Raw genomic sequence first — 57,671 nt, forward strand, 5'->3', positions numbered from 1 at the left:
TTGCGTTCTGCTAACACCTAAAAGCGGACTTTACAGCCTTAAAGTTGGAATGTCTGCAATTGGCACCAAGCGGACGTGTAGTAAGTAACTAACGAGGACAGCTGAACCGAAGGAATTAACGCAGTGTTTGCTTTTTTACCTGATTCCACAGCGCATCCATTTCAGCCAGGTCTGACTGCTCTGGGCTTTTGCCCTGTTCTGCAAGTGCTTGCTCTACCGCGCGAAAGCGTTTTTCAAACTTGGTGTTGGCGGCACGTAGCACGGCTTCGGGGTCGAGTTTATGCTTGCGCACCACGTTAACCAGTGCAAACATTAAATCGCCCAGCTCTTCGGCCAGCTCGGGGCTGTCGGCTGCGGTTTGCTCTACTTCGATAATTTCTTCTTTTACCTTGTCCCAACAGCCCTCAACATCGGGCCAGTCAAAACCGACATTGGCGCAGCGTTTTTGCAGTTTGTAGGCGCGGCTTAGTGCCGGCATCGCCTGCGGGATATTATCGAGCACACTGTGCTGGCCAACATCTTTACGTTCAGCGCTTTTTAGTGCTTCCCAGTTTCTAAGTACAGTGTCAGCATCTTCTGCGGTTACATCGCTGAAAATGTGCGGGTGGCGCCGCTCCAGCTTGTCACAAATAGCCGCAACACAATCATCAAATGCAAAGCGGCCTTCCTCTTTGGCAAGTTGGGCATAAAACACCACCTGAAACAGTAAGTCGCCCAGCTCATCTTTTAACTCGTCAAAGCTCTCACGCGCAATGGCGTCGGCCACTTCGTAAGCCTCTTCAAGCGTGTACGGCACTATAGTGGCGTAGCTTTGTTTTAAATCCCACGGGCAGCCGCTTTGCGGGTCGCGCAGGGCGCTCATAATACTTAACAGCCGGCTAATATTATCTGACACAGCTCTCTCTTTATGCTTAGTGGTGAAAGCGCTTGGCTTCTGCCACATCGTCTATCTGGCTAATTTTGCTTAACAGTTTATTCAGTGAGTCGAGGTTATATAACTCCAGCGTCATATTAATCACTGCGGTTTGCGCTTTAATGTCTGAGCTGCTGCTCATCTTGGTGACATTGGCTTTCTCATTGGCCAAAATACTGGTGATATCGCGCAATAAGCCGTTACGGTCATGCGCCACTATACGAATATCGACCTCATAGCCAGAGGCATATTTATCGCCCCAGGTGGCATCAACCACCCGTTCAGGGTGGCTTTCCTGCAGGGTTTTAAACTGATCACAATCATCACGGTGAATCGCAATACCGCGGCCTTGGGTGATATAGCCAATAATGGCATCGCCCGGCAACGGATGGCAGCAACCTGCCATATGGCTTAGCAGGTTGCCTACGCCCTGCACCACCACATCGCTTTTAGCCCGGGTCGCCGCCAGCGGTTTGGTGATTAAGCGCGGATCAATTTCAGGCTCTTCGGTTTTTACAGACTGGCTCTGAATAAAATGCACCACCTGGGTGACTTTAATCTCGCCACCACCGATACCCACCAACAGTTCGTCCATGCTGTTGACATTAAACCGCGTCAACACCTTGGCAGGATGCTCCATTACCAGATTTAGCCGGGTTAACTCCGTGTCCAGCAACTCTTTACCGGCAGCGAGGTTTTTATCTCTGTCTTGCAGACGGAACCAGTATTGCACTTTGGAGCGGGCACGGCTGGATTTTAAGTAGCCTAAATGCGGATTTAGCCAGTCACGGCTGGGGTTGGGCTCGCGGCCGGTGAGAATTTCGACCTGATCACCTGTTTTCATTTGGTAGGTAAAGGGAACGATACGGCCAGACACCTTGGCGCCAATACAGCGATGCCCCACGTTGGAGTGCACATAATACGCGAAGTCCAACGGCGTTGAGCCCATCGGTAAATCAACAATATCGCCTTTGGGCGTAAAAACGTAGACACGGTCTTCGATAACCTGATTACGCAGCTCTTCAGCTAAATCACTGCTATCTACCACGTCTTCCTGCCATTGCAACAGCTTGCGCAACCAGCCTATTTTTTCATCGTTGGCACCATCTTTACCGGCAGTGCCACCTTCTTTGTAACGCCAGTGCGCGGCCACGCCCAGCTCTGAGTCTTCATGCATTTGCCGGGTACGAATTTGGATCTCTACCGGCCGGCCCTGTGGCCCCAGCACGACGGTATGGATGGACTGATAGCCGTTTTGTTTTGGTGTGGCAATATAATCATCAAACTCTTTGGGTAAATGCCGCCAGCTGGTGTGAACTATGCCAAGTGCGCCATAACAGTCCTGCACCCGGTCGGTAATCACCCGTACCGCGCGAATATCAAACAACTGATCAAACGCCAGTTGTTTCTTTTGCATTTTCTTCCAGATACTAAAAATATGCTTGGGCCGGCCATAAACATCTGCCTGTATATTAGCCTCTGCCATTTTTTGCCTGACTGCGCTGACAAAGTCTTGCATATATTGCTCGCGGTCTAAGCGCCGCTCTTCCAGTAAACCAGCAATTTGCTTGTACAACTGCGGATGCAGATAACGAAAGGCTAAGTCTTCCAGCTCCCACTTTAATTGGCCAATACCGAGGCGGTTAGCCAGCGGCGCAAAAATAGCATTGGTTTCTTTAGCGGCAAGAACACGGGTTTCCTCGTCAGCGTTTTTCACCTCACGCAGGTAGCAAATTTGCGCCGCAAGTTTAATCACCACTGCCCGCACGTCTTCTACCATGGCCAGCAGCATACGGCGCAGGTTATCTGCCTGCTGCGGATTAACGCTTTGGTTTGGCCCGGTAGGAATGGTGCGAATGGCTTCCATTTGCTGCACAGCGCGCAACATGGTTTGCACATTTGCAGAGAAATCCTGCTCCAGTTGCTCAGTATTAACTAAACCAGCTTCCAGCAATGGGAACAGCAGGGCCGCCAGTAACGAGTCGGCGTCCATGCGTAATTCAGCCAGGATCTCAACCATCTCCCAGCCGGTGCGCACCGGCAGCTCGACATCAGACAGTTGCTGCTTTTTCAGCCACTCAGCGGCATGCATCAAGCTACTGATTTTTTTTTCAGTCAAACCAAGCGAACATAACCACTCCAGCGTTTCGCTGCTGTTGTGCTCATTACTGTGTGACTGACGAACCCTCACCATCTGCTGTTCCCTCTAGTTACTGCTTGCTGAACAACGCCATCACTTCCAGATGACTGGTATATGGAAACATATCAATACCTGCCAGCTTTTCCAAGCGATAACCGCCACCTAACAGCACTTTAGTATCGCGGGCAAAGGTGGCAGCGTTGCACGACACGTACAATATCTGTGCCGGTTTTATTTGCACTATTTGCTCTACAGCTCCCTGTGCGCCGGCTCTTGCCGGGTCAAGCACGACCTTAGTGTAGTCACGCTGATGCCAGGCTGTTTTTGGCCAGTTCAGATGCAAATCGGCCTGAAAGGCAGCCACATTGCTAAGACCATTTAACTCGGCATTAGTTGTCAGCTGTTGCACCATTTTGGCAACCCCTTCTACCGCCCGCACTGTTTTGGCGCGCTGTGCCAGCGGTAAGGTAAAATTACCCATACCGGCATATAAATCCAGCACGACGTCGTCCGGCGTCAGCTGTAACCAATCCAGTGCCTGATTAATCATCAACTGATTCACACTCTGGTTTACCTGAATAAAATCATCTGGTGCAAACTCAAGCGTTAAGCCCTGCCTGACGAGTTTATACTGCGGCACCTTGCGGTCCTGCTGCCAATAGGTAAAGTTACCTGGCTCAGCTTCTCCCAACCAGACAGCCTCAGGCCAGGCACGGACAAAACGCTGCTGTTCCTGATCGGTCAATGCTTTAACATGACGCACTATCACAAATGCTGTGCCATCAGCATCCAGTACTTCAGCATGGGTAACACAGCCAGGATCTGCCAAGGTCTCGACTGCATGCTGCAGGGCCTTGAACACCGGTGCCAATACCGGCGATAACACCATGCAGTTGCTGATTGCAGTTAACTGTTTATCACCACTCTTGCGAAAGCCTACGGTCAGCGTGCGCTGTTTTTTGTCAAACCATAAACCGATACGGGCACGGCGCCGATAACCGCTGTGCTGTGCACTTAGCATCGGCTGCCACGGCAAAGCCGCCATGCCGGTTTGGTGACGGATAAGCTGATCGATACCTTGTTGTTTCAGCTGTTGTTGTTCAGCTACCGCCAGGTGTTGTAGCTGACAACCACCACAGCTGGCCGCAAACTGACAAACAGCAGCAATACGTTCAGGGGCGGCCTGCAACACCTTAACAGTAGTCGCTTTGATAAAGCCGGCTTTGTCTTCAGTGACCCGGGCCTGTACCTGCTCACCTGGCAAGGCACCGGCAACAAAGGCAATTTTGCTCTGATAGCGGGCAATGCCCTGAATTTCATAATCCGCACTGTCGATTGTTAAACTAAGCACCTTGCCTTGCAGGCTGGGTTTAGCTTTGGCTTTATAGATATTAACCATGGGTTCTCTGTCGGTTATAGGCAAGCGAACGGCGTTGTGTCATTATCCATATAATGGAACTGACTTTTAAACCGCCTCAATGACGAAAATCAACTTGCGCTCTTTGTTGCTGCTGTGCAGCCTGCTGCCAGCCTTGCTGCTCAGTGTATTCTGTGCCGGTTATTTTAGCTATGTTCGCTATCAGGAGTTAGCATTTTCTTTTACCGGCAAAGCCCAGCAGATTGGCCAGACACTGGCACTCAGCAGCAACACGCTGCTCGGCCAGGGCAGCAAGGACAACATTACAGCTTTACTGATGCAATCGCATCAGCAAAACTCGCCATATATTAGTAATATAAGCTTAATATCTGCCGCTAAACCGCTTATCAGCACCAATGCACTGCAATTTAACAGTCAGCAATTATTGCCCCAAGATGTAACATTACCTGCGACAGGTAAAATGCTGCAGCAGCAAAACCTGTTGTTGCTATACATACCATTGCAGCCGGACAGCGAATATTATCTGCTGTTGCAACTGTCGCTATCTGAGCTGAAACTGCAGCAGCACCGGGCTATCTTATACGGTTTACTGCTGCCATTAGCCGCTTTGTTTCTGGTGTGTTTGCCCGCTTTCTGGTTGTTGCGCAGGCTAACTAAACCACTGGGCAATATCAGGCAACAGGTTAGCCAGTTAGCCGAGGGAAAAGTGCCCGGTGATGCGATAGTGAGTGCGGTAACCGAACTAACCAGCCTGCAGCAAACATTGCAGCAACTAGGCCATAGCCTGCATGAGCAACAACAGGAAACGCAGCAACAGTTTGAACAGGTAACCAGTGATCTGCAGCTAAGCATGGAGCAACTAGAGGTACAAAATATTCAGCTGGATTTCGCCCGGCGTAAAGCGCTGGAAGAAAACCGGCAAAAATCAGAATTCTTAGCCAAAATGAGCCACGAGCTGCGGACACCACTCAATGGTGTCATTGGCTTTACCCGTCAGTTACTGAAAACCCGGCTTTCTGCTGCACAACAAGATTACCTCACTACAATTCAAAAATCAGCCAACAGCTTGCTGCATTTGGTCAATGACGTGCTGGATTTCTCTAAACTGGAAGAAGGCCGGTTGTCTATCAACCCCGAACCTTTTTCGCTGCGGGATTTGCTGCACGACGCCACTGAACTGCTGGCGGCAAATGCGTTTGACAAGCACCTGGAGCTGGTACTGTTGGTTGAGCCTTCCTGCCCGGATGATCTGGTGGCTGATCCTGCCCGTTTTACCCAAATTTTGATGAATATCGCCGGCAACGCGATTAAATTTACCGAGCATGGCAGCATAGTGATCCGCGTCTCTGCAACCTTGCTAAATGAAGATCAACTGATCCTGCATTGTTCAGTGCAGGACACAGGCTGCGGCATCAGTGAACAGCAGCAAAGTTTGCTGTTTCAGGGCTTTAGCCCATCTACTGAACGCAGCCATCAAACCGGCTCGGGTTTAGGGCTTATGATTTCGCAGCGACTGGTCAAAGCGATGTCAGGCAATATTGGTTTTGACAGCCGTGAAACAGAAGGCTCTACTTTCTGGTTTACCATCAAATGTTTGCGCCATCAGTTATCGGTTGCTGACGGCCTGCCAACCGATTTGCTGGAAAACAAACAAATATTGTATTTTGAGCCACAACAACACTCACGTGAGGCCACCCTTAGCCTGCTACATAGCTGGGGTGTGCAGGTAACCGCCTGTGCCACCAAGGGCCAGCTGCAGCAAGCATTAGCCAAACAACAACGCTACGATATTGGCCTTATTGGCCGTACCATTGCCATTAATCAGGTGAATCAGGTTATTAGCCTGATCGAACAAATCAACGCGGTGTGCGACCACAACTGCGTACTGGTAAACACCTTATCACCGCATTTGCGTGAGACCCTGCTTAATAGTGGTGCCGACGCAGTATTGTCTAAACCACCCCATATCCGCAAACTGGCCGCCACCCTAAGCGCACCTTATCAGCAACAGCAGCAGGCGCAACTTTTACCGGTCAGCAGCACGCGCAGCAACCTTAAAGTTCTGACGGTAGACGACAACGAAGCCAACTTAAAACTGATCAACACGCTATTAGCCGAGCATGTACTGCAAATAGACTCGGCCCGCGATGGTGCAGTAGCCTGGCACAAAGCCACGCAGCACGCTTACGACATTATATTTATGGACATCAACATGCCGGTTATGGACGGCATTACCGCCTGCCAGCGTATCAGGCAAAGCTCACTGAATGAACATACGCCTATTATTGCTGTTACTGCCCAGGCTACTGACGGCGAGCGCGCCAGGTTATTAACTCTGGGCTTCAATGAGTTTTTAAGTAAACCGCTGGATGAAACCATGCTGTACTGCAGCTTACAGGAATACTGTCCGGCCATTCGCATGGCGGCAACAACCGAATGGCCTGTCAGCAAATTGGTAAACTGGGAACAAGCTCAGGAGCGCGCCAGCGGCAAAACAGCCCTGGTAAAAGATATGCTGCAAATGCTGTTGGACAGCATCGCCCCTACCTGTCAGTCATTGCAACAGGCGCTGCAGGATGAGAACGCTCAACAGGTACTGCAACTGGTACATAAATTACATGGAGCCTGCTGTTATACCGGGGTACCCCGATTAAAAAGCCTGGCCGAATTGCTGGAGACACAATTAAAACAAGGAAAGTCACTGGCAGAGTTAGAGCCTGAATTTCTTGAACTGGATGATGTTATGCAAGCGCTGTGGCAAGAAAGCAGGCTATGGAACTGGTAAAACTAACACGCTCTAGCACTCCAGGATAACTGTAGCAGCGGCATAGGCTTGTTCATCAGTAATAGATAACCAAATGTGCTTTATACCGCGTGTCGCCGCCAACTCAGCGGCGTAGCCGCTTAGCAGCAGTTGTGGCGCGCCGGCAGCGTTATTGCTGACATTAAAGTGCTGAAACGATACCCCGCGGCCAATGCCGGTACCAAGCGCCTTTGCTGCCGCTTCTTTAGCGGCAAAACGTTTGGCAAAATAGCGCGCAGCATTGTCCGGATGCTGCTGCTCAAGCTGTTGGAATATTGCTTGCTCATCTAATGTTAATACACGTTTTACCAGCGCCGGGCTGCGCTGCAGGCTTTGTGCAATTCGTGCTATTGCCACAATATCGGTTCCCAGCCCGGCAATAGCCATTTAGCGGCGCGCCTCTGTCATTAGCTGTTTCATTTCACGCACTGCGGCATCTAAACCGCTGAATACTGCTCTGGCAACGATCGCATGGCCGATGTTTAACTCATACATCTGCGGTATCGCAGCTATTGGTTGCACATTATGATAATGCAAGCCATGCCCGGCATTAACAATCAAACCAAGCGAGGACGCATAAGCTGCTGCATCACTAATTCGCTTTAGCTCAGCCTCCTGCACTGTGGCATCTTTGGTTTCGGCGTATTTACCGGTATGTATTTCAATGTAGGGGGCACCAGCTTGCGCAGCCGCGTCGATTTGGCTTTTGTCGGCATCAATAAACAACGACACCAGAATATTATGCTCACGCATTTGCGCTACCGCATCGCTGATGCGGCTAAGTTGACCAGCCACTTCCAAACCACCTTCAGTGGTTAGCTCCTGGCGTTTCTCTGGCACAAAGCAGGCAAAATGGGGTTTTAGTTTGGTCGCAATAGCCAGCATTTCATCTGTCACCGCCATTTCAAAGTTCAGCCGGGTGGCGATGGTATCGCGTAAAATAAACACATCGCGGTCAATAATATGCCGCCGATCTTCACGCAGGTGCACGGTAATGCCATCGGCACCGGCTTGTTCGGCAACCAGTGCAGCATGCACCGGCTCCGGGTAGTAGGTACCACGCGCCTGGCGCAAAGTAGCGACATGGTCGATATTGACACCAAGATAAATGGGATTAGACATGTCTTACTCCGGATTTCTGCTTAACGTTGTTCGAATAAAGCACGGCTGGCAAGGGGCTTATTTCCCAGCAGCGGCGCCAGTAATTGTCTGCTTAATTGTTTAGCACAGCGGCGGGTGTCATGGTGTTGCCAGTTATTCTCTGCTATTGCCAACAAATGCTGGCCATCAAACCCCTGGCTGGCAGCAACAAAACCGTGCTGATCTAACCACTTATAGCGGCACTGCGCTAAGACAGGCTGGCCGTCAACATCTGCTTGCCAATCTATCGGTTGGCCCAATTCGGCCAACAAAGCGAATTCAAAGCGCCTTAAGCAAGGCTCAAGTTCTTCCTGGCCCTGCTGTACCTGCCATAATTGCTGTAAACTGTGCTGATACAGGTTAAATAGCTGCTCTGAGGCCAGATTATCCGGCCACAACCGACACAGCAGCTCATTCAGATAAAGCCCGCTGTACAACACCATGCCGCTGAATAACATTGCCGGGCTGGCCTCGTCGATGCTGCGTACGGTTTTTAATTCTGTACGCCCGCTCAACTGCAGCATGAATAGCTGAAACGGCTGCAAAGCCAACCGTCGTTTGCCTTGTTTTTTGCGTACGACCGCCGACAACCGACCATGTTCAGCCAGCAGTAACTGTAATATCAGTTTATCTTCACCCAGCGCACGGCTATGCAGTATAAAGCCGGGCCATAGCGTGCTGTCTGTCACTGTGGTTAATCTTCACCATAACCCAGGCTACGCAGCGCCCGTTCATCATCTGCCCAACCCGATTTCACTTTTACCCATACCTGTAAAAATACCGGCTGCTCTAACATCGATGCCATATCAAGCCGTGCTTCGGTGGCAATAGTTTTAATGCGCTCGCCTTTATTGCCAATCACCATGCGTTTCTGGCTCTCGCGTTCTACCAACACTAATGCGGCGATATGATAGTGTTTTTCTTCCCACTTAAAGCGTTCAATTTCTACCGTTACCGAATACGGCAGCTCGTCGCCGAGAAAACGCATTAATTTTTCCCGCACAATTTCCGCAGCCATAAAACGCATTGAACGGTCAGTAACATAGTCTTCCGGAAAGAAAAACTCGCACGGCGGCAAATGTTTGTGCACAACAGCGCGCAGTGCCTCTACGTTGTCGCCCGTTTCAGCTGACAGCGGCACCACATCAACAAAATTAAGCTGAGTGCCAAGCCATTGTAAATGCGGTAGCAAGGTGTCTTTGTCGCGATATAAGTCGACTTTATTCACTACCAGGATCACCGGTTTTTTCGAGGCAATTAAACGGTTAAGCACCATTTGGTCGTCATCTGTCCAGCGCGTGCCTTCGACGACAAACAAAACAAACTCAACATCCAGAATAGAGCTGGCCGCCGCCTTATTCATCAACCGGTTAATGGCGCGCTTTTCTTCGATATGCAGCCCCGGCGTATCGACGTACACGGTTTGATAATTATCACGGGTGTCGATACCCACTATACGGTGACGGGTAGTTTGCGGTTTCTTTGAGGTAATACTCACTTTTTGCCCAACCAGTTTGTTTAGCAATGTAGATTTGCCAACATTTGGCCGGCCAACAATAGCCACCAGAGCCGCGTAAGTAGGCGTTTGACTGTTATTTGTCATGCTTAATTTTTTCCAACGCCATCTGAGCGGCGTCCTGCTCTGCCTTACGGCGTGAACTGCCGGTAGCGGTAAAAGGTGTCATACCAGCGATAGTGCAGCGTACGGTAAAGGTCTGCTGGTGTGCCTCACCAACCGTCGCTATTACGTCATATACCGGCAAGGCTAAGCGTAGCCCCTGCAAATATTCCTGCAACAGGGTTTTCGAGTCTTTCTGTTCACCAGGAGTAATAGTTTCGAGCCGGCTGCCAAACCACAGCAGAATGCGGGCTTTGCATGCTTCCATGCCGGCATCAAGATAAATTGCGCCTAAAATAGCTTCAACCACATCTGCTAAAATTGACTCACGGCGAAAGCCGCCGCTTTTCAGCTCACCGGGGCCAAGGCGTAAGTAGTCAGCCAACTGCAGTTCCTGGGCAATTTCAGCCAGCGTAACCCCCTTGACTAATGCAGCGCGCATCCTTGTCAGGTCACCCTCCCGGGCTTTAGGGAAATTAGCATACAAGGTTTCAGCAATGACTAAACTGAGTACGGCATCGCCGAGAAACTCTAAACGCTCATTATGCTGGCCTTTGCAGCTGCGGTGTGTCAGTGCCTGCTCCAGCAGAGCCGACTGATGAAACTGATGGCCCAACCGGGCCATCAACAACGTTAACGATTTTTGCATGCTTGTCTCTTAGCAAGATGACAGTGCGGGCTTAGTGAATAGCACCAAGCCGCTCAAACCTGACACCGGTTGGCACCCAGCCGGGCAACCAGCTGTTTGGGTCATCATTAAATTCAAAACTCATCCAGATAAATACCGCCTTGCCAACCATATTGTCTGCTGGCACAAAGCCCCAGAACCTGCCATCGCGGCTGTTGTCACGGTTATCACCCAGCACAAAATAATGCTCTGCCGGTACGATAAATTCATCTATGGCAGTACCATGTTGTTTAAAGAAAAACTCCATGTGTTCACGTTTAGCAGGCGTTTGCAAAATATCATGTTCAACTTCTGCCAACTGCTCGCTATAACGCCGCTGCGGATACAACTCCTGATAAAATTCGCCTTCATTTTTCAATGTCAGCGGTATCGCTTCCAGCTTGCCACATTCAGTTTGTACCGCTGCAGTACAGGCTTTTTCGATATACAGTTGCTTGTTACGGTAAATTACCCGATCACCGGGTAAACCGATAACACGCTTAATGTAATCAACTGTCGGTTGCTCGGGGTATTTAAACACCGCCACATCACCGCGCTGCGGGGTGTTGTTGCTGTACAAGGTACTGCGCCACACCGGATCTTTAACATCATAGGAGAACTTTTCTACCAGGATAAAATCCCCAACCAGCAGGGTGGGCATCATTGAACCTGAAGGAATTTGAAACGGTTCATAAAAGAACGAACGAAAAATAGTAATCAGCGCAATAACAGGAAAAATAGATTTGGCTGTTTCCACTAACTGTGGCTCTTTTAACACCGTTTCAGCAGCGTCTAACGACAACTGGCCACCGGCGGCTGCTTGTGCCATACCAAGTTGCTGCTGACGCTTAGGCGCCAGCACAAACTTATCCAACAGCCATATCAGGCCACAGGCTAGTGTTAATAACACCAAAAAAATAGCAAAATAACCTGCCATGTCAAACCCTTATGTTTATTTACCTACTTTCAGAATGGCGAGGAAAGCCTCTTGCGGCACTTCTACGTTACCCACCTGCTTCATGCGTTTTTTACCTTCTTTCTGCTTTTGCAGCAGTTTTTTCTTCCGACTAACATCACCGCCGTAACATTTCGCCAATACGTTTTTACGCATTTGCTTAATAGTAGTACGGGCAATAATGTGGTTACCTATCGCCGCTTGTATGGCAATATCAAACATCTGCCGTGGGATCAGCTCTTTCAGCTTTTCCGCCAGCTCACGGCCGCGGCCCTGAGCAAAATCAATGTGGCTGATAATAGCCAGCGCATCCACCCGCTCGCCATTGATTAAAATATCCACCCGCTGCATATTCGAAGTTTGGAAACGCTTAAAGGCATAATCCAGTGATGCATAACCACGGCTGGTTGACTTTAAGCGGTCAAAGAAGTCCATTACCACTTCCGCCATGGGTAGCTCATAGGTTACTGCAACCTGACGCCCGTGATACAACATATTGGTTTGTACACCACGTTTTTCGATACACAAGGTGATAACGTTACCCAAAAACTCTTGCGGCACCAGAATATGGGCTTCAACTATCGGTTCGCGAATTTCATCAATGTCATTTACCGCAGGTAGGCTGCTTGGGTTATCTACCAGCAACACAGTGCCGTCTTTCTTGGCAACCTCGTATACTACCGTAGGTGCGGTAGTGATCAGATCCAGATCGTATTCGCGCTCTAAACGTTCCTGAATAATTTCCATGTGCAACATGCCGAGGAAACCAATACGGAAACCAAAACCTAAAGATGCTGAGTTTTCCGGCTCATAGAATAACGATGAGTCATTCAGGCTTAATTTTGCCAGGGCATCACGGAAGTCTTCGTAATCGTCTGACGACACCGGAAATACACCAGCGTATACCTGCGGTTTTATGCGTTTAAAACCTGGTAGCGGTTTCTCGGCACTGTTTTTTGCCAGTGTGATGGTATCACCAACAGGTGCACCTTTAATCTCTTTAATACCAGCAATAATAAAGCCTACTTCACCGGTATTTAACGCACCGGTATTGGTCGCTTTAGGGCTGAAAATCCCCACTTTATCGACTTCGTATACCTGGCCGGTTGACATAATTTTAATTTTGTCTTTGGCTTTAATGCTGCCATGTTTAACCCGTACCAGTGACACCACACCCTGATAAGCGTCAAACCAGGAGTCAATGATCAGTGCCTGGGTAGGCTGCTCTGGCTCGCCTTCTGGCGGCGGAATTTTCTTTACAATAGTTTCCAGCACATCTTTAATGCCTAAACCCGTTTTGGCAGAGCACTGCACGGCTCCGACAGCCTCAATGCCGATAATATCTTCAATTTCCTGCGCTACGCGGTCCGGGTCGGCCTGTGGCAAGTCAATTTTATTCAGTATCGGCAAGACTTCCAGATTCATTTCCAGCGCAGTGTAGCAATTTGCGACTGTTTGCGCTTCAACCCCCTGTCCAGCATCAACTACCAGCAACGCGCCTTCACAGGCAGCCAGTGAGCGGCTTACTTCATAAGTAAAATCCACGTGGCCCGGTGTATCGATAAAGTTCAGTTGATAGGTTTCACCGTCATCAGCTTTGTAGTACAGCGTGACACTTTGCGCTTTAATGGTAATACCGCGCTCACGCTCCAGATCCATTGAATCCAGGACCTGCTTTTGCATTTCGCGGTCTGACAAACCACCACAATACTGAATTAACCGATCTGACAGTGTCGATTTACCGTGGTCAATGTGGGCGATAATAGAAAAGTTTCTGATGTGATTGAGTTTAGGCATGTTGTCCGCAAAACTGTAAGCATTAGGCGAGGCCGCAAACTGAGTAACAGCAAGTTGCATCCTCCTGCGCTAACGCGGGTTATTCCGATAAATTAGCGCGAATTGTACTCTATCCGGCGTCAGCTTGCTATGTGTTCTTCATCAAAGCACAGAGCAGCATGTGATGCGCCGCTAAGCCTGATTTACCGCCAATGCAGGTAACACCGACAAAATGTGAATTTGCTGCGCTACATCCTGGCGTTGTCCATACCAGCGGGCTATTACAAAGCCTGTTGCTGCCGCGACAAAAGCCAACACTATCACTTGTGTTTCAGGCAAGCCTGCAGCATTGGCAAGCAGTGTAGCGGCTAACAATAACAGCAGAGGTAACAGATAGACTACTAAAGCTGCGCTAACCAGACGTTGCTCGGCAACACCAATGCGCACTTGTTCTCCGGCTAACAGTTGTAGTTCGGTTGGCAAAAAAAACCGATGCTGGCGCGGAGTCAGCGCCTTTGTCACTATACCCGTGCCACAATCACTGCTTACCTGGCAAGCGTTGCAGGTGCCGACCGGGGTCGTTGTCAGCCAAACACCGCCTTGTTCTGTACCAACAACTGTTGCAATTTCTTCCACCATTAGCGTACAGCCGCAGCCAGTTGGCGGGCAGTATCAATACTTACCGGACCAATCACGGTAACTTCCAGCTGAGTACCGCTTTGTACGTAAATTGTAGTGGCCCCGTCGCGATAGGCTTGCGTTGGCAAGCGCTGCGAGTTTTGTACAAAAACCGATACCTGATGCAGGCCATCACTTAGCAGCCAGTAACTAAGCAAATTGCTGTCCAACTGGGGCAGTGTTGCCGGCTCAGACACTTCAGCATAACCTTGCGGCAGCCAACTTAACTGATGCTCTTTAACGGCGCTCTGTGTCACTGCAGCCAGCTCCGGCGCAGGTGGTAGTTCAGTTTGTAATAATGCCACTAAACCTTCGGGTAGCTCAGGTGCTATCTGCATATGGGTCACCAGCCAGCGTTCTAATGCGTTTTGTTGATCTGACATGGTATCAATACGCAATGGAAAACCAGTTTGATCGTCCAACCATAACCAGTAATCGTAACGCCCGTTTTGTTTTGCTGTCAGGCGCAGCAATTGCGCAGTGCGACCCGACATCACCGAGTTACTGCCAGCCACAGCATGGTACAATTTTTCAATATTTTCCCGGGGTTCAAACAATACGGCCGGTAGTTCGGCAATACTGTTGCTGCGGGTGACAAAAGGTGGCCGGTCGGCCATTAAATAATATACCAGTGCATCACGACGCAATATGTCAACGCCACCGGTATCAAGCGGGATTAAATGTTCAATCTCCTGTTCGTCTGTTTTGCCGTGCAGCCAGCGGTAGGTGTCTACTTTGCTGCCCTTTAACACGACAAATGACGCATCAAAGTTATACTGTTTTACCGCATGCTGTACTTTATCAAATAAAGCCCAGGCACCCTGCTCAGCATGCACTGCTGCTGGCAGAAAAAGAATAATTAAGGCACTACAAAAGCCAAAAAATCGCATGCTCATTGCTCAGGTTGCTGTTCACTTCTGTCCGTGGTCTGGCTAGCCTGACGTGACTGTTCCATCACACGCACCTGTTGCCTGTGCGCATTTAACAGCACTTGCAAACGTTGTTGTTGCTCCAGCATCGCCTGACGTTCCTGTTCAGCAAAACGATCCTCCACCGTAGTCTGGCTTAAACTAACCGGAGTATAAAAGCCACCTATTGGTTGAGTATGTAACACCGGTAACGGTGACGTCATGTCTAACTGCGGTTGCTGATATTGCTGCATACCAATCACAGCTAGTACGGCAACACCTGCAGCTACGGCGCCTTGCGCAACCGGCTGCAACCAACGCCCATTAGCCGCCACGGCAACGCGCAGGCGTATACGTTTCAGGAAGCTGCGATCGTTGCTCAAATGATACTCGGGTTCATCGGCTAGCAGGCTGGCAAAATCGCTGGCAAAGTCAGTATTTAACGGGCTGGTTTCCCGTCGCAATACGGCACCGGCAAGCTGATAACGCTCCAGTTGTCGCTGTAATTCGCTGTCGGCTAATAGCTGATCAAGCTGCGCTTTAGTCAGCGGCTGATTATCGCTGGCAGCAGAGAGCCATTGCTGATGTTCTGACGACATAATGCTTCCTGTATTTAGATTACTGGTTGTAGCCATAACTGCTAACTTATTAACGGCTTAAGTTGCAGATCTATTGCCTCACGCGCCCGGAAAATACGGCTTCTGACCGTGCCTATAGGGCAACCCATCACATCCGCAATTTCCTCATAGCTTAACCCTTCAAGTTCACGCAGTGTAATCGCAGTGCGTAACTCGTCCGGCAGTTTTTCAATGGTATTAAACACTACATTACGGATTTCATCAGACAACAACAGCTGTTCTGGTGAGTCCTGCTCTTTTAGCGCATCGCTGCCTTCGAAATATTCAGCATCTTCGGCGTCGACATCTGTCGCCGGTGGCTTACGCCCATTAGCAACGAGATAATTTTTAGCACTATTTACCGCAATACGGTATAGCCAGGTATAAAAAGCACTTTCACCACGAAAGCCAGGAATAGCGCGGTACGCTTTAATAAAGGCTTCCTGTGCTACATCTGCTACGTCTCCGTGGTTAGAGACATAACGGGAAATTAAGTTCGCAATACGGTGCTGATATTTTCGCACCAATACATTAAACGCCGCTTTGTCACCTTGTTGTACACGCTGGACAATCTGCCAGTCCAATTCTTGCTCGCTCATATCTGAGCTTATCCCCTGTAATACTGATTCTGATACGCACTGGCGCTGGTCTCGCGTTAATATAGGACCGGCTGCTACAGAAATAGTTCTGCTAACGATGACAAAAAAGCTACAATAGCCCGACTTAAACTGACGCAAGTGTATCGCATGATGCAAGCAAAAGAATATCTGTGTGATGTATTAATTGTTGGCAGCGGCGCTGCCGGCTTGTCGCTGGCACTGCAGTTGGCTGACAACGCTAAGGTAATAGTGCTAAGCAAGGGCCCATTGCGTGAAGGCTCAACTTTGTACGCTCAGGGTGGTATTGCGGCTGTGTTTGATGAAAACGACAGCATCGCCTCGCATGTTAACGATACCCTAATTGCCGGTGCCGGCTTGTGTGATACTGCAACAGTACAATACACTGCTGGCAACGCTAAGGCCGCGATGGAGTGGCTTATTGCCCAAGGAGTGCCCTTTGATCAGTATCAGGACGAAGATGGTAGCCTCAAGTATCACTTAACCCGTGAAGGCGGCCACAGCCACCGCCGTATTTTGCACGCTGCCGATGCCACCGGCCAGGCGGTACAAATTACCCTGGTCGATAAAGTTAAAACACACCCAAATATAGCGCTGTTAGAAAACTACAACGCCATTGACCTCATTAACGGCCGCAAAATAGGCCAGGACCCAAAGCACTGCTATGGAGCCTATGTCTGGAACAAAAATGCCGCCAAGGTAGAGCTGGTTCGCTCCCGTTTTACCGCCCTGGCTACCGGCGGTGCCAGCAAAGTGTATCTGTATACCAGTAACCCGGATGTTGCCAGCGGTGATGGTATTGCCATGGCCTGGCGTGCGGGTTGTCGTGTCGCCAATATGGAGTTTAACCAGTTTCACCCTACCAGTTTGTACCACCCTGATGCGCCCAATTTTTTAATCACCGAAGCCATGCGCGGTGAAGGTGCCTATTTAAAACGCCCCGATGGCAGCCGCTTTATGCCCGATTTTGACGAGCGCGCCGAATTAGCACCACGTGACATTGTCGCACGTGCCATCGACTACGAAATGAAACGACTGGGCGCCAATTGCGTTTATCTGGATATAAGCCACCAGCCAAAAGACTTTATTATTGAGCACTTCCCTACTATTTATGCCAAATGCTTAAGCGTCGGTATTGATATTACCCGCCAGCCAATACCGGTAGTGCCGGCGGCACACTACACCTGCGGTGGTGTAATGACAAACCTCAATGGCCAGACCGACATCGACAACTTGTATGCGGTAGGTGAAGTGGCGTACACCGGTTTGCATGGTGCCAACCGGATGGCCAGCAATTCATTACTTGAGTGTGTGGTGTTTGCCCGCGCTGCAGCGCAGCATATTTTAACCAAGCTCGATAGCACCAGCGAACTGCCAGCATTGCCACTGTGGGATGACAGCCGTGTTAGCGATTCTGATGAAGAAGTCGTTATTACGCATAACTGGCATGAGCTACGACTGTTTATGTGGGATTATGTTGGCATAGTGCGCACCAACAAACGCCTTGAGCGGGCGCTACATCGGGTAGAATTGTTAAAACGTGAAATTCATGACTACTACAGCCATTTTCGCATCAGCCATAATTTGCTGGAACTGCGTAATCTGGTTCAGGTTTCAGAGCTGATTATTCGCTGTGCCATGCAACGCCAGGAAAGCCGCGGCCTGCATTATAATCTGGATTATCCGGCTCAACTACCCGACGCTGTCCCTAGTGTGTTAACGCCCAACAAGTAGCGCTCAGTGCGAAGGCGGGCCTTTAGCGCTTGGCCTGCCAGTTGCATTGATTAACCGCCCGGGCCAGGGCACGAAACTCGCTGTCACTGCACTGATCGGCAAACACCCAACGTTGTAAAGGGCCGTCTCCACTGTCAGTTAACCAGCGTAGCTTCAGCATATGTTGGCTAACCAGGCCACCGCGACATAAAGTGACGCTGCCATACGCCGGTAAAAACCAGTGCAGTTTGTCCTGGTGCAGTGTCAGGCGCTGCAATTTCAGGCTGGCGACAAACACGCGATACCAACTGGCGTAAAACCACAAACATAGCAACAGCAGTAGCAACAATACTGGCCAGGGTGCCGGAGTTACAGCCATAATAAACAACGGCAATAAGGCCAGCAACACTAAGCCAGCCTGATAGCAGCGCGACGGCTTAAGGCTGATGTTAAACGCGGACACGATCCAGGATCAGTTTGATCAGTGCTTGTAATGCTTCATCGTCGGATTTAGCGTGGCCCATAAACCAGGCAAATAAATCCGGATCGTCGCACGCCAACAAACGCTCAAAATCCTGTTTTTGAGCCAGCGACAAGGCGTCATAGCCCTGTTCAACAAAAGGCGCCAGCAACACATCCAGCTCCAGCATGCCGCGGCGGCACGCCCAGCGTAATCGTGGTTTAATCATTAACTCGGTCATAGCATTCCTTAAAAGTGACAACCATACATCCAACGCCATTATTGGCACCGATTCTAACAAAAATATGGCTACGGGGTTGAGCTTTTACCGCTTTCCCCCAATGATAGTGCTATTCATCTTCAGCGCGATACTGATATTACCACTATGCATACATCCTGGTTAACTGCCGAACAATACGCTGCGCTGTCCAGCCAGCCACACGCTGCATTTATTTCACCTTTGCCGGCCTTTGATTGCCTTACCATTGACGGGGCGGACAACCGCAAGTACCTACAAGGGCAAACTACCTGTGATGTAAACAGCTTAACCGACGCTAACTTTTTGCACGGCGCCCATTGTGATGCCAAAGGCAAAATGTGGTCACAGTTTTTTTTGCTGGCCGCAGCTGACAAACTCATCGCCATCGCTTTTCGTGATGAAATGGCAGCCTCTTACGCACAGTGGAAAAAGTTTGGTGTGTTTTCCAAGGTCAGCTTTCAGCCAGGCCAACAAGACTATGCGGTGTTTGGCATAGCCGGCAATAACACTAGCCAATTGCTGCAACAGCTGGGTTTTACCCTTGATAGCAGCAGCCTTAACAACGGCCAGCTTTATCGTCATGGCACTTATACACTGTTAGTACTGGCCGCAGATCATTATCTGCTATTAACCAGCCTGGAAGAGGGCAAAAAGCTGATGCAACAACCGCTGCCATTTGCTGCCCCTACCGCTTGGTTGACACGTCATATTCAGCACGGTTTTAGCTATCTGGAGCAGGCTTTAATTGGCGAGTTGGTACCGCAGATGCTTAACTTACAGGCGCTAAACGCCATTAGCTTTACCAAAGGCTGTTATATCGGCCAGGAAACCGTAGCCCGGTTAAAGTATCGCGGTGGTAATAAAAGAGCCGCTTATATCCTTAGTGCACAAACCGACGAGTTACCCGTTGCCGGCAGCGCTATTGAAATACAATTAGGTGAAAACTGGCGCCGCACCGGCCAGGTCGTTAATGCTGCAAATATCAACAACCAGCTGTGGTTAATTGCGGTGTTGCCCAACGACATAACAGCGGCAGACACGTTACGGCTTAGCAGCGACAGTGCTCCGCTACTGCGCATTGAACCGTTACCCTATTCGCTAAATTAATGAGGTTTTCATGACCATTTCTCAAGACAAAGTTGTCGCCATGCATTACACCGTCGCCGATACCAAAGGCAACGAACTGGATACGTCCGCGGGCGGCGAGCCTTTAGTCTTTTTATTTGGCCACGGCGCACTGATCCCGGGCTTAGAACAAGCACTGACCGGCAAAACAGCCGGTGACAAATTTACAGCCAGCATAGCCGCAGCCGATGCATACGGTGAGCGCCATGATGCATTGACGCAAGCGGTACCCAAGTCTATGTTCGACGGGATGGACGTCGCTGTTGGAATGCGTTTTCGCGCCGCCGGCCCGGATGGCCACGAGCAGTCAGTTATCGTATTAGAAGTTACTGAAGATGAAGTGGTTGTCGATGGTAATCACCCACTGGCCGGTATCGATTTAAGCTTCAGCGTAGAAGTTGTGCTGGTACGTGATGCCACCGAAGAAGAATTGGCGCACGGCCATGTGCATGGTATAGATGGCCACGCCGGTCATTAAAGCACCATTTACACCGCCCACCCCGGGCGGTGTAAGCCGTAACAGCCGTGCAGCACTGCCGGCAAACCCGCTTATTGGCGCTGATGGCCAACCACATTTTGGCCATTTTGCCAGCCCGGTCACCGATCTAATGCTCCCGCAGTTTGACTACCGCACCGTAATGGATAATCGCGCCTCTCGCCTGGCGCGGTATTTTCATTACAAACAGTTCCAGTTTGTCAGCCTGTGTCATGCCGACTGGCAAATTGGTATCGCCATTGCTGACATTCGTTATGCAGGCAACAGCTTTTGCTACTTTTATAATCGCATTACGCAGCAGCTGGATGAAATAAGCCAGCTTAAGCCATTTAGTATTGGTATCAGCATGAGTGCCTCGCCAATAGCAGGTACAGCCAGCATAGCCGGTAAACAGCACATCCAGCTTACGCCTGAGGGCTTAAATTGGCATATCGCGCTTACAGGCAAGATGCTGCAAGGCCAGATTACACTAACGCCACCACCTAACAGCCTGCCACTGGCGCTTTGCACCCCCACCGGCTACAACGGCTGGACTTACACGCAAAAACACAACGCCCTGCAAGTGAGCGGTCAATTGCAGTACCGCAACACGCCGCTGGCATTAGCAACGGCACTGGCAGGTTATGACTTTTCGGCTGGCTATATGCGTCGCGAAACCAGCTGGCGTTGGGGCAGCATCAGTGCCATGCTGCCTCAGGGCAGCTTTGGTCTTAACCTTGCCGCTGGCGTAAATGAAACCGGCAGTAACGAAAACTGTCTGTGGCTAAACGGTGTCAAACAGCTACTACCGGCGGTAAAAATCAGCCTTAACCGGCAACAACCTGAGCTGCCATGGCATTACAGCAGTGACGATGGCAACATTAATCTGCGTTTTCAGCCACAGCAATGCCGGCGCGAACGGTTAAACCTGGGCTTGTTGGCCAGCAACTTCCGCCAATACTGCGGCAATTTCAGTGGTAATGTCACCTTGAGCAACGGTGAAAAACTGCAGTTAGATCAAATACCCGGCCTGGCAGAAGACCATTTTGCCCGCTGGTAACAGCCTGTTAGCACGGGCAGTAATTTCTTGACACCAGCGGCAAAGCCACATATTTTTACCCTCTTGTCCAACCTTTTACCATTGAGTTATTACAGGCCCGAATGAAAGATCGCATTATCATCTCCGTGTCGACGATCAATGGTACACGCCATTTCAATATCAGTAGGCTGTTTAAACGTAACGCCATCATAGCCATGTGGCTGTTGTTGTTCGGCCTGGTTATTACCGCAGGCGTCATTGATTATCTGCTACGCAGCGTGGAAAAAAGCCAGTTACAACGCCAGCATCTGTCACAGCAGGCCACCACCTTACGCGATGAGATAGCGCTGCTGCAAACCAGCAAATCTGAATTAGAACAAGAACTCAACCTTAAACAAGACGAAATGCTGCGCGTCGTCAACCGGGTTGGCGAAATAGAACTGGCGCTGGGGCTGGAGCAACAATACCAACAAGATCTTGAAAATCGCCTCGACACCGCCTCAATCAACTCAGTTGCCCGTCAAACCATGTTGCAATTGGTGCCAAACGGCTCACCTTTAGAGTTTAGCCGCCGCTCGTCGCGGTTTGGTTTACGCAGCCACCCTATCGTTGGTAAACAACAACACCATAAGGGTGTCGACTTATCTGCCAATCGCGGCACCCCCATCTATGCACCGGCCGATGGTGTGGTAGAAGTTGTGCGGCCCAATAAGCAGGGCTATGGCAACTTACTAAAAATTCGTCATGCCTTTGGTTTTTCTACGCTGTATGCCCACCTTGACAGCTTTAAAGTAAAGCCTGGGCATTTTGTCTACAAGGGCGAGCTGATAGCCACTTCAGGCAATACCGGGCTATCCACGGCACCACATTTACACTATGAAGTACATTTCCTTGATCGGGCGCTGAACCCACAGAACTTTATGGACTGGGATGCCAGCAACTTCGATCTGGTATTTGAAAAGGAAAGGAGCATAAAATGGGATTCTTTGGTAAGCATGCTGGAGACGAAAGCAAGCACACAGTTGCTACTGTCATCGCACAAGGATGTACAGTTAACGGCCACGTCCGACTAAGCGGTGATATCCAGATAGACGGCTATATCGAGGGCAAAATTGTCTGCGATCGTACCTTGGTTATTAGTGCATCCGGCCGTATTAAAGGCGAAGTAACAGCCGACAAAATGATCATTAACGGCTTGTTTGACGGTGAGTGCTACGCCAACAGCGTAGAAATTCTGCCACAGGGCAAAGCGCATGGCACTATTCATTGTGATGATTTAAGCATCGAGCGCGGTGGCAGCTTCCTGGGTAAAACCTTGCCTACCTCTACCGACGAAGTGGTTAGCCTGCCTAAAGCCGAACAAAAAAAACCTGCTGAGCTGGCCGATAGTAAAGCCGAACAAGGCTAAAACTTACGCCAGCCAGTGGCTGTGTAAAAAAACCACAACAAATCCGCTGCAATTGCGTCTGGCTCTGCTACAATGCCGCCCCTTTTGCAGGCCAAGGCCCGCAGTTTTTATTTTTGCGGAGCAGCAGCATGAGCAATACATCGTTTTCCAGCCTCAATTTACCACAAGCCTTAGTCAGTAATCTGGCCGACTTAGGCTATACCAGCATGACGGCTATTCAGGCACAGGCCCTGCCACCGACATTGGCCGGACAAGATGTTATCGCCCAGGCAAAAACCGGCTCAGGCAAAACTGCAGCCTTTGGTTTAGGTTTATTAGCTAAACTGGATGTAAAGTATTTTCGCGTCCAGGCACTGGTACTGTGCCCTACCCGCGAACTGGCCGATCAGGTGGCCGCCGAACTACGTAAACTGGCGCGCAGTATTCACAATATTAAAATTCTAACCCTGTGCGGTGGCGTGCCAATAGGCCCGCAAATTGGCTCACTGGAGCATGGCGCCCATATTATTGTTGGCACACCGGGTCGGGTTATTGATCACCTGGACAAAGACCGCTTGCGTCTGGATGACTTAACCACACTGGTGCTGGATGAAGCCGACCGGATGCTGGAAATGGGCTTTCAGGCCGATTTAGACGCAGTGATTGCCAAAGCGCCAACCGCCCGGCAAACCCTGCTATTTAGCGCCACTTACCCCGCGGCTATCGCCAAACTTAGTGAGCGCTTACTAAAAGACCCGGTGCGCATTACAGTGGCAGAGCAGCACAACACCAGCAGTATTGAGCAATTGTTTTTTCAGGTAACCGATAACACTGCCCGGCTGGAGGCACTGCGTACGCTGTTGCTGCAGTATCAGGGCCAAAGCAGCATGGTGTTTTGCAATACCAAGCGTGAAACCCAGGACGTGGCCGATGCACTGCATGACTATGGCTTTAGTGTGCTGGCACTGCATGGTGATATGGAGCAAAAAGACCGCGACCAAACGCTGGTGCAGTTTGCCAATGGCAGCGCCTGTATTTTAGTGGCTACCGATGTTGCCGCCCGCGGCCTGGACATCAGCAGTGTCGATGCGGTGTTCAATTACCAGCTGGCACATGATGCCGACACTCACACCCACCGAATCGGTCGCACTGGCCGCGCTGGCCAAAGCGGCATGGCACTAAGCTTGTTTACCGCCAGCGATGCCGGCAAGCTTATTCCGCTGGAAGATGGTTTAGGTATTAGAATTGATGCCAGCGAGCTGCCAGCTATAGATAGCACAACGCAAGCACCGGCAAAACCGCTGATGGCCACACTGCAACTGGACGGCGGTAAAAAGCATAAGATCCGCGCCGGTGATATTGTTGGCGCCCTTACTGCCAGCAAGCAACTAACTAACGATGATTTGGGCAAAATTCAGCTGCACGACATCTGGAGCTTCGTTGCCGTAAAGCGCAGCGCCGTAAGACTGGCACTGCAGTTAATTCAACAGGGCAAGATTAAAGGTAAAAGCATTCGCGCCCGGGCGCTGTAAACGCGAATGCAACATCAGCAATTGGCAAACCGCTAGTTATAGCTGCCGTTTTCAATCGTTTTAAGTTGGCTGCGAGAAGAATCATCACATTCCAGATAGTGTTTTTCTTCTCCTTGCTGCAGCGTCACACTTAAGGTGTTTACAACAGGCTCAAACTCGGCACTGAAATATTCACTTAGTATCACTTTGCTGCCGTTGTAGCTAAAGCTCAGGCTGTGTTCATCAACTTTAAACCGGTGATAACTGGCTTTACTTACCGCCGCCAACGGCACCTCAGCTTCAAGTTCGGTACTGTCAAAAACAAACTGCTGCAAGAAAAAAACATCATTTGCTTTACACACCGTCAAACTTAACGGCTGTGGCGCCATGGCGTTACAGCTAAATACCGCCGTTTCACATCCGCCGCTATTAGCGGTGCAGGCGGTACTAATCGCCGCCGCGCTGCCAAGCAGTAAAGCCTTTATGACGTTATTTTTTAGCATATCTGTCGTATGCCTCCTTCATTTTAATATCGTATTTATTCGCCGCGTATTCCGGGCCGTTATAGCCTTTTGCAAAACTGGCCCAGTCTTTGTACTTTAAATAAAGGTCTAACGAATGATGTTTAATAAAGGCAGCAAACGCATCAAGCTGTTTGCTTTCTGAGCTAAACATATCTTTGACAAATGCCTCAACCTGCGAGTAACCACACGCCTGATAATTAAAACCCATAATCTGGAAGCGCCCCCACGAAGCAGACTGTAACGCGGCAGATACATCTAACTTCAGGGCTTCATCCAGCCGGTTGTACTCTGCAATACCACCGGCATACAGTGAACGATTCCACGTTCGACTAGAAATATTAGGATGACTGCTGTCATAAAAACGGTGAGTTAACCGGGAGAAAATATGCGCTTCAAACAAGATTTTTGGCTGGCCATTGCTAAAGTACGCATCTCCTGCACTTTCAACCTCTGCAACAGCTTTGATGGCAGCCACCTCACAACCCAGTGCAGTGGCGATAGCCGCATAGTCAGCATCAGTGGGGGCGGCGCTTGCTTGTACCAGCGGCAATCGGTAAGGCGCACCAGTACCCGAGTTGAGTTTGTCGTCAATGCAACGATGCGTTCGGCCATTGACATCTATTTTGCCATCTGGCCGAACCATACCCACTACTTTATGCTGAAACAACATAATGGCAGCAACGGTCTTAGAGCTTTGCGGCCGGGAACCTAATTTACCATCAACAACTAATTTTTGTGTCGGAGGAATAAGGGCTAGTAAGCTGTTCAGCGCGGTTTGAACAGCTTTAACGTCATTGACACTGTTGTTTCCACCGATACCAACGGATTGAATAATACGCAAAGAGGACATAACATTTCCTTGGTTTATGAGACGCAGTAACACCAATCGCCATTGCTAAATTCAAACGGAATAGCTGGATAACACGCCACAATATACATCACAATAATTACAAATATTAAACCAATTTAACTGTAACGTTCATTCATGGCCAAAAAATTTGCTTAAAGGTAAACGCATTCGCGCCCGGGCGCTGTAAACAGGCCGTCTGAATTTTAGCTGCCTGAGTCGAGTCGTCTTGCCCACGCAAACACGCCGTGAATACATCCCTGTAGGCTCGACTCAGGCATCCATGCCTTCAACGGTTCGCTTAGAGCAAGCCGACTCTCTATTCATAGCACCTAAACCTGCGGCTTCCCCTGCCGCAAGGCTTTGGTGGCACCGCGCTGCTTTTTATGCTCCAGCCGCCGCTGCTGGCTGCCGTACGTGGCTTTGGTGGCCACGCGTTTTTTTGCTACCCGGGCAGCAGATTGCACCAGCTCAATAAATTGCGCCAACGCCTGTTCGCGGTTCATCTCCTGGCTGCGGCTTTGCTGGCACTTAATAATTATTTTGCCGCTTTGGGTAATGCGGTGGTCTGACTTTGCCAGCAATTTATCTTTATAAAATTGCGGCAAACTAGAGGCATTAATATCAAATATAAGCTGGGCAGCGGTAGACACCTTATTCACATGCTGGCCACCGGCACCGCTGGAGCGGATAAACTGCCACTCCAGCTCGTTATCGTTAAGCATTACGTTAGTTGAAATCTGAATTGCCATGCTGTTGCTATCTGTTACTGCGCTAATAATGCGATCAGACCACAAGCACCGCCCAGACACAAGTTTAGCGAATGGTATAGCCCCGACTCTACGCCTAAAGTCTATGCACCTTAAGTCTAAGTTCGTTAACAACGATTTTTAGCTACAGTACTAGCATTGTCGTTAACCGTTATCGACGCGAGGATGCAACTATGGCAAACACGTCAACCAGTCTTTATCAGCAGCAATTTAACCAAGCCATTACCGCACCTGAAGCTTTTTGGCAGCAACAGGCCGCAAAACTGAATTGGTATAAAGCACCAAACTCCATATTGCAGCAACAGGATGCCGACCATTATCAATGGTTTAATGACGGCGTGCTCAATACCGCTTATTTGGCACTGGACAGCCATATCGAGCAAGGCCGTGGCGAGCAAACGGCATTAATTTACGACTCGCCGGTTACCAACAGCCAACAGCGTTTTAGCTACCGCGAGCTACGCGATGCCGTCGCGCAATTTGCCGGCGTGTTAAAAGCGCTGGGCGTAGCCAAAGGCGACCGGGTGGTTATTTACATGCCGATGATCCCACAGGCTGCCATTGCCATGCTGGCAGTGGCGCGCTTAGGCGCGGTGCACTCAGTGGTATTTGGCGGTTTTTCTGCCCATGAGCTGGCCTTGCGGATAGACGACGCCCAGCCCAAAGTAGTGGTTAGCGCTTCCTGTGGCATTGAGATCAGCAAACTTATCGCTTATAAGCCACTGCTGGATGATGCGATTAACAAAGCCGTGCATAAACCAGACTATTGCGTCATTTACCAGCGGCCACAACTGCTGGCTGAACTACAAAGCGGCCGCGATCTGGACTGGCAACTTGCCGCAGCCAAAGCCGAGAGCGCCGGTTGCGTGCCGGTAAAAGCCACAGATCCGTTATATGTACTTTATACCTCAGGCACTACCGGTAAACCCAAAGGCGTAGTGCGTGATAACGGCGGCCATGCCGTGGCGCTTAATTACAGCATGCAGGCGGTATATAACGCCAAACCGGGTGACGTATTCTGGGCGGCGTCAGACGTTGGCTGGGTTGTTGGTCACTCCTACATTGTATACGGCCCGCTAATCGCCGGTTGCACCAGCGTGTTATACGAAGGAAAACCAGTGTTTACCCCCGACGCCGGCGCGTTCTGGCGCGTCTGTGCTGAATATAAGGTTAATATCCTGTTTGCTGCCCCCACAGCGTTTCGGGCTATCCGCAAAGAAGACCCGCAAGCCTTGCTACAACGCTATGATTTATCGGCACTACGCAGTATTTTTGTCGCCGGTGAACGGTTAGACCCCGCCACCTATCAGTGGGTAGCAGATAAACTGGCTAAACCGGTTATCGATCACTGGTGGCAAACTGAAACCGGTTGGCCCATTGCTGCCAACCCGGCCGGGCTTGACTTAATGCCGGCCAAACCCGGCTCATCTACAGTGCCGGTGCCGGGCTTTAATGTGCGCATTCTCGATGACAGCGGCAAAGTACTGCGCGCCAATGAACAAGGCTATATCGCGCTTAAGCTGCCCCTGCCGCCAGGCTGCCTGACAACCATCTGGGGTAATGATGCGCGCTTTGTCGACGGCTATTTACGTACCTTCCCGGGCTACTATGCCAGTGGCGATGGCGGTTATATCGACGAAGATGGCTATTTGTTTGTCATGGGCCGCACTGACGATGTCATTAATGTGGCAGGCCATCGCTTATCTACCGGCGAAATGGAACAAATTGTCGCCAGCCACCCAGCCATTGCCGAGTGCTGCGTTATCGGCATTCACGAGCCCATTAAAGGCCAGCAACCTTTGGCGCTGGTGCTGATTAAAAATGGCATTGACGTCGATGAAACCATCTTAGAAGCCGAGCTGGTCGCTATGGTAAGGCAGGAAATTGGCGCCCTGGCCTGCTTTAAAAAAGCTATTATCGTCGCCCGATTACCAAAAACCCGCTCGGGTAAAATACTGCGAAAATTGCTACGGCAAATTGCCGATGGCAGCCAGTACAGTATTCCATCAACCATCGATGACCCGGCCAGCCTACCGGAAATAGCCGCGCTGATGCACAGCAGAGGCCTGGTAAGCTCAGTATAAACCAGGGGCGCGAGCCCCTGCTTCCCCACCAAAAAAAGATTATAACGGCGGAGTATCTTTCACCGGCTTTTTACAGTGGTGTTTAAGCACGCGCTCAAGCTCCTGCAGTTTAACCTGCAACTGCTGTCCGTGGTCGGCATCATAAGGCTGGCGCAGCTGTTTGCGCACTTCCAGCCGCTGCGCATTCAGCTTTTGACATTCTGACTGGCTAAATTGCACCGCCGCCAGCAGCTGAAATGGCTGTAACAGCAAAAAGCAAAAAACAATCTGTCGCATAACAGCACTCGTAATCCGGTGTTTAAACACGTTAAACACCATAGCATTATTTAGGCGGAAGAAGGTGGCTGTTTACTCAGGTATAGACTGGCACAATAATGACAGTACAAAGCGGTTAAATGAAAGATGTTCAGCTTACGGCTTATTAAACTGCCTGTTCGGCAGTGAAGTTGCCAGTGGTCGTTAAGCCCCTTACCGTCAGTTTCTAAGCTGCCTGTGCGGCGGTGAACACAACAGCGAAGGTAAAAGCTCGCGTCGTAAATTTCTAAGCCGCCTGTGCGGCGGTGAACGCAACCGCATTGATTGGGCTGTGCAAACCAAATTTCTAAGCCGCCTGTGCGGCGGTGAACAGTGTAGTGATACTGCTCTTTTCTCCCATTTTTTTCTAAGCCGCCTGTGCGGCGGTGAACTAAACATCCCACAGATGAAAGAAGAGACTTTTTTTCTAAGCCGCCTGTGCGGCGGTGAACGTTAAGGCAGCCACTGCTAAAGCCTTTGTACCTTTCTAAGCCGCCTGTGCGGCGGTGAACTTTTAGCGGCCCCGCTGGGCCTGATATTGTGCTTTCTAAGCCGCCTGTGCGGCGGTGAACAGCGTCCAAATGATCTACGTAGTAACGGTAAACTTTCTAAGCCGCCTGTGCGGCGGTGAACGCTTTGGCGACTTCTGGCAAAGCGGTTCTCCTTTTCTAAGCCGCCTGTGCGGCGGTGAACGTTGTTCGCCTGCCATTGTTACGCCGACGGTTTTTCTAAGCCGCCTGTGCGGCGGTGAACTAGTTGATATTTACTACAGAATTAAATCAAAATTTCTAAGCCGCCTGTGCGGCGGTGAACCGTCTTAATAAACCAAGCGTCATCAGAAGTCATTTCTAAGCCGCCTGTGCGGCGGTGAACAGTCGCACCCTGATTGCGTAATGTGCAAAGATTTTCTAAGCCGCCTGTGCGGCGGTGAACCATGAGGGAAACCCCATTAGCCAACGCGAGCATTTCTAAGCCGCCTGTGCGGCGGTGAACTTTTGTACAGGTTTTCTCCATTGACGAAATACTTTCTAAGCCGCCTGTGCGGCGGTGAACTGTGTATTTACCGAGCTAACGGTGCTATAGACTTTCTAAGCCGCCTGTGCGGCGGTGAACTTGCCGTTGTCACCAATTACGCTGGCGTCATATTTCTAAGCCGCCTGTGCGGCGGTGAACTTCCTCGACACCATCCAGGGCAACCCGGCTACTTTCTAAGCCGCCTGTGCGGCGGTGAACCCGTGACATAACCACATACCGCTCGGCTGCCGTTTCTAAGCCGCCTGTGCGGCGGTGAACTTATTGAGGATAATGTCAATAATTCTCTGTATTTTCTAAGCCGCCTGTGCGGCGGTGAACTTCCAGCAGGCCTATTGGCTCGGGCTGGAACATTTCTAAGCCGCCTGTGCGGCGGTGAACATTTCAAAGTAAGGCAGTTCTACCGTCTTGCCTTTCTAAGCCGCCTGTGCGGCGGTGAACGCACGGCTGCGCTCTGCAATGCGGTTTTTGGTTTTCTAAGCCGCCTGTGCGGCGGTGAACAACAACCGCCAAGCCTTTAAAATCGCGGGGTATTTCTAAGCCGCCTGTGCGGCGGTGAACGGTTGCATAGGTTGTTACCTCGAAAGGTGGATTTTCTAAGCCGCCTGTGCGGCGGTGAACTACTATGACGCAGCCGGGCGCAGAGTTTTTGATTTCTAAGCCGCCTGTGCGGCGGTGAACTTTTAGTGTTGAGAGTCATGCTTGATTGCTGCTTTCTAAGCCGCCTGTGCGGCGGTGAACAGTTGATTTACCCGCTGCATCCGGCCAGTTCGTTTCTAAGCCGCCTGTGCGGCGGTGAACGGTAAACATGCCCCGCCAGCTGTTGCGTAAACTTTCTAAGCCGCCTGTGCGGCGGTGAACCTTTTCGGTATTCTTTGGCGATTTCTTGCCAATTTCTAAGCCGCCTGTGCGGCGGTGAACTGTCATGCTTTATGTGCGCACCATCCCTGTAATTTCTAAGCCGCCTGTGCGGCGGTGAACGACGGGGTAAGTCATAGACTGTCACCAGTGACTTTCTAAGCCGCCTGTGCGGCGGTGAACCATCAAACAACCCAAAAGCAAAACTAATTGAATTTCTAAGCCGCCTGTGCGGCGGTGAACACTTAAGGCAGATTGGCGGCGGTCCGGCGCTTTTTCTAAGCCGCCTGTGCGGCGGTGAACGAACAAATGCATCCAGGCAACGCCAGTTTATTTTTCTAAGCCGCCTGTGCGGCGGTGAACATATCGGTATGCTGCCAGTGTTGGCGCGTTAATTTCTAAGCCGCCTGTGCGGCGGTGAACGGCCTGTATTTTCCCTGGGAAATATTAGTGTGTTTCTAAGCCGCCTGTGCGGCGGTGAACAGCCAGTGGCCTGCTTAAAGCTGAAACCATCATTTCTAAGCCGCCTGTGCGGCGGTGAACGCCCGTACTCGATCCCAGGCACGGGAAAAAAATTTCTAAGCCGCCTGTGCGGCGGTGAACTAAACAGCTAACGGTTGGCTGCAGCACCAGCTTTTCTAAGCCGCCTGTGCGGCGGTGAACTAGGTTAAAAAATAGCTTGCAATAGTTCCCAATTTTCTAAGCCGCCTGTGCGGCGGTGAACACGAGCCGGCAAAGCTTACTGTTTTGTCTATGTTTCTAAGCCGCCTGTGCGGCGGTGAACGTCAGAGTGTGATTATCTGAAACTGGAGTTATTTTCTAAGCCGCCTGTGCGGCGGTGAACTTTCGCGGCGCTCTTGCTCCAACACTTCGTATTTTCTAAGCCGCCTGTGCGGCGGTGAACTTATGGAAAAAGCTCGTCGTGGTAAACCAGCTTTTCTAAGCCGCCTGTGCGGCGGTGAACGGCTTAGAGAATCCTTTTTAGGTGACTTGTTTTTTCTAAGCCGCCTGTGCGGCGGTGAACTTGCGGGATGTTTTGGCATAGCTAAAGCATTTTTTCTAAGCCGCCTGTGCGGCGGTGAACTGATCATTTATATTCCTGTGACATGTCTCAACTTTCTAAGCCGCCTGTGCGGCGGTGAACAAGATGATACGTATGTTTGTAAGGTTGCAGACTTTCTAAGCCGCCTGTGCGGCGGTGAACGCTCTCCCCCCTCAACATCGCCAGAATCATCTTTTCTAAGCCGCCTGTGCGGCGGTGAACCGCAGCCAGCAGTTGCACCTATCAGCATGCAATTTCTAAGCCGCCTGTGCGGCGGTGAACACGAAGAAAAGCGGCGAGGCAATGAAGTGGTTTTTCTAAGCCGCCTGTGCGGCGGTGAACGCACTCATCAATAAACGAATCCACCCAATAGATTTCTAAGCCGCCTGTGCGGCGGTGAACGATCAACTGTTCAGTGCGCTGCATGCCCTGCTTTTCTAAGCCGCCTGTGCGGCGGTGAACGACATAACAGTGTCAAGTATGGTTGGCTATATTTTCTAAGCCGCCTGTGCGGCGGTGAACTTAATGACACAGCTGCAAAGGTTGCGGGCTCATTTCTAAGCCGCCTGTGCGGCGGTGAACAAGCTTGCTTATTGCTGTATGGCTGTAATCAATTTCTAAGCCGCCTGTGCGGCGGTGAACGTCAGAATGTTGCAGGCTTGCGTCAGGGTTTATTTCTAAGCCGCCTGTGCGGCGGTGAACGCGCCCAGCGGGACCGCAGATCTTCTACGCAGTTTCTAAGCCGCCTGTGCGGCGGTGAACGCCAGAGTGCGCCGAAGTCAAAACCGGAAAATTTTCTAAGCCGCCTGTGCGGCGGTGAACAATTTAGTTTTGCAGGTTTAAATATCTCAATATTTCTAAGCCGCCTGTGCGGCGGTGAACCGTTCCGTTATTGCCACCAACTTCATCCACTATTTCTAAGCCGCCTGTGCGGCGGTGAACAGTTATCGCCGGTAACGGGTATATCCGGCACTTTTCTAAGCCGCCTGTGCGGCGGTGAACGTGCTGATGGTTATGTTTACCAGCTTGATCGGTTTCTAAGCCGCCTGTGCGGCGGTGAACTGAGCGCGATGCACTGGCTGCGCAGGTTGAGCTTTCTAAGCCGCCTGTGCGGCGGTGAACTCAGATCAGGATTTTGCCAACGCTGAAAGCATTTTCTAAGCCGCCTGTGCGGCGGTGAACTTTTATTCGTCAACACAATAGGTACTACTGGCTTTCTAAGCCGCCTGTGCGGCGGTGAACCGCTTTATTTCTTTAATACTGCGGCTTTGTATTTTCTAAGCCGCCTGTGCGGCGGTGAACTTGCGATACTGCTAACAGTTGAGTCAGTAGAATTTCTAAGCCGCCTGTGCGGCGGTGAACACCCCCTACCAAGTACAACAGGTTTGGTTGTTTTTCTAAGCCGCCTGTGCGGCGGTGAACTGGAATTCGATACACACATGGTACGGCTAGGCTTTCTAAGCCGCCTGTGCGGCGGTGAACCTCCACCTGCATAGCTAAATGAACCAGTTTCTTTTCTAAGCCGCCTGTGCGGCGGTGAACGTTTTTAATTATTTTTACTTTCTTGTGTTGACTTTCTAAGCCGCCTGTGCGCCGGTGAACTTAAATCAGCCTTGACTGAATTAGTTGCAACATTTCTAAGCCGCCTGTGCGGCGGTGAACCAGTGTCGTTATAAACTACGGCATAACGAAACTTTCTAAGCCGCCTGTGCGGCGGTGAACAATCATAGCGAGTGTACTCCTGATTCATCTACTTTCTAAGCCGCCTGTGCGGCGGTGAACTATCAAAAGTAACAGCGGGGCCAGGTGTGAGTTTTCTAAGCCGCCTGTGCGGCGGTGAACTGTTTGCAAAGCTATCATTTGTCATTTGTAGTTTTCTAAGCCGCCTGTGCGGCGGTGAACGGCTACGGCATGTACGCGCAAGGGGTTGTACATTTCTAAGCCGCCTGTGCGGCGGTGAACTATGGTGACCGCCTGCTTTTTCTTCAAAGCGCTTTCTAAGCCGCCTGTGCGGCGGTGAACTAACTGCTCTGGGCTTAGCTTGGCCAGTGGGTTTTCTAAGCCGCCTGTGCGGCGGTGAACAGATAGGCTAGGGATGTCAACCCGCCTAGATATTTCTAAGCCGCCTGTGCGGCGGTGAACCTAAATCGTTGATATCCATAGCGGCAGCCCTTTTTCTAAGCCGCCTGTGCGGCGGTGAACCTTTTTCAGTTCGCGATATACGCCCGCCAGTATTTCTAAGCCGCCTGTGCGGCGGTGAACTTGTCATTGGGTTTTATGAAGTTTCCGCTATTTTTCTAAGCCGCCTGTGCGGCGGTGAACTTCTGAAACTCCAGTTGCTGGTTTTGCAGGTTTTTCTAAGCCGCCTGTGCGGCGGTGAACGACTGCATCAGTAAACGGCGTGACTACAGGCATTTCTAAGCCGCCTGTGCGGCGGTGAACGCTCAACCGTTATCGAGTCGGTGCAGGTGGGCTTTCTAAGCCGCCTGTGCGGCGGTGAACCAAAATATATTCAGGCGACAAAAACCATGCCTTTTCTAAGCCGCCTGTGCGGCGGTGAACTGATTTACAACCTAAATCACCCATGGCGCCAATTTCTAAGCCGCCTGTGCGGCGGTGAACTTTTAAAATACGACACGTGGCGCAATGACAAATTTCTAAGCCGCCTGTGCGGCGGTGAACCTATTAAGCCACTGCTGCTCAAATTCCTTGCGTTTCTAAGCCGCCTGTGCGGCGGTGAACGCACAGACGCGCTAGCTGATATAATCATTTGCTTTCTAAGCCGCCTGTGCGGCGGTGAACGGCTCTAAATCCCTTGTCACCAACTTTCTAACTTTCTAAGCCGCCTGTGCGGCGGTGAACACAGCAAGCAGGCATAGGCGCAAACCTATCAGTTTCTAAGCCGCCTGTGCGGCGGTGAACAGCTTCGTTTACTGCTGATATCTGGTTTTCATTTTCTAAGCCGCCTGTGCGGCGGTGAACAATCAACAAACTTCTCACGCTCGGTTTTTATTTTTCTAAGCCGCCTGTGCGGCGGTGAACTTAGCTTGCTTTATAGAAACTTAGACCAACAATTTCTAAGCCGCCTGTGCGGCGGTGAACGACAGCATCAGCCGCAGCGATGGGCAGCAATTTTTCTAAGCCGCCTGTGCGGCGGTGAACATAAGCGATTCCACTAGCTGGCAGCCTTAACCTTTCTAAGCCGCCTGTGCGGCGGTGAACAAGCGAATGCACCCATGAAAGCACAACCTACTTTTCTAAGCCGCCTGTGCGGCGGTGAACTTAACTGCCTTGAATGCTCACCTGCTCTACTTTTTCTAAGCCGCCTGTGCGGCGGTGAACTTGTTATTTAGCCATGTTCGGAGATTTTGGCGTTTCTAAGCCGCCTGTGCGGCGGTGAACAATAGCTTATCTACAAAAAAATAAGTTACAACAGGCAGATAGATTAAAAAACGTACTTTTACCTTTCTAAATATCAACTGTTGTAACTTTTTGTTTTAAAAATGATTTTTTAAAGAGCAAAAATAAAGGGTATTTTAGGTCTCTGAATTAACCTTCAAACCAAGGGACTGCGGCTTGCTCTGTCTGAGCACGGCGGCTAAGCCCGTAGCAATTAAATAGCCCATTATTTTGACTAGGTTTGGTGACTTTTTCACACTCAATAAACAGTAAAAACTTTCTGCGATCTGCGGGACTGACATCTTTCTCCGTTGATAAACTGCGCAAGTTGATAAACGGCAATTTAGATTCCGTATCGAGATTAGCTATCGACGCTAATAAACGCGTCTTAACTTCATTAATATCAAAGCCATTTTTTTGGGCGATCACTATTGCACGTGCATCGATATTTCTGCGCAGTTTGTAAGGTGACTTAAAGTGGCGGCGGGTAAAATAAGCATATTCGGATACATTATCAGGCACAGCTTTAATTGCTTTTATGTGTACATAATCCGCTAAACGCGCCAACCATTGCGCAATATTAAGATCTGCTGGTTGCTGCTCCGTTCCAGCGAGTAATCTTAATTTATCCCCTAACGGAAACTTTTTATTACTACTGAATGCCTTTGCATCATATTTAGGGAACGACAGCCCAATCGCTGAGTGTTCGGCACTGACTTTATGCTCCACCAACATAAGGTGGATCTGCTGGTATACTTTGTGCCACAGAAAGCCAAGATTGGCTTCGGCGTCGGGCAGTAAAGTGATATCGAGGTAGTATTTCATAGGCGCCTCTAACTTCCTCTATTTAGATGACTTACTAAATACACCGCCACGTATCAAATTAGCAGTAACATACATTTGTTGCTCTGGTGCTAATTCACCGCCATTTACCCAGTCAACCATTAATGAATACAAGTCGCCTTCCTTTTTATTCTTGCGGAAAGCATCACCAATTTGGGTAACTGCACCGAAGGGCTCAATAGCAATAGGCAGCCCTTGTTCTTCATAACGGTTATACCAAGTATCAATAGTGCGCACAGCATTACCTATTTTTACGTTATGAATAGCAGCACAGCCTTCAAGTTTAAATAAGACCTTACCTTTTTCACCCATGTTCATTTCTTGTGAGGGGAACACATGCTGCTGATGGCCTAGTTTTACAAATGCATCGACCTCAACAAGCACAAAACTTTGTTGGTCACCCTGCAAACCAGTAGCAATGATTACCGCTAACTTCTGTAAATCTGCATTGCCGCTAGATTTTTCAAACTCATTTAATGAAAAGTCATAAGCATTAAATGTAAAGGAGCTGTTCCCTGCTTTTACAATAATCGTTATTTCTTCTGCTCCAACACGGTTACGCCATAAGAAGCGGCCATTGGCTATGTTGTAAGCGTAACGATAGGCCAACTGATTAATACCTTCACTTTGTTTAAACTCAGTCGTTCTAGTTCTAATGGCATTACTAAACACGGGGGAGTTACATCCAAAAGGTACGCCAAGGTTGCCCACCACGCGCATACTAAAGCTTACTTTTAGAGTGTCATGTTTCAGAGGTAGATTGGCATCATCACTGTCTGATGATACGGGGTTTGGCTTGATTTTGTCCGTATCACTTGTGCCATGCGCACTTTGGGTCGAACGGTTTTGTCTTTTAGTAATGGGAATAGCCTGCCATTTTTCGGCAGACGTAATATTTGCCCATTCGCCTGAAAACATTAAAGCATCAGACGTTTCTAATTTACGCTCAAAAGCTAACATACTTGGTAAGTCGATAGTCATAGGTGTTTCCTTTTTAAATTAGTAATAAACTTCATCGGTTGATGATTCGGTGGGTAATGCTTGGTTTGCAGTGACTGGGCCTTGCTGACACAAATACCAACCTTTTTCATAAGTGGCATAATTCCACAAACTGGCCTGCCATTGCTCTTGGCTTTTTAAGCGATGTACGCTTTGCCATTCGCCAACAGAATGCACGGATTCGACAAAACACAGGTCGGTTTCAGAATCTCTGGCGCCCTCAATTTCTCCTGCTGAGTAAACGCTAGTAATGGCTTTGTAACCTGTCATTATTGGAACTAAATAACCGGTTTGTGGTTTTTTGACGTATTCCCAATTAGCCGACGTTTTTTCATTTGGCTCTATATAACTTTGCCATTGCATTAAAATGTTAGGGTTAATGCTTTCATGCTGTTCTGCAAAGTAAGTCATTAACTCATTGGGTATATTTTCTTTTTGATAAGGCTGACTTCTATGTTCAAGCCAGGCGTCATTCAACAATGAAAGCGATGTGGATTTTTCTGCTTGGTTGGCTAAGTTTTTATCTAACAATTCAGAGGCTGGCCTAGCAATTTGCTTCAAAGCAACAAAATCAAACCATGCGTCAAGTAGTTCTGCTTTTGGATTGCTCTCTTTAAGCTTCGAAAAATGCTGGGCTAAATAGTCAGATCTATCTTGCAAAACAAAACCTGGCAATAGCTTCCTTCTAATACTTTTAAGCTGAACTTCTTTAGCAAAATCAATAATATCTGCATTCGCTACAGACAAAACAGTCCCACCCGCCAAACGCTGCAAATGGCAGGCATTTTTAATAAACGCCTTAAGCAAGTCTTGTAAACCGCCCAAGTATCCTTCTACTGGTATTAATAAAGAAACTGTCATATTCATTTTGGCTTCTTCATTAATTGCTGGATCTTTTAAAATTCCTTTGTCAAATTTCAAACCTAAGTATTGAGCTGTTTTATATTGTGAAAATCTTGTGGTAGCCCCATCTTTATAAGTGTGAACATGCTGTTCATGTGCTACAACAATACAACCATTTAAAACCAAATTACTTAATTCAACATTAGTCTGAAGCTTTCTATTCAGATTATGACTAAAACCTAAAAAATGGGTTATTGCTGGAAACCCCCAAGTGAAACCTGAGACTGCATTAGCGTTTTGCACCTTAATTCTTTCAATTAAAAGGTATTGGCTCATAACGTTAACTCCTGCTGGGCTAATCCTTTTGTATCAAATTCTTCACTAAAGTTAGCTTTAAATATTTTCATCCACAGCTTGGTATGTGAGTCTTGTGGTGTAAATTTTTCATTTGCTTTAGTTAGGCTATTATTTAGCCAAGCAGCAAAGTCTTGGATAATGACCGCCTGCCAATCACTAGTGTTTTTCATCGCTAAAAAATCGTCATCTTGGCGAAAACAATCTAATAAAACCTGGTGCTCTGATTTTAATTTTATCCCCTCGGTAGCAGACCAACCTGCTGGCAAGGCTTGTATAGACTTAACATAAACCAATACCTCATCGGCTAGGTTTTCAATCCACTCTTCAATCCAGCGCAAGCGTTTGGGGTCTTTTATACTGAGCTTCAAATTTTCAAAGCGATTTAAAAAATCAGACAAATATTGAATATTCTCCTTTACTTCATAATTTCTTGATAATTCGTAGAAAAAACTTTTACTATAAATCGGTGGTTTAAGTTGTGAATGCCAAACAGGTGGTTGACAGGAAAACAACCCTAAGCGCCCGCCTCGCTTATTATTTAACTGTGAGGCATTACCATGATTACTGGCTGTAATAGAAATACTCGCCCTGTTAGGGAAGTTAAAATAAGTTTCATCTGAATATTTATTACTGTTTTTTGTTTTAAAAGCATCTTTTGAGTTTCGACGAGAAAACTCATATAAAGCCTGTGCTTTAGATGAAGAAACCACATTACAAAGAAGATGGTAATTGAATTCAGTACCATCTTTATTGATAGGAAAATACGTCTGCTTTAATAAAAAATGCGCTGTAGGCTTTCCTTCACTTGTTGCTGCTGAAAACCCCTGATTCCAATCCAGCATTTGCTCATGGTTTTTAGCAAAGCTTTTTAATAAATCAGTGGCTAAATCCCCAAACTCACCGACTAACTTTTTATTGTTAAATTCCAGTTCTAAGAATTGATACACAGGTGAATATTGCATTCCTTTTACTGCGCCATCAATAACAACATTAGTTAAGCTAGAAGTAGAAAGGTGGCTGTTTTTTGTTGCATCAAAAGCGTTAAAAAAAGATGGGCTATCAATAACTGAGTGCGTTAATTTAGTAACATGTGTAGCAAAAGTAACGTTTTTGGCGTTTTCAGCTGCCCAAGTTAGCCACGTCTCAGGTGTGTACTTATTTACAAGTTCTTGTTGCTTATTATTTATTTCGGCGTTTAAGCTTTCAAAATTAATTGCGATGGGCTTTTCATTAAACTCTTGTAACAAGGTTATTTGCTCTAAAAAAAACGCCGTTTCTTTTTGCTCATCTGTTTTTTTATTTTTTCTAGTGTCAAAAATAGAGGCTAAATACTCATTAGTAAAAAAACCTTCTTTTTCATAGGTATTGCCAACACCCTTGAATAACTCTTTTAAATACTTAGCAAAGTCAGCCTCATATTTATCGGCAAGAAAATTAGTAATAACGCCTTCCCAGCCTAGGGCGTACTCACTAATTGGATCTTGGTTTTGTTTTTCACTCATCACTTCACCTCTTGATAAATCCCTAAATTAGAAAAGTATTTGTATTCGTTTATATCGTTTTTTTTGTAACTAACCAGCCTTAATTCACCAAAACGCTGAGCAGCTTCTTCTTCACTGATATTAAAATCATTGGCTAATTCTGCGTATATACTGTGCGGGTTTAAATCAAACCAAAAACTGATGCCCTCAGCTGGCACTATGGCGAATTCTTCTTTAATTGAAATACCACACCCAGATAGTGCCCCCATATTGGGTGGATAAGCCGCCTCATTCTTCCATTCCCATGTCAACTCATTATTCTTGTAGAGCAAATACAAAGCTTCGTCTTTGGCTGACTTTCTAAAGACTTGCAATTTTTGCAACACCCCACACCAATGCGCCTGCTCTTTCCACCAAAGCTTGGCAGAGTCAGGGTTCTTGAATAGCTTTTCAAATAAGGCTTGGTGCTCTAGTGCCACCAGGTTTTCTAGTGGCGGCTGTTTGCCCTTTATCACCCTTTCTACCGCATTAATAGGTTGATATTGTGGCACCTCCAATATCTCCCTTAATGTATGTTTATTCAGCTTGAGCTTTAAATTTTCCACCTCAAACCCCGGTTGATTAAAACAGCGCTCACTGCCTTTAAGTTGTTTGATGTTTTGGTTAATTAGTAGAATATTCTCTCGCTCTGGTACGTGATCTCTATGTCTTAGCACCCGCCCTGCGATCTGAATAATGGAGCGCATAGAGCTAGGTTCAATAATTGCCCAATCATAATCATGGTCACGCCCAACCTCCGCTACAGGTGAGGCTAAAACAATAAATAACTGATTTTTAGCTGCTGTTTTTTCAATTAAATTTTGTAAGTTTTGCGGCGGCCAGTTTTCTTTTCGGTTCAGTATTTGATCTAACTTACTTTCTAAGTAAGAGCGCACAGCCAAAGGATAACGACTGTGATACACACATAAATGTATGTGTGTATCTTCAGGTGCAGGTAAGTTTAATAAAGCCTTAGCGACGGTAACCATTGGGTTGATGTTGGCCATACGCACTAAGCCAATTGAAACCTGTTTACCATCTAGCTTTACATGATTGTTTTTATCCAAGGCAAGGGCGCCCTGAATAATTGTTTGAGCAAAATTGACATGGATATTGTCTGTTGTAGTTAGATTGTCGAGAATTTCAGCTTTATGTTTTGCTACACCTAAACTTAAATATTCCACTCGTTTTTTGACATATTTTTCATGCTGATCTTTAAAGTTAGAAAAATCTTGAATCTCAGCTTTATAAGCACCACCCTTTGTACGCTCATCAAACCAAGCACAGTTAACGCTTTTGTTCCAATCAGCAATATTCACCTTGGCATATTCAGCCCAACCTGATTGGTACGCTTGAAAAGCCGCAAAGGCTAAGTCTGGTGGCATGGTGGCAGTAGAAAGCAGCACTCGACTGCCTAACATACCTGCCCAAAAAACCAGCCGACATAAAGCAGGTAAGTCTTCTAAGCCAAAATCATCGGGTTCATCAATGACTAAATCCGAGGTGAGCAACCTCAACATCGGACCGATTTGCTTACCGCCTTTGGTGCCATCTGTCGCAGGGATTAAATGATCAATAGTGCAAACCAACGCGGGCGCTTGCACAAGCTTCTCAATGCGTGGATTAGTGCCTGTCCAAGTGTGTAAGCTGTGTTCTATACCTGACAAATCATAATCAACATATAATTCTGGATCTAAAAAGGCTTCAACCGACTCACTGCCGGTCCCAAAGCATTCTTCAGGCGATTTTTTGTTTTGCTCGTTTTCAAACAAGGCTTTAGACGCAGAACCACCTACGGCAATCGCTAATTGCTCTGTGCTTAAATCCAACTGCTTACGATATTCTCGACCTGTTTGTAAAGTGAGTGTTCTTAAACCCAGCGCTATGGTAAAGCGACAATCTTGTTCTTTATTCGCCAAGGCATACATAATTTTGGCATTAGCTAGCGTTTTACCCTTACCTGTTGATGCCATATTAATACCAAAGAAGCCTTGCTTCTTACTGGTTTCACTTAGCTCTAACGCCGCCTTTTGGGCTGTTATTTGCCAAGCATATTTATCATCCGCTTTGGTACTTTTTAAAAACTTATTTTCTTCCAACGCTTGCAAGCTGCTTTTTAATTGTGGCAAAGCGGCTACAATATCTACCGCATGTTTAGCCACGCCAATTAAATGCTCATCAAGCTGTTGTTTAAGCGCATTCGTATCCCTATCTGTATTGGCAAACACTTGATAATTAGGGCTTTGCCATTTTATAGTTGGCTCTTTTTGTGCCGAGTAATGATGATCGGCAAGCATCAATGCCATTCGAGCAAGATGACTGGTAAACAATTCATCATGTAAAAGATTTTTAACTGATAGCTGTTTGATATTTTGCAGCGCTATATCAGCCGCCTTTATGGTTCTGAGCCGCCACTTAGTGCTTTTATATGGCAAACCTTCGCTATGAAACGTCCAATTATCTTGTAAAAAACTTTGGCTATCTTCGTCTTTAAAATTATAAGAATTCCAGAAAACTTCTAATTCTATTGCAAACCAACTATTTAGTGGTTTTTTTCCATTCTTATGCAAATCTGCTGGCGAGGTTTCTGGAGTTAAAGTCTTCTTCCAACCAGGCACAAAAGGTAATTTATGATGGCTAAGTATTAACCAACCGACTAACTGAGCAAAAGGCGGTAAATTAACCAATGGGTTATTTCTTCCAGGGCTAATACCGTCCAGGTAAATATCATCATTATGGTTTTTATCTATTTCAGTTAACGCTATTAGCCACTGCTCATCTGTCTTATCACCTACGAATGCCTGAAATATTCTTAGTGACACCCATTCGTGCCTTACTGGTTCATACTTATTCTTACCTTCGCCTTTTAACTTTTGCTGAAATAAAATATTTGCTTTACCAAAATCATGAAAAAGCGCTGCAATAGCGACTGCATTTTTCATTAAAGCCAAGCTCTGCCACTTTTCTTTATCCATAAAGCGCTCAATATCACCTTCTGTATAATTCACTGGCACTATGCCTTGTTCATTAAATTTCAACCGATTCCCCACCACCCAAAGCAGCTGGCTTCTGGCGCGTGAGCGCAGCCAATGACAACTTACTGCAGTGCTTTTACTGGCCGTTTTACGCAGCATTTTTTTAACGGTTAGCAGGCCATCTTCAGTGATCAGGGTTTGCCAGGTGTTATCACCTATGCGGTTAGCGAAGGCATCCAGCACACGGCGGGTTTTCTTAAGGGCATTTTTTTCGCACTGCGATACAAAAGTCACCATCATAGGTTTTGTGCCTCAATTTGCTCTGCTGAATAATCCTGTAGAGCGATGGTTTTGACGGTATCAAACATAAAATCCAACGTTTTATGGTCAGTAAATGCCTGCAGTACCTGCTGGCGAAACTCTTGCTCTGTGGCGTTTTCTTTGGCACAAATAAAAGCCCACGGCAAAACTATGGCGTCTTTAATTAGATCAGCAACATCAAACACTAAAGCGCCGCGACGGGTTTTGCCGTGCATAACAGCAAAACCATGCGGTATACCCAATACCCATAAGCAACTTGCCGCTAAGCCATAAGCTAAGTAATTGCCATGGTTTAAAAAGTCATTGGCTTTGTCGATATTGTTTTTAGAAGAGCCTTGGTGCTGCCGGGTAAAATCGGTAATGTTGGTATTTTTAGCCGCATATTTATAAAGCAATTTGGTTAGTTGTGCTTCGGTCAGCAACAGGTCTGACTGTTTAGTGGCGCTATCTGTACGGGCTTGGAAATTTGTCAGTGCAGTTTGGATTTGTGGATCGTTAAAGATAAAACCTTCATTTTTCAGATCTTTGTCTTTTTGCCAAACTTGCTCAATATACTGAATGCGGGCCTTTTGAAAGGTAACCGCTGCCAATAAGCGCTTGACATCATCAAACCAGAACTGCAACCAGCCATGCAGGTATTCTGTAGGTCGGTATTCACTTTGAGGGGTTAACCACTCCACTTCGCATGCCATATACAACGGTGTACCACCACCGCCACAAAAACCGACTAACACACCGGCTTGTGCCAGCATACGCATAGCTGCTTGGGTAATAGAAGTGCCATTACCCAGCAATAGCACAGTCGTATTGGCGATAGGGATGTTGAAATATTGATTCTCTTGCTTTGCTTCCGATAAATAGAGTACCCGCCCATCTTTTTGCATTACCCGGCAATATTCGAGGTAATACATATTCGCCCGCTTGGAATGCAGAATGCTTTTTAAATCTGACGGTGAGAAATCATCCACGGGCGTATCTCCTTTTAAGTACCACCACTCTACCCTCTATCCCTAAACGCACAACACTGTACAAAAACACCTGTAAACTAACTGTACAGGTTTTTGATAAACTTATGATTTTTCTTCAAATAACCAGGGTTTTACCGCATCTACGTTGCTTAGCACTAACTGCTGGGCTTCGGGGCTGATGTTAATATCACGGATATTTACCTGCATTTCCTGTAGTAAATACTGCGCTAAACAGGCGCGGGTATTTAGCACTAGCTGGCCGTGTTGCATTTGGTAATCGTGGGCTATTACGTTTTGCTGCTGCGGGCTTAGGCGTGGGTCGGGTTTAAAGATGAGGCTAAGTTGCGTATGCCAGCCGCTGTCTTTTGCGGCGCTGATGTCGGTTTTATCCATTAAATCGGGCTGGCCGCGAAAGCGACTTAATACAAAGTCGCGGTATTGCTGTGATTTTTCACAAAAGGCCCGCAGGTGCCAGCGCAGGCCGGTGCTGACAAAGTGGTGCGGTACTATAATACGGCCCTGACGGTCGGGGTTGGTTACCGAGACATAATCTACCTCGACCCGGCGCTGCTGGCGAATGGCGCTAACTAACACCCGGATAATGTCAGCACTGACCTGGCGCGTTGGCAACGCCAGTGCGGTATAAGGTAAGGCGGTGCTAACGTCGGTAATAGCGTCCTGATGGCTGATCCAGTTTAGGTATTCCACCACATCACCATTGATAAACTGCGCGATAAAGCCGTTTTGCGGTAAATAGCTTTTGTAGCTGGCGTGGTACAGCAAATTGGCAGGCGCCCGTTGCCGGTAGTACTGTATATCTTGCTGTGCCTGGGTGCGGCTGATAGCAAACTGCTTAATAAGGTGACTGGCGCTGATACGGCCTTCCCACCAGGCTATCAGTTCAATAAACCATAAGCGTTTGTCCTGGTTAATGCTAAACACTTCATCTCCTTGAAGTTTGGTTTAGCACTTACCTTAACGTAACAGGTACAAAAACAACAAGCAGTTTATTACCGGCTGGGTAAAACCAGATAACGCTTAAGGATATGTTGCTGAAATTCAGGCGAAATTTGTTGCCAGTCCAGTACGTCTACTTTAATTGGCAGGTCGGATTCTTCCAACGCATCTTGTAGGGCAAACAGTTGCCGCTGTGGTATAGCTGTAGCGGCTTTTAACACTAAGTCTAAATCTGAGTGCGGTTTGGCGTTGCCATTTACGCGTGAGCCAAAGGCCCAAACGGTGACGTCGGGCACATAGCGCTGCAACAGGCTTTGCAATAGCTGTAGGTGATGCTCAGCTAAATCAAGCATTGCGTTGTTCCAGCTTAGCCAGCACCGCTTGCGCCTGTGGTAAAAAAACCATCGCCGTTTGGTACACGCTTTGTGCTTTTAGCTGGTCGTAGGTATGGGAGGTAATATTGCGCTGACGGCGAAATTCAAACCACAGTTCTGGTTCTGCTAACAAACCCGCTTCAAAGGCCGTGCGAATTAAATCTTTAAAAGACAGCTGATCAATGTCGGCCGGTACAGCAGCGTCCTGCTCTAACTGCCGTTTAAGCATTTTGTAGCAAAGCTCATAGCTGAATTCGAAATTTTGGATCACTCCGGCAATGACCAAACGGCGCTGACTTGGCGTAAGACTGTTGGTAAATGCCGGATCTTGGCTATCTTGCAACGCTTGCTGTAATGACGTTACTGCCTGGTTTAATGCGTTAAGATCAAGCTGAGGTAATACCATTAATATTGCCCGTCTTTATATGATATAGCGGCAATTTACCGCAAGCTGTAGCACTGGGCAATCACTACCGGCGCTAAAGCCACGTTAGCCCCATTGACAGGCTTTGCTGCTGGCTTTACTTTAGCGGCTGTTGTTCACACAGTTGAAAAAAGCGGGTGTAGTTCAATGGTAGAACGAGAGCTTCCCAAGCTTTAGACACGGGTTCGATTCCCGCCACCCGCTCCAATTTTACGGTAAGTTTTCCCGGTAAACAGTCAGAATTTCAACCTGTATCGCGGTTACCCGATAGGCGAAACTGTATTTTTTATAGCAGATTTTTCGTATATCAGTGCCGTATTCCGGCATTGGTATGCCTGAGTCAGGAAATTCTATCAGCACTTTATTTAGCCATAACTCAAACTGATTTAAATATTCGACAATAAAGCTGTTTGGTAGACTTTGTTCAGACAGGTGAGTAGCTATTTGTGCGAGGCGCTCAACGGCTCTGGGTGAAAAAACCAGCGTTAATTTACTCATACCTGGCGCGAATGCTGCTAAATACATCGGCCGATTTTAGCGCTTGCCCTTGTTCTAACTGACTTAGCGACACCTTAATGTCATCGCTAATACGTTTTGTCTGTACAAACTCAGCAAAGGCACGCGCGACCGATTGCGGGTTATCGCCGAAAGCCTGTTTTAAATCCGCTTCCAGTGCTGGGTTGTCTATTTGAATATTTAACATTTACATACTCCACTTACTGTTGCCTGTTCAGCATACTGTGTAACTGAGTGTAGCTCAACTATCCGGCACAGCTTCCCAAGCTTTAGACACGGGTTCGATTCCCGCCACCCGCTCCAGATATACTGCGATAAAAATATTTTTAAATTTTTTGTCACAGCAGGTGTTGCTGGCGGTACTTAGTAATGTCACTCACAACTTACTAAGGAATTAGCATGCACAACCAGACTAACCAACACACCACCACAGCTAAAACAAAACCCGGCTTTTGGACCCACTTTGCTACTTCACTGATTCTTGTTGGCGGAATGCTGGCGGCAAGCTTTAGCACCAAAGCGGCCGAGAGCTTTAGTGTTGAGGTAATAGGCAGCGGTAAACCAGTGCTGATGATCCCGGGGTTAATGTCTGATGCCCGGGTCTGGCGCCCCACTGCCGAAGCATTAGCCAACGAGTATCAGCTGCATTTAATCAGTATTGCCGGTTTTGCCGGTAAACCGGCCATTGCCGGCGATTTACTACCAACAGTAAAGCAGCAGTTGCTGCACTACATCGAGCAAAACAACCTGCAACAGCCGGCGGTAGTGGGCCACAGTTTAGGTGCCTTTATGGCATTTAACCTGGCCAGCAGCGCACCGGATAAAATTGGTATCGTTATCGCCGTTGACGGCCTGCCCTATCTGGCCCCGGTGTTTACCCGCACAAACGACACCACCGTTGCGATGATGCAGGACCAGGCCGCGTATTTACGCCAGCAATACCAGCAGATGACCAGTGAGCAGCTTAAGGCGATGACCGCGCAAGGGCTGTTTATTCAGGCAACCAGCGCGGCGCACCAACAACAAGTGCTGAACATGGCGGCAACCTCTGATCCTAAAGCGGCAGGCCAGGCGGTATATGAGCTGCTCACCACGGATTTGCGCCCGGTGGTACATCAAATTAAAAGCAAGGTGCTGTTAATTGGTGCCAGTGGCGCCATGTTGAATGAAGCCGACCGCAGTGCTGCCAAAACGTTGTATCAACAACAAATTGCCTGTATTGCCCATGCCACTCTTGAGTTTAACCCGCAGGCACGGCATTTTATAATGCTGGATCAGCCTGATTGGTTAACCGTTCAAATCACCAAGGCATTAAAGGACTAAATAATATGAGTATTACCCTTACCGAACAGCAACTTATTCCGGATGTCAGCGCGGCACAATCGGGTGATATTAATGCTTTTGAGCGCCTGGTGCTGCGCTGTCAGCGCAGTGTCAGCAGCATAGCGCTGGCGATAGTAAAAGACTTAGATGCCAGTGAAGATATTGCCCAGCAGGTGTTTATTCATATCTGGCAACAGCTTAATACCTTGCAAAACCCAGCCAGTTTTTTGCCCTGGGTGCGTCAAATCACCCGTTACCGCGCCTTTAATTATCTGCGCGATAATAAAGTTGGCGCAATGCTTAGTGGTGATGACGCTGATGCGGCGCTGGCAGAATTTGCCAGCGAGCTGGAGCTGGATGACGATTTAGCCAAAGCGCAGCAAAACCATATTATGGCGGATTTTATCAGCCAGTTGCCTGAAGATAGCCGTGAAATCGTGTTGCTGTTTTACCGCGAAGAGCAAAACAGCCAGCAGGTAGCACAGCTGCTGGGTTTAAGCGAAAGCAACGTGCGTAAAAAGCTGCAACGGGTACGCGAATTGTTGAAAGATCAGTTGCTGGCCAAATACGGCAGGCTGATCTTAACGACCGCACCTGGGCTTGGCTTAACCACAGCCATTTGCAGCGCGCTAACACTGGCCAGCCCGCCACTAGCCGCCGCAACAGCAAGTGCTGCCGCCAGCAGCCAAAGCTCCTGGCTAAGTAAAGCGGCCTTACTGCTGGGTGGTGCCATGCTGGGTGCACTGGCTGGCGTGGTTGGCGTTATTGCCGGTATGCGCCAACCGATAAAACGCGCTGGCAGTATTGAGCAAAAACAGCAACTGATTAAGCTACGTAACCGCACTATTGCCTGGGTGCTCAGCTGTGGTGTGCTGTTAACTGTCAGCTACGAGTTTACTGCCGGTGCCTGGGGGCCAATCAGCGCCTTTACGCTGTTTGTTGTCGGCCTGTTGTGGGCAAACTATCGCGGCTGGCAGTTAATGCTACCGCAGTTAAAACAACAGGGCGCAGCAACATACCGTAAAAACCTGGGTTGGTGTGTTGCCGGCCTATTGTTTGGTTATAGCGCAGGTTTTGCCGGCCTGATTATTGGCCTAGTCAACAGCGGCCGTCTGTAGCAAGCAGATGCCGCTCTGATACAAACCTATTTCAATTTGCGCAGCCGCAAGCTATCTCGCAAGGCTTCCCAAGCGGGGAACAGCGCAATAATCACCAGCGTTATCATAGCGCTGCGCTCCAGTTGCTGCAGGTTAAACACGCCATACCAACGCTCAGTGTTAAGCTGCAGCAATGGCGAGGTGCTGGCCAAGTACAACGCTATAACGGCAATAGTGGCGTTAAGCAGCACATGGCTGGCTAACATGCTGCGGCTCCACAACCGCTGTTGCAGCTGCCATAAAGAATGCACTATACCCAATACAATTAACGGCGTACTGTATTGCAATATCAGCCTGACATTGCTGCTAAGTAACAGCGCACTCTGCGCCAGTTGCTCTGCCGACATATACAATGGGTACCAAATCACTACCAGCAAGAAAATGTAGCTGGCTAAATCGGTAAAAATATCCTGCAATTTTATGTGCTGCCAACCTGGCCCGGCTGGTGGCAGCTTCTCTGGTTGCCACTTGTCGCTACAGCCAGCATTAGCGGCAGGCTGTTGGCGTGACATCAGCCAATACGCCAAGGTAATAGAGGTGAAACCAAAGCAGGCTTCGTCAACAAAGCCGCCGAACAAGGCAAAACCATAGCGGATCAGGCCCATATTGGCGGTACTTAACCAAAGTGTCGTTACCTCAACCAGATGCAGCACAAATAAAATACCTAACACCATAAACAAGGTGTTTTTATACAACGGCATATACCCCAGGCTTATTAGCGGCTGTGGCGGCACAAATTGCTCTGCCACAGAGCGCGGATGGCCCATCTCTCTTAGCACATTAGCAATATCAGTATCAGTCAATTCGCCCTGCTGCTCTGCCAGTGCATCCAGCTGGTCCATAATATTGGCGTTTAACTCGCGGCCAATTTCATCCCGCTTAGCTTGTGGCAGCTCGCGCTGCACGGCGGCGATATAACGCTCTACTAAATCCATTATTGCTTCTCCTGAGTTGCAGTGCCCAGCAGGCTGCCAAGCGCGGTGTTTAATTGTTGCCATTCGTCAGTAAGCTGGCTTAGCAGCTGCGCGCCCAGCTCCGACAGTTGGTAATAGCGGCGCTCACGCCCTTCACCCTGGCGCCATTCACTGCTGAGCAATTCTTGCTCAGCCAAGCGCCGTATCAAAGGGTACAAAGTACCTTCGTCTATATCTATGCCACCGTCTTGCAGTTGTTTGCGCAGTGAATAGCCGTAATGCGGCTGCTTTAGTGAGGCCAATACAGCCAGCACCAACACACCGCGGCGCAGCTCCAGTCGCATTTTATCTAATTGTGCTGAGGTCATAACCTTGGCTTCCTATACTGTGCACCACATACTGTGCAGCACACAGCAAAATACTAGGTGGCGCACAGTATAAAAGCAAGCAGCTAGTAGAAAAAATAATCAGCATTGTTGAGCATCAGGTAATTCTGGAATCCAGTTTTAACGATGAGAAGTTTTTGCCATTCTGTCAGGCCGGATTTAGCACTCAGACTATTTACAAATTTAAAAATGCTCGGGGTAAGGGTAATGGGCTAGGAAAAGTTGGTTTAAATTTCGAGAATGTTATTCGACAATAACCCCCAAAAAGTCGCATAGATATATAAAGTATCTGTATTAACAAATTAGAGAAAACTAAACACATGACTGCTTTACATCAATACATCGCCGCTGTAGGTAGCTTTCAAGGTCTATTAATGTTTTTTTTGCTGGTATTTGACCGAAACACTACCTCTGCAAGTAAAGTGCTAGGGCTGTGTTGCTTGTCGATGGGGTTTATGTTTTTCCTGCCTTTTATTACTTTTGGAGTTGCTCCTGAAGTCTTTAACCCACTGGCAGCCTGGTTGTTTTTCTTACCTGTAATGTATGGCGCACTTTTGCATTTATACTGCCGAAAAGTTATTTTCGAAGCGCCATTGAAAGTTACCGACTTATTTTACATAGGACCTTTAATAGCGTGTTACGCCTTAAATTTTGACGTCATTTTTCTGCAAAATGAAGAATTTAGGCTGTGGATTGTGGGTGAGCCCGCGCCTACGCTGCGACTTTGGCTGAGCGAATACATATTATTTGCCGTGCCAATTGCGTTCTTAATTTCAAACGTTGTTTTAATTAAACGTTACCATCAGCAAGCGGTAGATAACTTATCAAACTTCAATCCGTCCACTTTTCTATGGCTAGGCCTGTTGGTTCTGTCTTTCATTGTCATTTTTATTACCAAAGGAGTTATGGCATTTACCAATTTCGCTACCATGAAAATGCTTGTTTTGTCTGATGTACTGATCCTCTTATTAATCCTGATGATCGCACTAACCCAATGGAAGAACCCTCAATTTTTTGTGATAGGTAAACATGGTGTGGAGCGCACAGTTAAAAGCCGGTCTAAAGAAGCGGCTCAAAAAGACGGCGGTGGACTTGATAGTAGCACTCGAGCGGTGATGTACGATGAACTAAAAAAGCACATTGAAGAAAAGCATAGTTATCGAGATAGTGATTTGAGCTTAGCAAAACTTGCTGAAGCGATCGGGTTCTCACCGCATCATCTGTCGGAAGTATTGAATCAACATGCCGGTATAAACTTTAATCACTTCATTAATGCTTATCGGGTAAAAGAAGTCTGTGAGAAGTTGCACGCTCCTGAACCCGTGAAGATGCTTGATATTGCAATGCAAGCAGGTTTTTCCTCAAAGAGCACCTTTAATACCATTTTTAAAAAATTCAAAGGTGTTACGCCTACTCAATATCGTCAAAAGCTAGAGGAGTAGCGATAACGTTGAAAATTCCATTTAAACCACTTACAGAGGGTTCAGAATTATAAAACCAGGCGTTCAATTTTATAATTTAAAGCGATCCACCGCTTGATATTGGGTCTTATACCAATACATAAAATTGAAGGTGAACAAGTCATGTCATTGAGTTATAAAACTATTTTAAATCTGTTTCTTTGTGTATTAGCGTCATATCACAACATCAGTAATGCCTTATCGCAAACTAAGTTAGACAATGGCAAGGAAAAAGCGGTAACTGCTGAATGTGTCGTTGGGCTTTATCAGAGGCATGGCGATAACTTTGTCGCACTGACCAAAAGAACTTCAGGTTATGGATATACTTTCAAAAACAATACTCATGGGGCAGTCGGAGCAAAGGCATTAGTAACAAGTTGCGGTGATAAAACAATCGCTTTAAGTAATGGTGAAATCTGGCCTTTGGTCGATATTGAGATAAAAAATTCTAAGTTTGTGTCGGAAGGTGTTTCACTAAGTGGGCGCTTAATGCAGCCTAAACATATGGGCAAAGGTACGCCGTTAGTTGTGTTTGCTCACGGCTCCGAAGCCACAGGCTGGATAGATAGAGCCAGAGACCCTTATTTGCTATTAGCCAGAGGAGTATCGGTGTTCGTTTTTGATAAAAGAGGAACCGGATTGTCTGAAGGACAATATACTCAAAACTTTCCTTTATTATCCAAGGATCTGGTCGCCGCATCTAAAGAGGCAAAACGCTTATCTGGCGGTAAATACGGCCGATTCGGATTAATTGGCTTAAGTCAGGGGGGGTGGATAGCTCCCATGGCGGCAAGCGACACGAACGCCGACTTTATATCTATAGGCTACGGCTTGGTTGCTGATCTGAGAGAAGAAGATGCCGCACAGGTGGTAAACGACTTGCTCGATGCTGGATTTGGCGAAGAAGAATTAGCTAAAGCAAAACAACTCACTGATGCGACTGCACTAATTGCGTCCTCTGGCTATAAGCAGGGATTACAAGCACTGGATAAGGCCCGAGATGTTTATAAAAATGAACCATGGTATGTCTATGTGAAAGGTGGGTATACGGGGACATTTCTGCAAAAAACCACCGAGGATTTAGCCAAAAACGGTATCCCCTTTTATGACAGTTTAAATATAGATTGGTCGCTCAATCCTATGGACGTAATGAAAAGTGTAAATGTGCCGCAATTGTGGATTATAGCCGCAGAAGACAGAGAAGCGCCTGTTGACTTAACTATGAAACGATTAAATTCGTTAAAGCGTATGGGCAAACCTATTGATATTTACATGTTTCCCGATACCGATCATGGCATGTGGGAATTTACTGTAGACGACAGTGGCAACCGTCATTATACGAAAGTGACTGAGGGATATTATGACCTTCTTGCTGATTGGGCATTCGGCCGTAAGTTGAGTCAATATGGAAAGGCTAACAAATATTAGTCTCAAAATTTATGTGGCTTGTTGCAGTACACCACAGCAGGACACTTGAGACATGATCTGTACCAGCAACAGTGGACACTTCAACCTTTAGTGAATTGAAGAAGCTTTCTGCTACCGCGTTGCCACTGCGCTAAAGTCATGCTCAAGCACGTTTGGGGCTACTGGCAGCGAAGCGCTTCAGAGGGGGTATTAATTTGCTTCCTGATAAAAATAGATTCCAGAATTATCTGACGTTCACCACACGGGCGCAGCGCGACCAGGCATACCTTTTGTGGATAACAGAATGCAAAAAGCCTGGCGGCGGCCAGGCTTTTAAGGTTAGTACTGTAGCGTTAGCTCACTAAGCGGCGCCAGCACAACAGGCTTACCAGCAATAGCGCAAAGCCTGAGCCAGTGCCACCGCCAGAGCTGCCGCTGCTATTGTTATTCAGCGGCGGTGCAGATATTACCGTTACCGTGACACTAGCACTGGCGCTGGCGCCGCGATTATCGGTAGCGGTTACCTGCAGTACCAGGCTGGCACTACTGGCCGGCGCGATAAAAGACAACGTTGCGCTGTTGGCATTTTGCAAGCTAACACTGGTACCGCTTAGCTGCCGCCACTGATAACTGATGCTGTCATTCTCGGCATCCTGCGCTGTGGCGGTCAGGCTAACCGTCTGGCTGGCATTAACCTGACGGTTTTCACCAGCACTTACCACCGGCGCCGTATTGCTGTCATTATCTAATATTGTGACCTGGGCACTGGTGTTAGCGCCCAGCTCACTGCCATCGACACTGACTAATTGCAGGCTAAAGCTTTCATCCTGCTCAGCCAGGCTATCATCAATCAGGCTTAGCACGATAGTTTTGTCGCTACTGTCACCATCGGCCCAGTTTAGCCGGCCGCTGTTATCAACAACATCTTCACCAACAGTAGCACTGCCACTTTGTAACAGATAATCAACGGCAATAGCCCCGCTGCTGCCCCCCAGGCGCTGCACGTTTAGTTGCACGCTGCTGCCCTCAACCGCCTGCGCGCTGCTTTGCAGCAAACTAAGGCTGCCCGGCCGGGGTGGCTCGGTACCAAAACCCACTATGGCTATCGCGGGTGCAGCCAATGTAGCGCCGCCTTGCACATCATAAAGCCTTACCAGCACAGTGCGCTGGCCCACTTCGCCACTGTCCAGCGTCGTTACAGTAATGATTTTGTCACTGTTATCACCGCCAGCCCAGCTTAAGCGTCCATGTGCTGCCTCATAGTCAGTGTCTTGCACAGCTGCGCCGGCAAAGGTGTGATAAGCCACACTCACCTCACCCTCTCCTTGTGGCCGCTGCACCCGCAATTGCGCCACTTCGCCCGGTGCTACAACCACTGAACTGTTGGTAAAAGACAATGCGCCTGCCGCCACAGCGTTGGTATTGTCGGCCAGAATATACAAGCCGGAGTTAATATCGCTACCCAATATCAAGCCAGAGGGTAAGTAAGGGTAAGTGCCCCACATACCGTTAAAGGCGGCACCGTCGGACGGTAAAAAGGTGTCAAAAAAGCCCGCTTCAGTAGGCGCTGCCGGGTTAGTGATATCCAGCACGGTTAAACCACGCTGATAATTAGACATGTAGTAGCGGTTGCCACGGACAAAACCATTGTGGTCTATCGCCGCTGTTGGCCCGCGCCACACAGGCTGCAGTACCGGGTTACGTAAGTCGTCAAGCGCATAGATCCTAAGCGTGGTATTTAAACCAAAGCTTGATTCGTCCAGTTCATCATGTACAAACAAAAAACGATTATCTTCACTGCTCCAGCCGGAATGCACATAAGCCACTTGATCATAACTGAACTGCGCCAGCTGGCTGGGTGTGGCCGGCACAGAGCTATCCCACAGCCGCACGTCCTGCTCGTTAAAGTCGAACAACACCTGACAAGGGCTTTGCTGACAATCGCTTGCTGCTCGCGCATCGTCAATTTGCATCATAGCAACATCATGGCTGTAATCGCCCGCCACCGCAGCGTTTTGCTGCCACAGCGGGCTTAGCGACGTCGGGTTAGCCAGCGATAAGGCTGCCACGGCACCACGCTGGGTATTTTGCCCGGCCAGATACAATAGCGGTGCCGCAGCACTGTTAGCGCTGTTACTGCTGTAGTCGACGCCGCCAATAAACACATTGTGGCTTGATGCAACGCCGTTGTAGGTAGAGGCCAGCGATATGCTGGCTGGCAAACGGGTTAAATCGATAATTTGTATGCCATCACTGCCCTCAGATGATACATAGGCATAAGCCTGCCAGCGCCGTAACGCGGTATCAAAATACTGGTATACCTTAATATCGCGCCAGGTTGTGCTGCTGCCGGCTATGGTACCTACTTCAACCGGGTTTTGCGGGTCGGCTAGGCTCACCACAGCGGTGCCGTTGCGCAAACCAATAAGCGCGTATTCTGTACCGCTGTTTAAATCGACATGGCCCCAGATATCGCTGGCTGATGCAGGCTGCGAGCTAAAGTCAGGCAACGCCATATGTGCAACTAAATCGATATTAAGGCAGCTAAAGTTGCCGGCTTTGCCGTCAACACAAGAGCGGGCCGGCTGAGATTGATTCAGGCTCTGATGCTGTGCCAGCCGTTGCTGTAAACCCGCCGACAAACTGGCTTTGCCATCACGCAGGCTGTAAAAACCACGTGGTTCCAGCGCGGCCTGCAACGATAAAGGCACACCACTTAATGTAGTACGGTTTAACTCTGGTGCCTGTACCTGATAATGGTCAAACCGGCTGTAACCGCCCAACACCGGTACAATTTCACTACTGAGGTAAAACAGCTGCTCTTCGTCGGTTAATTGATAATGGCCGGCGGCCACCAACACGTTATCGCCTTTATTTGCCTGTTTAACAGCATAAGCTATGGTTTGGCAAGGCCGCAGTGGCTGATCACAACGGCCAATATCTTTACCGTCACTGGCAACAAAACGGGCTTTATCGTGCTCTGCGTGCGCCTGCACAGGCAATGGCCCCACCAGGGCCAACACTAAAGTGGCCAGCAACGCGGCGGAAACCGCAAAGTGTTTATCCATATGTTGCACCTTGTCCATCGACCGTTTTTGCAAATTGCGCTATTGTTAGCGCCACCATATTTGTTATGCAAGTGTTTATTTATGTTAAGACCCGGCCTTTTGCTCTTACTGGTTTGGTTGTCCGGCTGTGATAAAGCCACAACGGCAAAAAATACTACCAGCCTGTTACTGCAATTACAGTATAGTGGCCAGCCGCTTAACTGTGACAGCAGCCTTATGCTGGCAGACACGCCCTGGCAGCTGGCCCAGTTTCAGTTGTATCTAAGTGAATTTCGTCTTAACAACAAACCATTGTTACTCGACCCTACCCCCGTGCATCAACAGCAGCAGCTTGCGCTATTGGGTAGCGTATGTAATGAACCGGAAAACGCGAACTGGCAGCTGAAATTTGCCCGGCCACTGACACCGGGCGAGTTAACCTTTGTTATTGCCGTGCCCTTGTCGCGTAATCATCAGGATCCGTTAACCGCCAAACCGCCGCTTAATCAAAGTGATATGTTTTGGAGCTGGCAGCAGGGGTATAAATATTTGCGCCTGGACATGCACAGCACTGCCCAGCCTGGCCAGCAGTGGTCATTGCATCTTGGGGCTGCCGGTTGTCAGTCTGCCAGCCCGATGCGCGCGCCGACAGTAGACTGCAGCCACACTAACCGCGCGACAATCCGCCTGCATTATCACCCCGGACAGCAACTTGTGCTGGATTTAGCCCCGCTACTGGCCAGCGTACAGCTCAGTGCTGATAACCATTGTATGTCAGATCCTAACCGTTTAAGTTGCCAAACCCTGCTACCACGGCTGGGAATAGGTGCCAAGGCGCAGGGCTGGAGTATGCAATGAGGTACGCCATACTGTTGCTACTGGTTTTGCTGCTCAGCTGCAGCAAACCGCAGCCGGTTTATCAATGGCAGTTGCCTGAGGGCTTTCCACAGCCGGTAGTGCCAGCCGATAACCCGATGAGCGCCGCCAAGGTGGAACTGGGCCGGCACTTGTTTTATGACACAGCCTTGTCGGCCAATCAGCAGCAAAGCTGCGCCAGCTGCCATCAGCAACAACACGGTTTTGCCGAACCGCTTCGGGTATCAATTGGTAGCACCGGGCAGGCACACCGGCGTAATGCCTCAGCGCTGGTAAATATTGCCTATAACAACACCTTAACCTGGGCACACGATGGTCTTAACCATATTGAAAGCCAATTGCTCATCCCATTGTTTGGCGACCAGCCGGTAGAACTTGGCGCCGCTGGCCACGAACAGCTCATTTTAACGCGCTTACAACGTCAGCCCTATCCGGCATTATTCGCCGCCGCCTTTGGCGACAGCCAGGCCGATTTTCGCCGCGTGGTCGATGCGCTGGCCAGCTTTAGCCGAAGCTTATTGTCGTTTAACTCGCGCTTCGACCGCTACGCCTATCAGCAGGATGACAACGCCCTTAGCAACGACGAGCTACTTGGGCTGAATTTGTTTTTCTCGGAGAAGCTCGAGTGTCACCACTGCCACGGCGGTTTCAATTTTACCCAGGCCACCAGCCACGAGCGACAACCGCTCGACCGGCGGCCGTTTCATAACACCGGTTTGTACTATGTCAGCCGGCCAGATTTAGCCGACAAAGGCTACCCACAACACGACACCGGCTTAAGTGAGGTTACTTTGAATCCCTCAGATGACGGCCGTTTTCGTGCGCCCACGCTAAGAAATGTCGCGTACAGCGCACCCTATATGCACGATGGCAACATAACCACACTAAGCGAGGTCATTGATTTTTACGCAGCCGGCGGCTTAGTGACGAAGGTGAACGGTGAAACCAGCGATGGCCGGCGACACCCGGGAAAAA

Annotated in this window: 49 protein-coding genes, 1 tRNA gene and 1 CRISPR repeat array (1 of these 51 running past the window's edge); of the genes, 16 read left to right on the forward strand and 34 right to left on the reverse strand. The window is 48.6% G+C overall.

Features of this window, described 5'->3' with window-relative positions; all coding sequences use genetic code 11:
- Nucleotides 1-115 precede the first annotated feature (115 nt).
- Genes mazG through rlmD form a run of 3 tightly spaced genes read right to left on the reverse strand, consistent with a single transcriptional unit; the run spans nucleotide 116 to nucleotide 4,452 of the window.
- Nucleotides 116-895, reverse strand: a complete 780-nt coding sequence (mazG, locus tag ACYVIC_RS00005; protein ID WP_460856111.1) for a nucleoside triphosphate pyrophosphohydrolase — start codon at nucleotides 893-895, stop codon at nucleotides 116-118.
- Nucleotides 896-911: 16 nt separating this feature from the next.
- Nucleotides 912-3,107, reverse strand: coding sequence for a GTP diphosphokinase (relA, locus tag ACYVIC_RS00010; RefSeq protein ID WP_460856112.1), 2,196 nt, complete (start codon nucleotides 3,105-3,107; stop codon nucleotides 912-914).
- Between the two features lie 16 nt (nucleotides 3,108-3,123).
- Nucleotides 3,124-4,452: a 23S rRNA (uracil(1939)-C(5))-methyltransferase RlmD gene (rlmD, locus tag ACYVIC_RS00015; protein ID WP_460856114.1), complete on the reverse strand. Its 1,329-nt coding sequence runs from the start codon at nucleotides 4,450-4,452 to the stop codon at nucleotides 3,124-3,126.
- 79 nt (nucleotides 4,453-4,531) lie between these two features.
- On the opposite strand from rlmD, the gene ACYVIC_RS00020 reads away from it, so the two are divergent.
- A complete protein-coding gene (locus tag ACYVIC_RS00020) occupies nucleotides 4,532-7,216 on the forward strand; it encodes a response regulator (protein ID WP_460856116.1) in 2,685 nt (894 codons plus the stop codon).
- 12 nt (nucleotides 7,217-7,228) lie between these two features.
- Here ACYVIC_RS00020 and acpS read toward each other — a convergent pair whose 3' ends face one another.
- From acpS to rpoE, 11 genes are all read right to left on the reverse strand, one after another.
- On the reverse strand, nucleotides 7,229-7,621 hold the full coding sequence (gene acpS / locus ACYVIC_RS00025) for a holo-ACP synthase (protein ID WP_460856118.1): 393 nt from the start codon (nucleotides 7,619-7,621) through the stop codon (nucleotides 7,229-7,231).
- Nucleotides 7,622-8,356, reverse strand: coding sequence for a pyridoxine 5'-phosphate synthase (gene pdxJ, locus ACYVIC_RS00030; protein WP_460856120.1), 735 nt, complete (start codon nucleotides 8,354-8,356; stop codon nucleotides 7,622-7,624). It abuts the gene before it with no gap.
- A 20-nt stretch (nucleotides 8,357-8,376) separates the two neighbouring features.
- Nucleotides 8,377-9,063, reverse strand: coding sequence for a DNA repair protein RecO (gene recO, locus ACYVIC_RS00035; RefSeq protein WP_460856122.1), 687 nt, complete (start codon nucleotides 9,061-9,063; stop codon nucleotides 8,377-8,379).
- A 5-nt stretch (nucleotides 9,064-9,068) separates the two neighbouring features.
- Nucleotides 9,069-9,977 (reverse strand): GTPase Era, encoded by a 909-nt coding sequence (era, locus tag ACYVIC_RS00040; RefSeq protein ID WP_460856124.1) that lies wholly within the window; start codon nucleotides 9,975-9,977, stop codon nucleotides 9,069-9,071.
- Complete coding sequence (rnc, locus tag ACYVIC_RS00045; RefSeq protein WP_460856126.1) at nucleotides 9,967-10,641, reverse strand: ribonuclease III; 675 nt, start codon at nucleotides 10,639-10,641, stop codon at nucleotides 9,967-9,969. Before rnc ends, era begins: the two co-directional genes overlap by 11 nt.
- 31 nt (nucleotides 10,642-10,672) lie before the next feature.
- Complete coding sequence (gene lepB / locus ACYVIC_RS00050; protein ID WP_460856129.1) at nucleotides 10,673-11,596, reverse strand: signal peptidase I; 924 nt, start codon at nucleotides 11,594-11,596, stop codon at nucleotides 10,673-10,675.
- Between the two features lie 15 nt (nucleotides 11,597-11,611).
- A complete protein-coding gene (gene lepA, locus ACYVIC_RS00055; protein WP_460856130.1) occupies nucleotides 11,612-13,411 on the reverse strand; it encodes a translation elongation factor 4 in 1,800 nt (599 codons plus the stop codon).
- A 171-nt stretch (nucleotides 13,412-13,582) separates the two neighbouring features.
- Entirely contained in the window at nucleotides 13,583-14,029 is a 447-nt protein-coding gene (locus ACYVIC_RS00060) for a SoxR reducing system RseC family protein (protein ID WP_460856131.1), read from the reverse strand.
- Nucleotides 14,029-14,964 (reverse strand): MucB/RseB C-terminal domain-containing protein, encoded by a 936-nt coding sequence (locus tag ACYVIC_RS00065; protein ID WP_460856133.1) that lies wholly within the window; start codon nucleotides 14,962-14,964, stop codon nucleotides 14,029-14,031. Before ACYVIC_RS00065 ends, ACYVIC_RS00060 begins: the two co-directional genes overlap by 1 nt.
- Complete coding sequence (locus tag ACYVIC_RS00070) at nucleotides 14,961-15,575, reverse strand: sigma-E factor negative regulatory protein (RefSeq protein WP_460856134.1); 615 nt, start codon at nucleotides 15,573-15,575, stop codon at nucleotides 14,961-14,963. Before ACYVIC_RS00070 ends, ACYVIC_RS00065 begins: the two co-directional genes overlap by 4 nt.
- Nucleotides 15,576-15,616: 41 nt before the next feature.
- On the reverse strand, nucleotides 15,617-16,192 hold the full coding sequence (rpoE, locus tag ACYVIC_RS00075) for an RNA polymerase sigma factor RpoE (RefSeq protein ID WP_460856137.1): 576 nt from the start codon (nucleotides 16,190-16,192) through the stop codon (nucleotides 15,617-15,619).
- 147 nt (nucleotides 16,193-16,339) lie between these two features.
- Between rpoE and nadB the strand changes: the two genes are divergently transcribed.
- A complete protein-coding gene (gene nadB / locus ACYVIC_RS00080; RefSeq protein ID WP_460856138.1) occupies nucleotides 16,340-17,944 on the forward strand; it encodes an L-aspartate oxidase in 1,605 nt (534 codons plus the stop codon).
- Nucleotides 17,945-17,966: 22 nt separating this feature from the next.
- Here the strand turns inward: nadB and ACYVIC_RS00085 are convergent, their stop codons facing one another.
- Both ACYVIC_RS00085 and ACYVIC_RS00090 read right to left on the reverse strand, forming a co-directional pair.
- Complete coding sequence (locus tag ACYVIC_RS00085) at nucleotides 17,967-18,386, reverse strand: protein YgfX (protein WP_460856139.1); 420 nt, start codon at nucleotides 18,384-18,386, stop codon at nucleotides 17,967-17,969.
- Entirely contained in the window at nucleotides 18,373-18,624 is a 252-nt protein-coding gene (locus ACYVIC_RS00090) for an FAD assembly factor SdhE (protein ID WP_460856141.1), read from the reverse strand. Before ACYVIC_RS00090 ends, ACYVIC_RS00085 begins: the two co-directional genes overlap by 14 nt.
- A 144-nt stretch (nucleotides 18,625-18,768) precedes the next feature.
- Between ACYVIC_RS00090 and ygfZ the strand changes: the two genes are divergently transcribed.
- From ygfZ to dbpA, 6 genes are all read left to right on the forward strand, one after another.
- Nucleotides 18,769-19,749 (forward strand): tRNA-modifying protein YgfZ, encoded by a 981-nt coding sequence (gene ygfZ / locus ACYVIC_RS00095; protein ID WP_460856142.1) that lies wholly within the window; start codon nucleotides 18,769-18,771, stop codon nucleotides 19,747-19,749.
- A 10-nt stretch (nucleotides 19,750-19,759) separates the two neighbouring features.
- Nucleotides 19,760-20,245, forward strand: a complete 486-nt coding sequence (locus tag ACYVIC_RS00100; RefSeq protein ID WP_460856144.1) for an FKBP-type peptidyl-prolyl cis-trans isomerase — start codon at nucleotides 19,760-19,762, stop codon at nucleotides 20,243-20,245.
- On the forward strand, nucleotides 20,226-21,302 hold the full coding sequence (locus tag ACYVIC_RS00105) for a DUF2804 domain-containing protein (protein WP_460856146.1): 1,077 nt from the start codon (nucleotides 20,226-20,228) through the stop codon (nucleotides 21,300-21,302). Before ACYVIC_RS00100 ends, ACYVIC_RS00105 begins: the two co-directional genes overlap by 20 nt.
- Before the next feature lie 101 nt (nucleotides 21,303-21,403).
- Nucleotides 21,404-22,354 (forward strand): M23 family metallopeptidase, encoded by a 951-nt coding sequence (locus ACYVIC_RS00110; protein WP_460856149.1) that lies wholly within the window; start codon nucleotides 21,404-21,406, stop codon nucleotides 22,352-22,354.
- 14 nt (nucleotides 22,355-22,368) lie between these two features.
- On the forward strand, nucleotides 22,369-22,689 hold the full coding sequence (locus tag ACYVIC_RS00115; RefSeq protein ID WP_460857215.1) for a bactofilin family protein: 321 nt from the start codon (nucleotides 22,369-22,371) through the stop codon (nucleotides 22,687-22,689).
- A 128-nt stretch (nucleotides 22,690-22,817) separates the two neighbouring features.
- Nucleotides 22,818-24,200: an ATP-dependent RNA helicase DbpA gene (dbpA, locus tag ACYVIC_RS00120; protein WP_460856151.1), complete on the forward strand. Its 1,383-nt coding sequence runs from the start codon at nucleotides 22,818-22,820 to the stop codon at nucleotides 24,198-24,200.
- Nucleotides 24,201-24,232: 32 nt separating this feature from the next.
- Here the strand turns inward: dbpA and ACYVIC_RS00125 are convergent, their stop codons facing one another.
- The 3 genes from ACYVIC_RS00125 to arfB form a co-directional block, all read right to left on the reverse strand.
- Complete coding sequence (locus ACYVIC_RS00125) at nucleotides 24,233-24,682, reverse strand: hypothetical protein (RefSeq protein WP_460856153.1); 450 nt, start codon at nucleotides 24,680-24,682, stop codon at nucleotides 24,233-24,235.
- A complete protein-coding gene (locus ACYVIC_RS00130) occupies nucleotides 24,669-25,553 on the reverse strand; it encodes an N-acetylmuramidase family protein (protein WP_460856155.1) in 885 nt (294 codons plus the stop codon). The genes ACYVIC_RS00125 and ACYVIC_RS00130 overlap by 14 nt, the downstream gene beginning before the upstream one ends.
- A 329-nt stretch (nucleotides 25,554-25,882) precedes the next feature.
- Nucleotides 25,883-26,302 (reverse strand): alternative ribosome rescue aminoacyl-tRNA hydrolase ArfB, encoded by a 420-nt coding sequence (arfB, locus tag ACYVIC_RS00135; RefSeq protein ID WP_460856157.1) that lies wholly within the window; start codon nucleotides 26,300-26,302, stop codon nucleotides 25,883-25,885.
- 191 nt (nucleotides 26,303-26,493) lie between these two features.
- Here arfB and ACYVIC_RS00140 point away from each other — a divergent pair, with 191 nt between their 5' ends.
- Nucleotides 26,494-28,404, forward strand: a complete 1,911-nt coding sequence (locus tag ACYVIC_RS00140) for a propionyl-CoA synthetase (RefSeq protein WP_460856159.1) — start codon at nucleotides 26,494-26,496, stop codon at nucleotides 28,402-28,404.
- Between the two features lie 39 nt (nucleotides 28,405-28,443).
- On the opposite strand, the gene ACYVIC_RS00145 is transcribed toward ACYVIC_RS00140, so the two are convergent.
- The 10 genes from ACYVIC_RS00145 to ACYVIC_RS00190 form a co-directional block, all read right to left on the reverse strand.
- Nucleotides 28,444-28,680 carry a hypothetical protein gene (locus ACYVIC_RS00145; RefSeq protein WP_460856161.1) on the reverse strand — a complete coding sequence of 79 codons (237 nt, stop codon included), beginning with the start codon at nucleotides 28,678-28,680 and terminating at the stop codon, nucleotides 28,444-28,446.
- 202 nt (nucleotides 28,681-28,882) lie between these two features.
- Nucleotides 28,883-35,032: a CRISPR direct-repeat array (repeat unit 28 nt; unit sequence TTTCTAAGCCGCCTGTGCGGCGGTGAAC).
- 147 nt (nucleotides 35,033-35,179) lie between these two features.
- A complete protein-coding gene (cas6f, locus tag ACYVIC_RS00150; protein ID WP_460856162.1) occupies nucleotides 35,180-35,854 on the reverse strand; it encodes a type I-F CRISPR-associated endoribonuclease Cas6/Csy4 in 675 nt (224 codons plus the stop codon).
- A gap of 18 nt (nucleotides 35,855-35,872) precedes the next feature.
- The gene (gene csy3 / locus ACYVIC_RS00155) at nucleotides 35,873-36,853 is read right to left on the reverse strand and encodes a type I-F CRISPR-associated protein Csy3 (protein WP_460856164.1); all 981 of its coding nucleotides are present in this window, start codon (nucleotides 36,851-36,853) and stop codon (nucleotides 35,873-35,875) included.
- Nucleotides 36,854-36,871: 18 nt separating this feature from the next.
- The gene (csy2, locus tag ACYVIC_RS00160) at nucleotides 36,872-38,050 is read right to left on the reverse strand and encodes a type I-F CRISPR-associated protein Csy2 (protein WP_460856166.1); all 1,179 of its coding nucleotides are present in this window, start codon (nucleotides 38,048-38,050) and stop codon (nucleotides 36,872-36,874) included.
- The gene (csy1, locus tag ACYVIC_RS00165; protein WP_460856167.1) at nucleotides 38,047-39,573 is read right to left on the reverse strand and encodes a type I-F CRISPR-associated protein Csy1; all 1,527 of its coding nucleotides are present in this window, start codon (nucleotides 39,571-39,573) and stop codon (nucleotides 38,047-38,049) included. Before csy1 ends, csy2 begins: the two co-directional genes overlap by 4 nt.
- Entirely contained in the window at nucleotides 39,573-42,866 is a 3,294-nt protein-coding gene (gene cas3f / locus ACYVIC_RS00170) for a type I-F CRISPR-associated helicase Cas3f (protein ID WP_460856169.1), read from the reverse strand. The genes csy1 and cas3f overlap by 1 nt, the downstream gene beginning before the upstream one ends.
- Nucleotides 42,863-43,855, reverse strand: a complete 993-nt coding sequence (gene cas1f / locus ACYVIC_RS00175; protein WP_460856171.1) for a type I-F CRISPR-associated endonuclease Cas1f — start codon at nucleotides 43,853-43,855, stop codon at nucleotides 42,863-42,865. Before cas1f ends, cas3f begins: the two co-directional genes overlap by 4 nt.
- Nucleotides 43,856-43,957: 102 nt before the next feature.
- Entirely contained in the window at nucleotides 43,958-44,797 is an 840-nt protein-coding gene (locus ACYVIC_RS00180; protein WP_460856172.1) for a WYL domain-containing protein, read from the reverse strand.
- Nucleotides 44,798-44,865: 68 nt separating this feature from the next.
- Nucleotides 44,866-45,165, reverse strand: a complete 300-nt coding sequence (locus ACYVIC_RS00185) for a nucleotidyltransferase family protein (protein ID WP_460856174.1) — start codon at nucleotides 45,163-45,165, stop codon at nucleotides 44,866-44,868.
- Nucleotides 45,158-45,592, reverse strand: coding sequence for a nucleotidyltransferase substrate binding protein (locus ACYVIC_RS00190; RefSeq protein WP_460856175.1), 435 nt, complete (start codon nucleotides 45,590-45,592; stop codon nucleotides 45,158-45,160). Before ACYVIC_RS00190 ends, ACYVIC_RS00185 begins: the two co-directional genes overlap by 8 nt.
- A 151-nt stretch (nucleotides 45,593-45,743) precedes the next feature.
- Here ACYVIC_RS00190 and ACYVIC_RS00195 point away from each other — a divergent pair.
- A tRNA-Gly gene (locus tag ACYVIC_RS00195) sits at nucleotides 45,744-45,817 on the forward strand.
- Between the two features lie 3 nt (nucleotides 45,818-45,820).
- Here the strand turns inward: ACYVIC_RS00195 and ACYVIC_RS00200 are convergent.
- On the reverse strand, nucleotides 45,821-46,108 hold the full coding sequence (locus ACYVIC_RS00200) for a type II toxin-antitoxin system RelE/ParE family toxin (protein WP_460856177.1): 288 nt from the start codon (nucleotides 46,106-46,108) through the stop codon (nucleotides 45,821-45,823).
- On the reverse strand, nucleotides 46,101-46,313 hold the full coding sequence (locus tag ACYVIC_RS00205) for a hypothetical protein (RefSeq protein WP_460856178.1): 213 nt from the start codon (nucleotides 46,311-46,313) through the stop codon (nucleotides 46,101-46,103). Before ACYVIC_RS00205 ends, ACYVIC_RS00200 begins: the two co-directional genes overlap by 8 nt.
- A gap of 212 nt (nucleotides 46,314-46,525) precedes the next feature.
- On the opposite strand from ACYVIC_RS00205, the gene ACYVIC_RS00210 reads away from it, so the two are divergent.
- Together ACYVIC_RS00210 and ACYVIC_RS00215 are read left to right on the forward strand one after the other, a co-directional pair.
- Nucleotides 46,526-47,449, forward strand: a complete 924-nt coding sequence (locus tag ACYVIC_RS00210) for an alpha/beta fold hydrolase (RefSeq protein ID WP_460856180.1) — start codon at nucleotides 46,526-46,528, stop codon at nucleotides 47,447-47,449.
- A 5-nt stretch (nucleotides 47,450-47,454) separates the two neighbouring features.
- Nucleotides 47,455-48,567: an RNA polymerase sigma factor gene (locus ACYVIC_RS00215; RefSeq protein ID WP_460856181.1), complete on the forward strand. Its 1,113-nt coding sequence runs from the start codon at nucleotides 47,455-47,457 to the stop codon at nucleotides 48,565-48,567.
- Between the two features lie 26 nt (nucleotides 48,568-48,593).
- Here the strand turns inward: ACYVIC_RS00215 and ACYVIC_RS00220 are convergent, their stop codons facing one another.
- On the reverse strand, nucleotides 48,594-49,541 hold the full coding sequence (locus tag ACYVIC_RS00220) for an HAAS signaling domain-containing protein (RefSeq protein WP_460856183.1): 948 nt from the start codon (nucleotides 49,539-49,541) through the stop codon (nucleotides 48,594-48,596).
- Nucleotides 49,541-49,888: a PadR family transcriptional regulator gene (locus tag ACYVIC_RS00225; RefSeq protein ID WP_460856184.1), complete on the reverse strand. Its 348-nt coding sequence runs from the start codon at nucleotides 49,886-49,888 to the stop codon at nucleotides 49,541-49,543. Before ACYVIC_RS00225 ends, ACYVIC_RS00220 begins: the two co-directional genes overlap by 1 nt.
- Before the next feature lie 338 nt (nucleotides 49,889-50,226).
- Between ACYVIC_RS00225 and ACYVIC_RS00230 the strand changes: the two genes are divergently transcribed.
- Both ACYVIC_RS00230 and ACYVIC_RS00235 read left to right on the forward strand, forming a co-directional pair.
- A complete protein-coding gene (locus ACYVIC_RS00230; protein ID WP_460856186.1) occupies nucleotides 50,227-51,348 on the forward strand; it encodes a helix-turn-helix domain-containing protein in 1,122 nt (373 codons plus the stop codon).
- Between the two features lie 141 nt (nucleotides 51,349-51,489).
- Entirely contained in the window at nucleotides 51,490-52,794 is a 1,305-nt protein-coding gene (locus tag ACYVIC_RS00235) for an alpha/beta hydrolase family protein (protein ID WP_460856188.1), read from the forward strand.
- Nucleotides 52,795-53,126: 332 nt separating this feature from the next.
- On the opposite strand, the gene ACYVIC_RS00240 is transcribed toward ACYVIC_RS00235, so the two are convergent.
- On the reverse strand, nucleotides 53,127-55,841 hold the full coding sequence (locus ACYVIC_RS00240) for a choice-of-anchor B family protein (protein WP_460856190.1): 2,715 nt from the start codon (nucleotides 55,839-55,841) through the stop codon (nucleotides 53,127-53,129).
- 81 nt (nucleotides 55,842-55,922) lie between these two features.
- Here ACYVIC_RS00240 and ACYVIC_RS00245 point away from each other — a divergent pair, with 81 nt between their 5' ends.
- Both ACYVIC_RS00245 and ACYVIC_RS00250 read left to right on the forward strand, forming a co-directional pair.
- Complete coding sequence (locus tag ACYVIC_RS00245) at nucleotides 55,923-56,678, forward strand: MbnP family copper-binding protein (RefSeq protein ID WP_460856191.1); 756 nt, start codon at nucleotides 55,923-55,925, stop codon at nucleotides 56,676-56,678.
- Nucleotides 56,675-57,671, forward strand: the 5' portion of a protein-coding gene (locus tag ACYVIC_RS00250) for an MbnH family di-heme enzyme (RefSeq protein WP_460856193.1). It continues 137 nt past the right edge of the window; only the first 997 of its 1,134 coding nucleotides appear in the window; the start codon lies at nucleotides 56,675-56,677; the stop codon falls past the right edge of the window. Before ACYVIC_RS00245 ends, ACYVIC_RS00250 begins: the two co-directional genes overlap by 4 nt.

The organism is Rheinheimera gaetbuli, assembly GCF_054781935.1.

Bases quoted from the DNA above. Each gene is read 5' to 3' on its own strand.
- ACYVIC_RS00220 (WP_460856183.1), bottom strand. From the start codon at position 49,541: ATGGATTTAGTAGAGCGTTATATCGCCGCCGTGCAGCGCGAGCTGCCA.
- cas6f (WP_460856162.1), bottom strand. From the start codon at position 35,854: ATGAAATACTACCTCGATATCACTTTACTGCCCGACGCCGAAGCCAAT.
- ACYVIC_RS00215 (WP_460856181.1), top strand. From the start codon at position 47,455: ATGAGTATTACCCTTACCGAACAGCAACTTATTCCGGATGTCAGCGCG.
- ACYVIC_RS00100 (WP_460856144.1), top strand. From the start codon at position 19,760: ATGACCATTTCTCAAGACAAAGTTGTCGCCATGCATTACACCGTCGCC.
- ACYVIC_RS00240 (WP_460856190.1), bottom strand. From the start codon at position 55,841: ATGGATAAACACTTTGCGGTTTCCGCCGCGTTGCTGGCCACTTTAGTG.
- ACYVIC_RS00130 (WP_460856155.1), bottom strand. From the start codon at position 25,553: ATGTCCTCTTTGCGTATTATTCAATCCGTTGGTATCGGTGGAAACAAC.
- ACYVIC_RS00205 (WP_460856178.1), bottom strand. From the start codon at position 46,313: ATGTTAAATATTCAAATAGACAACCCAGCACTGGAAGCGGATTTAAAA.
- ACYVIC_RS00145 (WP_460856161.1), bottom strand. From the start codon at position 28,680: ATGCGACAGATTGTTTTTTGCTTTTTGCTGTTACAGCCATTTCAGCTG.
- ACYVIC_RS00245 (WP_460856191.1), top strand. From the start codon at position 55,923: ATGTTAAGACCCGGCCTTTTGCTCTTACTGGTTTGGTTGTCCGGCTGT.
- ACYVIC_RS00185 (WP_460856174.1), bottom strand. From the start codon at position 45,165: ATGCTTGATTTAGCTGAGCATCACCTACAGCTATTGCAAAGCCTGTTG.
- lepB (WP_460856129.1), bottom strand. From the start codon at position 11,596: ATGGCAGGTTATTTTGCTATTTTTTTGGTGTTATTAACACTAGCCTGT.
- ACYVIC_RS00110 (WP_460856149.1), top strand. From the start codon at position 21,404: ATGAAAGATCGCATTATCATCTCCGTGTCGACGATCAATGGTACACGC.
- ACYVIC_RS00235 (WP_460856188.1), top strand. From the start codon at position 51,490: ATGTCATTGAGTTATAAAACTATTTTAAATCTGTTTCTTTGTGTATTA.
- ACYVIC_RS00060 (WP_460856131.1), bottom strand. From the start codon at position 14,029: ATGGTGGAAGAAATTGCAACAGTTGTTGGTACAGAACAAGGCGGTGTT.
- pdxJ (WP_460856120.1), bottom strand. From the start codon at position 8,356: ATGTCTAATCCCATTTATCTTGGTGTCAATATCGACCATGTCGCTACT.
- ACYVIC_RS00020 (WP_460856116.1), top strand. From the start codon at position 4,532: ATGACGAAAATCAACTTGCGCTCTTTGTTGCTGCTGTGCAGCCTGCTG.
- ACYVIC_RS00225 (WP_460856184.1), bottom strand. From the start codon at position 49,888: ATGACCTCAGCACAATTAGATAAAATGCGACTGGAGCTGCGCCGCGGT.
- era (WP_460856124.1), bottom strand. From the start codon at position 9,977: ATGACAAATAACAGTCAAACGCCTACTTACGCGGCTCTGGTGGCTATT.
- csy2 (WP_460856166.1), bottom strand. From the start codon at position 38,050: ATGAGCCAATACCTTTTAATTGAAAGAATTAAGGTGCAAAACGCTAAT.
- cas3f (WP_460856169.1), bottom strand. From the start codon at position 42,866: ATGATGGTGACTTTTGTATCGCAGTGCGAAAAAAATGCCCTTAAGAAA.
- ACYVIC_RS00140 (WP_460856159.1), top strand. From the start codon at position 26,494: ATGGCAAACACGTCAACCAGTCTTTATCAGCAGCAATTTAACCAAGCC.
- ACYVIC_RS00200 (WP_460856177.1), bottom strand. From the start codon at position 46,108: ATGAGTAAATTAACGCTGGTTTTTTCACCCAGAGCCGTTGAGCGCCTC.
- ACYVIC_RS00210 (WP_460856180.1), top strand. From the start codon at position 46,526: ATGCACAACCAGACTAACCAACACACCACCACAGCTAAAACAAAACCC.
- ACYVIC_RS00190 (WP_460856175.1), bottom strand. From the start codon at position 45,592: ATGGTATTACCTCAGCTTGATCTTAACGCATTAAACCAGGCAGTAACG.
- ACYVIC_RS00065 (WP_460856133.1), bottom strand. From the start codon at position 14,964: ATGAGCATGCGATTTTTTGGCTTTTGTAGTGCCTTAATTATTCTTTTT.
- relA (WP_460856112.1), bottom strand. From the start codon at position 3,107: ATGGTGAGGGTTCGTCAGTCACACAGTAATGAGCACAACAGCAGCGAA.
- csy3 (WP_460856164.1), bottom strand. From the start codon at position 36,853: ATGACTATCGACTTACCAAGTATGTTAGCTTTTGAGCGTAAATTAGAA.
- nadB (WP_460856138.1), top strand. From the start codon at position 16,340: ATGATGCAAGCAAAAGAATATCTGTGTGATGTATTAATTGTTGGCAGC.
- ACYVIC_RS00125 (WP_460856153.1), bottom strand. From the start codon at position 24,682: ATGCTAAAAAATAACGTCATAAAGGCTTTACTGCTTGGCAGCGCGGCG.
- ACYVIC_RS00230 (WP_460856186.1), top strand. From the start codon at position 50,227: ATGACTGCTTTACATCAATACATCGCCGCTGTAGGTAGCTTTCAAGGT.
- acpS (WP_460856118.1), bottom strand. From the start codon at position 7,621: ATGGCTATTGCCGGGCTGGGAACCGATATTGTGGCAATAGCACGAATT.
- ACYVIC_RS00105 (WP_460856146.1), top strand. From the start codon at position 20,226: ATGGCCACGCCGGTCATTAAAGCACCATTTACACCGCCCACCCCGGGC.
- ygfZ (WP_460856142.1), top strand. From the start codon at position 18,769: ATGCATACATCCTGGTTAACTGCCGAACAATACGCTGCGCTGTCCAGC.
- ACYVIC_RS00090 (WP_460856141.1), bottom strand. From the start codon at position 18,624: ATGACCGAGTTAATGATTAAACCACGATTACGCTGGGCGTGCCGCCGC.
- rpoE (WP_460856137.1), bottom strand. From the start codon at position 16,192: ATGAGCGAGCAAGAATTGGACTGGCAGATTGTCCAGCGTGTACAACAA.
- rlmD (WP_460856114.1), bottom strand. From the start codon at position 4,452: ATGGTTAATATCTATAAAGCCAAAGCTAAACCCAGCCTGCAAGGCAAG.
- arfB (WP_460856157.1), bottom strand. From the start codon at position 26,302: ATGGCAATTCAGATTTCAACTAACGTAATGCTTAACGATAACGAGCTG.
- lepA (WP_460856130.1), bottom strand. From the start codon at position 13,411: ATGCCTAAACTCAATCACATCAGAAACTTTTCTATTATCGCCCACATT.
- dbpA (WP_460856151.1), top strand. From the start codon at position 22,818: ATGAGCAATACATCGTTTTCCAGCCTCAATTTACCACAAGCCTTAGTC.
- ACYVIC_RS00070 (WP_460856134.1), bottom strand. From the start codon at position 15,575: ATGTCGTCAGAACATCAGCAATGGCTCTCTGCTGCCAGCGATAATCAG.
- csy1 (WP_460856167.1), bottom strand. From the start codon at position 39,573: ATGAGTGAAAAACAAAACCAAGATCCAATTAGTGAGTACGCCCTAGGC.
- rnc (WP_460856126.1), bottom strand. From the start codon at position 10,641: ATGCAAAAATCGTTAACGTTGTTGATGGCCCGGTTGGGCCATCAGTTT.